This window comes from Microbacterium sp. SYP-A9085, assembly GCF_009649635.1.
GTDB lineage: Bacteria > Actinomycetota > Actinomycetes > Actinomycetales > Microbacteriaceae > Microbacterium.
On sequence record NZ_WJII01000002.1, the window covers coordinates 224,244 to 280,807 of the forward strand.

General features: G+C 73.1%; 49 protein-coding genes (2 of these 49 cut by a window edge). 23 read left to right on the top strand and 26 right to left on the bottom strand.

Features of this window, described 5'->3' with window-relative positions; all coding sequences use genetic code 11:
- The 3 genes in view from GH740_RS05885 to GH740_RS05895 are tightly spaced (at most 45 nt apart) and all read right to left on the bottom strand, a layout consistent with a single transcriptional unit that may run on beyond the window.
- Window positions 1–126, bottom strand: the 5' portion of a protein-coding gene (locus GH740_RS05885; RefSeq protein WP_153745165.1) for a thiamine-binding protein. It extends 186 nt beyond the left edge of the window; the window shows 126 of its 312 coding nt (coding positions 1–126); it begins with the start codon at window positions 124–126; the stop codon falls past the left edge of the window.
- Between the two features lie 9 nt (window positions 127–135).
- Window positions 136–1,377 (bottom strand): glycosyltransferase 87 family protein, encoded by a 1,242-nt coding sequence (locus GH740_RS05890; protein ID WP_153745166.1) that lies wholly within the window; start codon window positions 1,375–1,377, stop codon window positions 136–138.
- A gap of 45 nt (window positions 1,378–1,422) precedes the next feature.
- Entirely contained in the window at window positions 1,423–2,310 is an 888-nt protein-coding gene (locus GH740_RS05895; RefSeq protein WP_153745167.1) for an ADP/ATP-dependent (S)-NAD(P)H-hydrate dehydratase, read from the bottom strand.
- A gap of 32 nt (window positions 2,311–2,342) precedes the next feature.
- On the opposite strand from GH740_RS05895, the gene GH740_RS05900 reads away from it, so the two are divergent.
- On the top strand, window positions 2,343–3,413 hold the full coding sequence (locus GH740_RS05900) for an NADH:flavin oxidoreductase/NADH oxidase (protein WP_153745168.1): 1,071 nt from the start codon (window positions 2,343–2,345) through the stop codon (window positions 3,411–3,413).
- Between the two features lie 6 nt (window positions 3,414–3,419).
- Here the strand turns inward: GH740_RS05900 and GH740_RS05905 are convergent, their stop codons facing one another.
- Window positions 3,420–4,490, bottom strand: coding sequence for a hemolysin family protein (locus GH740_RS05905; protein ID WP_153745169.1), 1,071 nt, complete (start codon window positions 4,488–4,490; stop codon window positions 3,420–3,422).
- Window positions 4,487–5,803 carry a hemolysin family protein gene (locus GH740_RS05910; RefSeq protein ID WP_367641050.1) on the bottom strand — a complete coding sequence of 439 codons (1,317 nt, stop codon included), beginning with the start codon at window positions 5,801–5,803 and terminating at the stop codon, window positions 4,487–4,489. Before GH740_RS05910 ends, GH740_RS05905 begins: the two co-directional genes overlap by 4 nt.
- A gap of 541 nt (window positions 5,804–6,344) precedes the next feature.
- On the opposite strand from GH740_RS05910, the gene GH740_RS14040 reads away from it, so the two are divergent.
- The gene (locus GH740_RS14040) at window positions 6,345–7,304 is read left to right on the top strand and encodes a hypothetical protein (RefSeq protein WP_253941270.1); all 960 of its coding nucleotides are present in this window, start codon (window positions 6,345–6,347) and stop codon (window positions 7,302–7,304) included.
- A 106-nt stretch (window positions 7,305–7,410) separates the two neighbouring features.
- On the opposite strand, the gene GH740_RS05920 is transcribed toward GH740_RS14040, so the two are convergent.
- On the bottom strand, window positions 7,411–8,868 hold the full coding sequence (locus tag GH740_RS05920; RefSeq protein WP_153745170.1) for a GuaB1 family IMP dehydrogenase-related protein: 1,458 nt from the start codon (window positions 8,866–8,868) through the stop codon (window positions 7,411–7,413).
- A gap of 175 nt (window positions 8,869–9,043) precedes the next feature.
- On the opposite strand from GH740_RS05920, the gene GH740_RS05925 reads away from it, so the two are divergent.
- Entirely contained in the window at window positions 9,044–12,739 is a 3,696-nt protein-coding gene (locus GH740_RS05925; RefSeq protein ID WP_367640840.1) for a multifunctional oxoglutarate decarboxylase/oxoglutarate dehydrogenase thiamine pyrophosphate-binding subunit/dihydrolipoyllysine-residue succinyltransferase subunit, read from the top strand.
- Here the strand turns inward: GH740_RS05925 and GH740_RS05930 are convergent.
- The 3 genes from GH740_RS05930 to GH740_RS05940 are packed head-to-tail and all read right to left on the bottom strand — an operon-like array spanning window position 12,680 to window position 16,178.
- Window positions 12,680–14,020, bottom strand: coding sequence for an APC family permease (locus tag GH740_RS05930; RefSeq protein ID WP_367640842.1), 1,341 nt, complete (start codon window positions 14,018–14,020; stop codon window positions 12,680–12,682). The genes GH740_RS05925 and GH740_RS05930 overlap by 60 nt on opposite strands.
- Before the next feature lie 41 nt (window positions 14,021–14,061).
- The gene (locus GH740_RS05935; RefSeq protein ID WP_367640844.1) at window positions 14,062–15,609 is read right to left on the bottom strand and encodes a glycerol-3-phosphate dehydrogenase/oxidase; all 1,548 of its coding nucleotides are present in this window, start codon (window positions 15,607–15,609) and stop codon (window positions 14,062–14,064) included.
- Window positions 15,606–16,178: a TetR/AcrR family transcriptional regulator gene (locus tag GH740_RS05940; protein WP_153745173.1), complete on the bottom strand. Its 573-nt coding sequence runs from the start codon at window positions 16,176–16,178 to the stop codon at window positions 15,606–15,608. Before GH740_RS05940 ends, GH740_RS05935 begins: the two co-directional genes overlap by 4 nt.
- Window positions 16,179–16,212: 34 nt before the next feature.
- Here GH740_RS05940 and GH740_RS05945 point away from each other — a divergent pair, with 34 nt between their 5' ends.
- Together GH740_RS05945 and GH740_RS05950 are read left to right on the top strand one after the other, a co-directional pair.
- On the top strand, window positions 16,213–17,817 hold the full coding sequence (locus GH740_RS05945) for an FAD-binding oxidoreductase (RefSeq protein ID WP_153745174.1): 1,605 nt from the start codon (window positions 16,213–16,215) through the stop codon (window positions 17,815–17,817).
- Entirely contained in the window at window positions 17,814–18,716 is a 903-nt protein-coding gene (locus GH740_RS05950; RefSeq protein ID WP_153745175.1) for a diacylglycerol kinase, read from the top strand. Before GH740_RS05945 ends, GH740_RS05950 begins: the two co-directional genes overlap by 4 nt.
- A gap of 12 nt (window positions 18,717–18,728) precedes the next feature.
- Here GH740_RS05950 and GH740_RS05955 read toward each other — a convergent pair whose 3' ends face one another.
- Window positions 18,729–18,971 (bottom strand): zf-HC2 domain-containing protein, encoded by a 243-nt coding sequence (locus tag GH740_RS05955; RefSeq protein ID WP_153745176.1) that lies wholly within the window; start codon window positions 18,969–18,971, stop codon window positions 18,729–18,731.
- Entirely contained in the window at window positions 18,968–19,555 is a 588-nt protein-coding gene (locus GH740_RS05960; RefSeq protein ID WP_153745177.1) for a sigma-70 family RNA polymerase sigma factor, read from the bottom strand. Before GH740_RS05960 ends, GH740_RS05955 begins: the two co-directional genes overlap by 4 nt.
- 129 nt (window positions 19,556–19,684) lie before the next feature.
- Between GH740_RS05960 and aroA the strand changes: the two genes are divergently transcribed.
- The 3 genes from aroA to bcp are packed head-to-tail and all read left to right on the top strand — an operon-like array spanning window position 19,685 to window position 22,576.
- Entirely contained in the window at window positions 19,685–21,043 is a 1,359-nt protein-coding gene (aroA, locus tag GH740_RS05965; protein ID WP_153745178.1) for a 3-phosphoshikimate 1-carboxyvinyltransferase, read from the top strand.
- Between the two features lie 3 nt (window positions 21,044–21,046).
- Window positions 21,047–22,090: a ribosome small subunit-dependent GTPase A gene (gene rsgA / locus GH740_RS05970; protein WP_153745179.1), complete on the top strand. Its 1,044-nt coding sequence runs from the start codon at window positions 21,047–21,049 to the stop codon at window positions 22,088–22,090.
- Window positions 22,091–22,108: 18 nt separating this feature from the next.
- Window positions 22,109–22,576, top strand: coding sequence for a thioredoxin-dependent thiol peroxidase (gene bcp / locus GH740_RS05975; protein ID WP_153745180.1), 468 nt, complete (start codon window positions 22,109–22,111; stop codon window positions 22,574–22,576).
- Between the two features lie 3 nt (window positions 22,577–22,579).
- Here the strand turns inward: bcp and GH740_RS05980 are convergent, their stop codons facing one another.
- The gene (locus GH740_RS05980; protein ID WP_153745181.1) at window positions 22,580–22,990 is read right to left on the bottom strand and encodes a histidine kinase; all 411 of its coding nucleotides are present in this window, start codon (window positions 22,988–22,990) and stop codon (window positions 22,580–22,582) included.
- 225 nt (window positions 22,991–23,215) lie between these two features.
- On the opposite strand from GH740_RS05980, the gene GH740_RS05985 reads away from it, so the two are divergent.
- Window positions 23,216–23,464, top strand: coding sequence for a WhiB family transcriptional regulator (locus GH740_RS05985; RefSeq protein WP_039397845.1), 249 nt, complete (start codon window positions 23,216–23,218; stop codon window positions 23,462–23,464).
- 7 nt (window positions 23,465–23,471) lie between these two features.
- Here the strand turns inward: GH740_RS05985 and GH740_RS05990 are convergent, their stop codons facing one another.
- From GH740_RS05990 to GH740_RS06000, 3 genes are read right to left on the bottom strand one after another with little or no spacing between them, the layout of a single operon-like run.
- Window positions 23,472–24,965, bottom strand: coding sequence for a sensor histidine kinase (locus GH740_RS05990; protein ID WP_367640849.1), 1,494 nt, complete (start codon window positions 24,963–24,965; stop codon window positions 23,472–23,474).
- Between the two features lie 9 nt (window positions 24,966–24,974).
- Window positions 24,975–26,207 (bottom strand): hypothetical protein, encoded by a 1,233-nt coding sequence (locus tag GH740_RS05995; protein ID WP_153745182.1) that lies wholly within the window; start codon window positions 26,205–26,207, stop codon window positions 24,975–24,977.
- Window positions 26,204–26,851: an SAF domain-containing protein gene (locus GH740_RS06000; protein ID WP_153745183.1), complete on the bottom strand. Its 648-nt coding sequence runs from the start codon at window positions 26,849–26,851 to the stop codon at window positions 26,204–26,206. The genes GH740_RS05995 and GH740_RS06000 overlap by 4 nt, the downstream gene beginning before the upstream one ends.
- 98 nt (window positions 26,852–26,949) lie before the next feature.
- On the opposite strand from GH740_RS06000, the gene GH740_RS06005 reads away from it, so the two are divergent.
- Window positions 26,950–27,231, top strand: coding sequence for a helix-turn-helix domain-containing protein (locus GH740_RS06005; RefSeq protein WP_153745184.1), 282 nt, complete (start codon window positions 26,950–26,952; stop codon window positions 27,229–27,231).
- Window positions 27,232–27,235: 4 nt separating this feature from the next.
- Here GH740_RS06005 and GH740_RS06010 read toward each other — a convergent pair whose 3' ends face one another.
- Window positions 27,236–27,889 (bottom strand): hypothetical protein, encoded by a 654-nt coding sequence (locus GH740_RS06010; RefSeq protein WP_367640852.1) that lies wholly within the window; start codon window positions 27,887–27,889, stop codon window positions 27,236–27,238.
- A 103-nt stretch (window positions 27,890–27,992) separates the two neighbouring features.
- Between GH740_RS06010 and GH740_RS06015 the strand changes: the two genes are divergently transcribed.
- Window positions 27,993–28,418: an Rv3235 family protein gene (locus GH740_RS06015; protein ID WP_153745185.1), complete on the top strand. Its 426-nt coding sequence runs from the start codon at window positions 27,993–27,995 to the stop codon at window positions 28,416–28,418.
- 3 nt (window positions 28,419–28,421) lie between these two features.
- On the opposite strand, the gene GH740_RS06020 is transcribed toward GH740_RS06015, so the two are convergent.
- Complete coding sequence (locus tag GH740_RS06020) at window positions 28,422–29,648, bottom strand: pyridoxal phosphate-dependent aminotransferase (RefSeq protein ID WP_153745186.1); 1,227 nt, start codon at window positions 29,646–29,648, stop codon at window positions 28,422–28,424.
- Between the two features lie 43 nt (window positions 29,649–29,691).
- Window positions 29,692–32,520, bottom strand: a complete 2,829-nt coding sequence (secA, locus tag GH740_RS06025) for a preprotein translocase subunit SecA (protein ID WP_153745512.1) — start codon at window positions 32,518–32,520, stop codon at window positions 29,692–29,694.
- A 289-nt stretch (window positions 32,521–32,809) separates the two neighbouring features.
- Between secA and GH740_RS06030 the strand changes: the two genes are divergently transcribed.
- The 3 genes from GH740_RS06030 (at window position 32,810) to GH740_RS06040 (ending at window position 37,126) form a co-directional block, all read left to right on the top strand.
- Entirely contained in the window at window positions 32,810–33,445 is a 636-nt protein-coding gene (locus tag GH740_RS06030) for a PadR family transcriptional regulator (RefSeq protein ID WP_153745187.1), read from the top strand.
- Complete coding sequence (locus tag GH740_RS06035; RefSeq protein ID WP_153745188.1) at window positions 33,442–34,161, top strand: ABC transporter ATP-binding protein; 720 nt, start codon at window positions 33,442–33,444, stop codon at window positions 34,159–34,161. The genes GH740_RS06030 and GH740_RS06035 overlap by 4 nt, the downstream gene beginning before the upstream one ends.
- Before the next feature lie 139 nt (window positions 34,162–34,300).
- Window positions 34,301–37,126 (top strand): ABC transporter permease, encoded by a 2,826-nt coding sequence (locus GH740_RS06040; RefSeq protein ID WP_153745189.1) that lies wholly within the window; start codon window positions 34,301–34,303, stop codon window positions 37,124–37,126.
- Between the two features lie 252 nt (window positions 37,127–37,378).
- Here the strand turns inward: GH740_RS06040 and GH740_RS06045 are convergent, their stop codons facing one another.
- Genes GH740_RS06045 through GH740_RS06055 form a run of 3 tightly spaced genes read right to left on the bottom strand, consistent with a single transcriptional unit; the run spans window position 37,379 to window position 41,831 of the window.
- Window positions 37,379–40,018 (bottom strand): multicopper oxidase domain-containing protein, encoded by a 2,640-nt coding sequence (locus GH740_RS06045; RefSeq protein WP_153745190.1) that lies wholly within the window; start codon window positions 40,016–40,018, stop codon window positions 37,379–37,381.
- Window positions 40,015–41,172 (bottom strand): hypothetical protein, encoded by a 1,158-nt coding sequence (locus GH740_RS06050; protein WP_216644908.1) that lies wholly within the window; start codon window positions 41,170–41,172, stop codon window positions 40,015–40,017. Before GH740_RS06050 ends, GH740_RS06045 begins: the two co-directional genes overlap by 4 nt.
- Window positions 41,169–41,831: a metalloregulator ArsR/SmtB family transcription factor gene (locus GH740_RS06055; protein WP_216644909.1), complete on the bottom strand. Its 663-nt coding sequence runs from the start codon at window positions 41,829–41,831 to the stop codon at window positions 41,169–41,171. The genes GH740_RS06050 and GH740_RS06055 overlap by 4 nt, the downstream gene beginning before the upstream one ends.
- Window positions 41,832–41,887: 56 nt before the next feature.
- Between GH740_RS06055 and GH740_RS06060 the strand changes: the two genes are divergently transcribed.
- On the top strand, window positions 41,888–42,211 hold the full coding sequence (locus GH740_RS06060) for a DUF2249 domain-containing protein (protein ID WP_153745191.1): 324 nt from the start codon (window positions 41,888–41,890) through the stop codon (window positions 42,209–42,211).
- A gap of 89 nt (window positions 42,212–42,300) precedes the next feature.
- Complete coding sequence (locus tag GH740_RS06065; protein ID WP_153745192.1) at window positions 42,301–43,626, top strand: hypothetical protein; 1,326 nt, start codon at window positions 42,301–42,303, stop codon at window positions 43,624–43,626.
- Between the two features lie 71 nt (window positions 43,627–43,697).
- On the opposite strand, the gene raiA is transcribed toward GH740_RS06065, so the two are convergent.
- The 5 genes from raiA to mtrA form a co-directional block, all read right to left on the bottom strand.
- Window positions 43,698–44,363: a ribosome-associated translation inhibitor RaiA gene (raiA, locus tag GH740_RS06070; RefSeq protein WP_153745193.1), complete on the bottom strand. Its 666-nt coding sequence runs from the start codon at window positions 44,361–44,363 to the stop codon at window positions 43,698–43,700.
- Window positions 44,364–44,493: 130 nt separating this feature from the next.
- Entirely contained in the window at window positions 44,494–45,168 is a 675-nt protein-coding gene (locus tag GH740_RS06075; protein ID WP_153745194.1) for a ComF family protein, read from the bottom strand.
- A gap of 74 nt (window positions 45,169–45,242) precedes the next feature.
- Entirely contained in the window at window positions 45,243–46,919 is a 1,677-nt protein-coding gene (locus GH740_RS06080; protein ID WP_153745195.1) for an LpqB family beta-propeller domain-containing protein, read from the bottom strand.
- Window positions 46,916–48,625 (bottom strand): MtrAB system histidine kinase MtrB, encoded by a 1,710-nt coding sequence (gene mtrB, locus GH740_RS06085; RefSeq protein ID WP_153745196.1) that lies wholly within the window; start codon window positions 48,623–48,625, stop codon window positions 46,916–46,918. Before mtrB ends, GH740_RS06080 begins: the two co-directional genes overlap by 4 nt.
- Window positions 48,626–48,633: 8 nt before the next feature.
- The gene (gene mtrA, locus GH740_RS06090) at window positions 48,634–49,311 is read right to left on the bottom strand and encodes an MtrAB system response regulator MtrA (protein ID WP_153745197.1); all 678 of its coding nucleotides are present in this window, start codon (window positions 49,309–49,311) and stop codon (window positions 48,634–48,636) included.
- 165 nt (window positions 49,312–49,476) lie between these two features.
- On the opposite strand from mtrA, the gene GH740_RS14285 reads away from it, so the two are divergent.
- The 7 genes from GH740_RS14285 to GH740_RS06125 all read left to right on the top strand — a co-directional run.
- Window positions 49,477–50,706, top strand: a complete 1,230-nt coding sequence (locus GH740_RS14285; RefSeq protein WP_153745198.1) for a glycerophosphoryl diester phosphodiesterase membrane domain-containing protein — start codon at window positions 49,477–49,479, stop codon at window positions 50,704–50,706.
- Complete coding sequence (locus GH740_RS14290; protein ID WP_172978313.1) at window positions 50,703–51,365, top strand: DUF4129 domain-containing protein; 663 nt, start codon at window positions 50,703–50,705, stop codon at window positions 51,363–51,365. The genes GH740_RS14285 and GH740_RS14290 overlap by 4 nt, the downstream gene beginning before the upstream one ends.
- Complete coding sequence (locus GH740_RS06105) at window positions 51,362–52,579, top strand: DUF4350 domain-containing protein (RefSeq protein ID WP_153745200.1); 1,218 nt, start codon at window positions 51,362–51,364, stop codon at window positions 52,577–52,579. Before GH740_RS14290 ends, GH740_RS06105 begins: the two co-directional genes overlap by 4 nt.
- Entirely contained in the window at window positions 52,576–53,574 is a 999-nt protein-coding gene (locus GH740_RS06110; RefSeq protein WP_153745201.1) for a MoxR family ATPase, read from the top strand. The genes GH740_RS06105 and GH740_RS06110 overlap by 4 nt, the downstream gene beginning before the upstream one ends.
- A gap of 2 nt (window positions 53,575–53,576) precedes the next feature.
- Window positions 53,577–54,878: a DUF58 domain-containing protein gene (locus GH740_RS06115; protein ID WP_153745202.1), complete on the top strand. Its 1,302-nt coding sequence runs from the start codon at window positions 53,577–53,579 to the stop codon at window positions 54,876–54,878.
- A 124-nt stretch (window positions 54,879–55,002) separates the two neighbouring features.
- Window positions 55,003–56,187 carry a calcium:proton antiporter gene (locus GH740_RS06120; protein WP_153745203.1) on the top strand — a complete coding sequence of 395 codons (1,185 nt, stop codon included), beginning with the start codon at window positions 55,003–55,005 and terminating at the stop codon, window positions 56,185–56,187.
- An 83-nt stretch (window positions 56,188–56,270) separates the two neighbouring features.
- Window positions 56,271–56,564 carry the 5' portion of an aquaporin gene (locus GH740_RS06125; RefSeq protein ID WP_153745204.1) on the top strand. It continues 462 nt past the right edge of the window, so the window shows 294 of its 756 coding nt (coding positions 1–294); its start codon is at window positions 56,271–56,273; the stop codon falls past the right edge of the window.

A 56,564-nucleotide genomic window follows, 5' to 3' on the forward strand; every position in this document is an offset into this window, starting at 1 on the left:
CATCGACGTGGTGCGGTGCGGAAGGCCGCTGTCCCGGACGACGCGGACGGCGGCGGCGACGGCGTCGTGCACCGACCCGTCGGCGGAGGGCGTGCCGCTGGGGGCGACGGAGAACGCTATCAGCATGCTCCGACGCTACCGCGCCGTGCTGGCCCCGGCATCCGCCGCGGCCGCGCGCGCGGGCAGCACGGCGCGGGTGCGCACGCGCGCCAGGCGCACCACGCTCCACGCGAACAGCGCCACCAGGAGCGCGTTGCGCAGCGTCAAAACGGCCGCCGGCAGCGCCTGCGCGGACAGCAGTCCGCCGTAGGCGAGCGGATACACGATCTGGGTGAGGGCGGCGATCGCCAGGGCGAGCGCGGCGGGTCCGCCCCAGCGACGCCGGGTGAGGACGAGGCCGGTCACCAGCGGCACGACGATCCAGGTGAGGTACTGCGGCGAGCCGACCTTGTTGAACACGATGAACGCCGTCACCAGGGCGAGCGCGAGCGGCGGGAACAGCGCGGCGAACGCGGCCCCGCGGCGCGCCTTCACGGCGCCGAGGACGGCGACGGATGCCACGGCCAGCAGCAGCAGCGGGGTCATCGCGGCGATCACGACGTCGACGTCCGGGCCGGTCACCTGGAACGTCAGCATGCGCGGGTCGTAGTAGATGAACGAGCCGGGGACGCCGGCCACCGCCCGCCACAGGTAGACCGTGCTCACCGGGGCCTCCAGCTGCAGGCCGCGGCCGGTCTGGTCGCCGACGAAGCCGAATGCGTACGCCGCGCCCCCGGCCGCCACGATCGCGGCGAGCGTGACCGCGGTGACGGCCACCGCGCCGCCGACGACCGCGACGCGGCGGCGCAGCGCCGTCACCGCCGCCACCAGCAGCGCGGCGGGCCACACCTTGATCCACGTCGCGACGGCCAGCAGGACCGAGCCGAGCCACGGGCGGCCGGCCAGCCACAGGCATCCCGCTATCGCCAGCGGCACCGCAATGGCGTCGATGCGGTACAGGCCCACGGGGCCCAGGAGCGCGATCGAGGCGAGCCAGAACCACGCGGCCGTCACCCGTCCGCGGGAGCGGGCGCGGCCGGTCAGCATCCCGAACGCGAGCGCGTCGCAGACGGTGACCAGCAGCGCCCACGCGAGGGTGTACCCGCCGACGATCCACGTGAACCCGTGGGCGAGGATCATCGGCACGAGCGCCAGCTGCGGGTACACCCACGGGGTGGTGACCCCGACGATGCCGGCGCCGGCGAGCGCCCGGTCCGACCACGGCTCGTAGACGAGGTACACGTCGCCCATCGGCTGGTTCGGCAGCACGAAGCCGAGCACCGCGACGACGGCGTGCACGAGCACGAATCCGACCCACAGCAGCGCCCGCCTCGACATCCGACCATCCTAGGCGGGCACCGCGGGCGCGCCCCGTGAGCCGGGTCAGGACGCGGACGCGCCGAGCAGCTGGGCGATGACGCGGGGCAGCGCGTCGGCGACGTCCAGCGCGGTGATCGGGCCGGACGCCGCGCCGCGGCCGGCGCCGGCCGCGCGGACCGCGGCCCGGCCGTGCAGCCACGCGGCCGTCGCGGCGAGCGGGCCGAGCGCCTCCGCGTCCAGCCCGGTGCCGGCCGCCTCCGCGTCGGCCTGCGCAGCCGCCACGAGCGCGCCGAGGATCCCCGCGAGCACGTCGCCGGTGCCGGCGGTGGCCAGCCACGGCGTGCCCGCGTCGACGGAGGCGGTCACGCCCGCCGGTGTCGCCACTGTCGTCACGGCGCCCTTCAGGAGCACGGTGCCGCCGAGGGCCGCCGCCGTCTCGCGCGCGGACGCCGCACGTTCCGCGTCGCCGTGCGGCTCCCCGGCGGGCAGGCCCAGCCGTTCGCGCAGCGCGGCATGCTCGCGCGCGTGCGGCGTCACCACGCGCGGCGCGCGCGCGCCCACCGCGAGATCGAGCGCGCCGGCGTCGACGACGACCGGGACCGTGCCGTCCAGCACACGGCGCAGCGCCGCCGTCTCGTCGCTTGTGCGGGCCGCGGCATCCATCCCGGAGCCGATCACCCACGCCTGCACACGCCCGTCGACGGTGACCGTCTCCGGGCGGCGCTGCAGCACCAGCGCCGCCGCGCGCGCGGGCCCGAGGTACCGGACCATGCCGATGCCGGTCCGCCACGCCGCCTGGACCCCGAGCACCGCGGCGCCGGGGTACGCGTCCGAGCCGGTGCGCAGGCCCACCACGCCTCGGGAATACTTGTCATCGGCGCGTGTTGGGACCCGCAGGTGCGCGGCGGCCCGGCCGGCGGTCCACCGCAGCGCGTCACCCCCATCGACCATGGCGACACCCTACTCGGCCCGGAGCACGACGAATGAGCATCCTCTTCTCCCCCTTGACGGTCCGCGGCACGACGTTCCGCAACCGGCTGTGGGTCTCGCCGATGTGCCAGTACAGCGCCGTGGACGGGATGCCCCAGGAGTGGCATCACGTGCACCTCGCGCAGTTCGCCACCGGCGGGGCGGGCCTGGTGATGGCGGAGGCCACCGCGGTCTCCCCCGAGGGCCGCATCTCCCCCGTCGACACCGGCCTGTACACGGACGCCCACCGCGACGCGTGGGCGCCGATCGTCGCGGCGATCCGCGCGCGCGGCGCCGTCGCCGGCATGCAGCTCGCGCACGCCGGCCGCAAGGCGTCGACATGGTCGCCGCTGCTGCCGCAGCGCGGCACCGTGCCCGCGGCCGAGGGCGGCTGGACCACGGTGGCGCCGTCCGCGGTCCCGTTCGAGGGGTACGCGGCGCCGGTGGCGCTGGATGCCGAGGGGATCGACCGCGTCGTCGCGGACTTCGCGGCCGCCGCCCGGCGGGCGCGGGATGCCGGCTTCGACGTGCTGGAGATCCACGCCGCGCACGGCTACCTGCTGCACGAGTTCCTCTCGCCGCTGTCGAACCTGCGCACCGACGCGTACGGCGGCGACCTCGCCGGGCGCGCCCGGCTGCTGCTGCGCGTGATCGACGCCGTGCGCGCGCAGGCGCCGGACGCGCCGCTGTTCGTGCGGCTGTCGGCGACGGACTGGGCCGAGGGCGGGTGGGACCTGGAGCAGACCACGACGGTGGCCGGATGGGCGGCTGCGCACGGTGCCGACCTCTTCGACGTCTCCAGCGGCGGGCTCGTCGCGCATCAGCGCATCGCGACCGGACCGGGCTACCAGGTCGGCTTCGCCAGGCACGTGCGCCGCGGCGCGGACGTGCCGGTCAGCGCGGTGGGGATGATCACGGACGCCGCGCAGGCCGAGGAGATCCTCGCCCGGGGCGACGCCGACGCCATCGTCGCCGCACGGGAGTGGCTGCGGGATCCGCATTTCGCGCTGCGGGCCAGCACGGAGCTGGGCGCCGACATCGACTACTGGCCGGCGCAGTACCTGCGCGCGCGGCCGCGGCGCTGAGGCGGCTCAGCGCCCGTTCGCGCGGTGGCCGCGGCGCGTGGCATCCTGCACCTCTCCGATCAGCTCCTCGATGACGTCCTCGAGGAACAGGACGCCCACCGTGCGGCCGCCGGCATCCCGTACCTGCGCGAGGTGACGGCCCGCGCGGCGCATCAGCGCCAGCGCGTCCTCGAGGTCCGTGGTGGCCAGCACCGGCACCATGTGGTGGATGCGGCGGGCCGGGATCGGGCGGTCCAGGTCCACGGGGGCGGCCGGGTCCTCCGTGGCGCGCAGCACGTCCTTCAGGTGCACGTATCCCACCGGGTCGCCGGTCTCGTCGACGATGACGTACCGGGAGAACCCGTGCTGGGCGACCGCGCGCTGGATCTCCGCGGGCGTGGTCGTGCGCGCCAGGGCCACCAGCTCGTGCAGCGGCACCGCGATGTCGGCGACCTTCTTGTCCGTGAACTCGACGACGGCGGCGACAGTGCCCGACGTGTCCTCGAGGACCCCCTCGATGCGCGACCGGTTCACTATCGTGGCGACCTCGTCGAGCGAGAACGTCGAGGCGGCCTCATCCTTCGGCTCGACGCCGAAGAGCCGCACTATGTGGTTGGCGAGCCAGTTCAGCGCCACGACGACGGGGTGGAACAGCTTCGAGATCCACACCAGCGGCGGGGCGAGGATGAGCACGGCGCGGTCCGGCAGCGAGAAGGCGAGGTTCTTCGGCACCATCTCGCCGAACACCACGTGCAGGTACGAGACCAGCAGCAGCGTGACCAGGAACGCGAGGACGTCCACCGCCGCCTCGCCGGCTCCGGTCAGGCCCAGCGGCGCCGCCAGCAGGTGGTGGATGGCGGGTTCGGACACGTTCAGGATCAGCAGCGAGCAGATGGTGATGCCCAGCTGCGTCGTGGCGAGCATGAGCGTGGCGTGCTCCATCGCGAAAAGGGCCGTCTTCGCGCGCCGGGAGCCCTTCTCCGCGAGCGGCTCGATCTGCGAGCGCCGCGCCGACACCACGGCGAACTCGGCACCGACGAAGAAGGCATTGAACGCCAGCAGCACGACGAGCCAGACGATCCCCGCCCAGTCGCTCATCGGTCACCGCCGTCCGCGGCCGGCGGCGGCACGGGCGTGAACGTCACCCGGTCGATGCGGCGCCCGTCCATCCGCGCCACCGCGAGCATCCCGTCCTCGATCCGGACGGTGTCGCCGACGTCGGGGATGCGCTCGAGCACGCTCATGATGTAGCCGCCGACGGTGTCGTACACGTCGCCCTCGGGGACCCGCACACCGGCGCGGTCGCGCAGCTCGTCGGGGCGCCAGTCGGCGGGAAACGTGACGGTCTCGCCGCCGCGGACGAGCTCCGCGCGGCGCCGGTCATGCTCGTCGAGCACTTCGCCGACGATCTCCTCGACGAGGTCCTCGAGCGTGACGATCCCGGCCGTGCCGCCGTACTCGTCGACGACGATCGCCAGCTGGTAGCCGCGGGAGCGCAGCTCGGTGAGCAGCCCGTCCAGATGCACGGCCTCGGGCACCCGCAGCGGCTCCGACGCGAGCGCCGCGGCGGGGACATCCGCGCGCCGGTCGCGGGGGACGCTGACGGCGGCCTTCAGGTGCACGATGCCGACGATGTCGTCCATCGACTCGTGCACGACGGGGAAGCGGCTGTGGCCGGTGCGGCGCGCCAACTGGATGACATCCTCCGCCGAATCGTCGGCGCCGACCGCGTGCACACCCGGCCGGGGCGTCATCACGTCGCCGGCCGTGAGCCGGGAGAACGTGAGGCTGCGGTCCAGCAGCGTCGCGGTGTCCTGCTCGAGCACGCCGGCGCTCGCGGAGCGGCGCACGAGGCTCGACAGCTCGGCTGCGGTGCGGGCGCCGGACAGCTCCTCCTTGGGCTCGATGCCGACGGCGCGCAGGACCCCGTTGGCGGAGCCGTTCAGCGCCGTGACGGCAGGGCGGAAGACGGCCGTGAAAGCGACCTGGAACGGCAGCACGAGCTTCGCCGTCTGCCGTGGCAGCGCGAGCGCGAAGTTCTTCGGGACGAGCTCGCCGAGGATCATCGACAGGAACGTCGCGACCGACACGCCGATCACGACGGCGATCGGCGTCGCCACCTGCGACGGCACGCCCCACGCCGAGAACACCGGGCGCAACAGGTTCGAGATCGCCGGCTCCATCGTGAAGCCGGTCAGGAGGGTGGTCAGCGTGATGCCGAGCTGGGCGCTGGACAGGTGCGTCGAGGTGCGTCGCAGCGCCGCGATACTGATGCGCAGCCGGGTCTCGCCGCGGTCCTGCCGCGCCTCGAGGTCCGCCCGGTCGAGGTTGACGAGGGCGAACTCGCTGGCGACGAACAGCCCGGTGCCCACGATGAGAATGAGCCCCACGCCCAGCATGACGTAGTCGATCACGCGTCACCCCCGAGGACGGGAGGCGGGCCGTGGGGCGGGCGTCTGCAACTCGGCGGGTCGTCCATCGTGCGATCCAGTGTACGGCAGGGCTCCCGCGCCAGTCCGAGCCGTCCCGCCCGCGCCCGCGCACCACGACCGCGCCAGTTCGCGGCATCCGCTGCGTCGATCGGTGGCGCGGATGCTGAAGACTGGCGCAGTCGCGTGACGCGGCGCCTGCCGAGCACGCGTCCTCCGCCCCGCACAAGACCGCGCCAGTTCGTGACGCCGAGCACGTGCGCCCTGCGCCCCTCACCACGACCGCGCCAATTCGCGACATCCACTGCGTCGATCGATGGCGCGGATGCCGGGCGCGCCCGCGCCCCACACCACGACCGCGCCAATTCGCGGCATCCGCTGCGTCGATCGATGGCGCGGATGCTGAAGACTGGCGCAGTCGCGTGACGCGGCGCGTCCTCCCCAGGCGGCGCGGGGCGACGTGTTCTCCACAGAACGTGCTCTCGAGCCCCACGACGGGGGACGACGCGGGCACCGTGGACGCATGCTTCCCGATCTCACGCTGGATGCCGTGATCGAACGACGCCGCGGCCGCGCCGATCCCGTTGACGACCGCAAGCTGCGCTCGGCGCTGCGCCGCGGGCAGTGGCATCGGGTGACCCCCGGCGCGTTCGTGCGCGGCGCCGACTGGCAGCGGCTCCCGCCCCTCGAGCGCCATCGGATCCTCGTCCTGGAGACGATGCGCCGGCTGCGGCATCCCGCGATCATCAGCCACTTCGCGGCCGCCGCGCTGTGGCGCATCGACGTCCTCGGCCGGTGGCCGGACACCGTCGACGTCAGCAGCCCGCCGGCGGGAGGCGGACGATCCAGCGGACTCATCCGGCGCCGCGTCCGCGCTATCGACGAGCTGGAGGTCGTCGCCATCGGCGACCACCTCGTGACCACGCCTGCCCAGACCGCGCTGGACCTCGCCCGGACCGAACCGTTCGTGAACGGCGTCGCCGTCGTCGACCAGGCGATCGGCACGGCGCGGACCCGTGGGCCGCTTACGACGCGGGACGACATCCTCCGGCTGCAGGAGCGTCAGGCCGCTGCACGCGGATCGGTCCGCGCCCGGCGCGTCCTCTCGTTCGCGAACCCGCTGGCAGCGAATGTCCGCGAGTCACAGAGCCGGGTCGTGATAGCGCAACTCGGCTTCCCGATGCCGCGACTTCAGGAGCGCCGGGTCCTGCCCAGCGGCCGGGTCGTGTTCGGCGACATCTACTTCCCGGCACCGGATGATCACTGGTGCGAGATCGACGGCCGCGGCAAGTACCTCAGCCCCGAGTTCGGCGCGCACCGCGACCCGGCCGCCATCGTCATCGACGAGAAGAACCGCGAGAACGAGATCCGCCGCCAGGTGCGCGGCTTCTCCCGCTGGGAGGCCACCGACGCGGATGATCCGCGGCGCATCTGGGACATCCTCACCGGCGACGGGCTGCGCTGCCCGCTCCCCCGGCCGTGACACGCGCCCGCGCCCACACCACGACCGCGCCAGTTTCCGGCATCCGCTGCGTCGATCGGTGGCGCGGATGCCGCGAACTGGCGCAGTCGCGTGAAGCCGCGCCGCGCTACCAGCTGGTCGGCAGCGCCTTGCCCTCTTCGTACCCCGCGGCGGACTGCAGGCCGACGTGGGCCCGCTCGTGGAACTCGGGCACGGTGCGGGCGCCCGCGTACGTGAACGACGAGCGCACGCCCGACGTGATCATGTCCAGCAGGTCCTCCAGGCCCGGGCGCAGCGGGTCGAGATAGATCCGCGACGACGAGATGCCCTCCGCGAACAGCTCCTTGCGGGCCCGCTCGTACACCTCCAGCCGCCCGAACCGCTCGCGCACGGCACGCGTCGACGCCATCCCCCACGATTCCTTGTACGCGCGCCCGTCCGCGTCGGCGAGCAGCTCGCCGGGAGCCTCCACGGTGCCGGCGAACCACGAGCCGATCATGACGGATGCCGCGCCCGCCGCGAGGGCCAGCGCGACGTCCCGCGGATAGCGCACGCCCCCGTCCGCCCACACGTGCGCGCCCATCATCCGCGCCGCCTGGGCGGTCTCCAGCACGGCCGAGAACTGCGGCCGGCCGACCGCGGTCATCATCCGCGTCGTGCACATCGCGCCGGGCCCCACTCCCACCTTCACGATCGACGCGCCCGCGCCGATGAGGTCGTGCACGCCCTCGGCGGTGACCACGTTGCCGGCGGCGATCGGGATGCCCACGTCGAGCTGCGCGACCGCCTCGAGGGCCCTCAGCATCCCCTCCTGGTGCCCGTGCGCGGTGTCCACGACCAGCACGTCCACGCCGGCCGCCATCAGCGCCCGCGCCTTCGCCTGGACGTCGCCGTTGATGCCGATGGCGGCGGCGACGATGAGGCGCCCGTCGGCGTCCACGGCGGGCCGGTACAGCGTGCCGCGCAGCGCGCTGCGCCGCGACAGCGTGCCAACCAGCGCGCCGTGGCTGAGCACGCACACCGTCTCCACCGCGGCATCCACGATCAGGTCGAACGCCTGCCGGGCATCCGTCACGTCCTCCGCGTCGATCGCCGTGGGCCGCGCATGGATGAGGTCGCCCAGCCGCGCGTCCGGCAGCGCGCTGCCCAGTCGCCCCGCGGGGACCACGCCGCGCACGTCGTCGATCGACATCCCCTCGACGGGCGCGTCGGCCACGACGATCCCGTACCCGTCCAGCGCCGGGAGGATCCTTGCCGCGTCGGCGACGGTGGCGTGCGAGGGCAGCACCAGCGGAGTGTCCCACGGCACCGGCTGCGCCTTGACCCAGCGGATCGCCGCGTCCAGTTCCTGCAGCGGCATGTCCTGCGGCAGAACGCCCAGTCCGCCCCGCCGCGCGAGGGTCGCCGCCAGCCGCGCGCCGGTGACCGAGTTCATGTTCGCGGACACCACCGGGATGGTCGCGGCGGTGCCGTCGCGCGGCGACAGATCCACGTCCAGCCGGCTCGTGACCGGCGAGCGCCGCGGCACCAGGAACACATCCGAGTACGTCAGATCCACCGCAGGCTGCTCGCCGTAGAACTCCATGTCGTCAAGGGTAGTGATTCCTTCCGGCACGGAAAATGATGCGGAATCGTGCCCGCCGCCCCGCGCGGCCCATACAGCACTCCCCCGGATGGCTGGACTAGGCTTGGCACACGTGCGCAAGGGCTAAGAGGGGCCTCGTACATCCCGGATCCAGCGAGGAAAGCAGGCGAGCGACGTGTCGAGCCAGATGACAGGCGTCGGGGCTTCGAGCGAAGGGGAGTTCGGGGCCAACGAATGGCTCGTGGACGAGCTCTACGAGCAGTTCAAGAAGGACCGCAACTCCGTCGACAAGTCGTGGTGGCCCATTCTGGAGGCCTACCACCCCGTCGACACCGCCGCCGGGACGCCCGGCGCCCCGGCGACCACCGCGCCGCCCGCTGCGGCCGCCGACGCCCACCCGGTGACAGCACCGGTCCCGGTGATCGGCGACAAGCCGGTCGCGCGCACCACCGCCAAGCCCGCGGCCCCGCAGCCGGTGCCGGCGCAGGCGCCGAAGGTGAAGCCGACGAACGGCGAGGCCGAGCCGGAGACCGACGAGGATGTCGTGACCCCGCTGCGGGGGATGACCAAGACGCTGGCCGCCAACATGGACCAGTCCTTGACTGTGCCCACCGCCACCAGTGTCCGCACTATCCCCGCGAAGCTCATGATCGACAACCGGATCGTGATCAACAACCACATGGCGCGTACCCGCGGCGGCAAGGTGAGCTTCACGCACCTGATCGGCTGGGCGCTCGTGCAGACGCTCAAGGAGTTCCCGAGCCAGAACGTGTCCTATGCCGAGGTCGACGGCAAGCCGTCGGTGGTCGCGCCCGCGCACGTCAACCTCGGCATCGCCATCGACCTGCCCAAGCCCGACGGCACGCGCGCTCTCCTGGTGCCGTCCATCAAGCGTGCCGACACGCTCACGTTCAGCGAGTTCCTCGTCTCCTACGAGGACCTCGTCAAGCGGGCCCGGGCGAACAAGCTCACCGCGACCGACTTCGCCGGCACCACGATCTCGCTGACGAACCCCGGCGGCATCGGCACCGTGCACTCGGTGCCCCGCCTGATGAAGGGCCAGGGGTGCATCATCGGCGCGGGCGCCCTGGAGTACCCGGCCGAGTTCCAGGGCTCGAGCGAGAAGACGCTCGCGGAGCTCGGCATCGGCAAGACGATCACGCTGACCAGCACGTACGACCACCGCGTCATCCAGGGCGCGGGCTCCGGCGAGTTCCTGAAGAAGGTGCACGAGCAGCTGGCCGGCGAGCGCGGCTTCTACGACTCGATCTTCGCGGCGCTGCGCATCCCGTACGCGCCGATCCGCTGGGCGCAGGACATCAAGGTGGACCTTGCCGAGCGCGTCGACAAGGCCGCCCGCGTGCAGGAGCTGATCAACTCGTTCCGCGTCCGCGGGCACCTGATGGCCGACACCGACCCGCTGCAGTACGTGCAGCGCACGCACCCGGACCTGGAGATCGAGACCCACGGGCTCACGTTCTGGGACTTGGACCGCGAGTTCGTCACCGGCGGATTCGGCGGGAAGCGGCAGATGAAGCTGCGTGACATCCTCGGCGTGCTGCGCGACTCGTACTGCCGCACGATCGGCATCGAGTACATGCACATCCAGGACCCGGTCCAGCGCAAATGGTTCCAGGACAACATGGAGGTCAAGTACCAGAAGCCCGGCCACAACGAGCAGCTGCGGATCCTCGGCAAGCTCAATCAGGCCGAGGCGTTCGAGACGTTCCTGCAGACGAAGTACGTCGGCCAGAAGCGGTTCAGCCTCGAAGGCGGCGAGTCGCTGATCCCGATGCTGGATCAGATCCTGCAGGGAGCGGCCACCACCGGGATGGACGGCGCGGCGATCGGGATGGCGCACCGCGGCCGCCTGAACGTGCTCAGCAACATCGCCGGCAAGACCTACGGCCAGGTGTTCCGCGAGTTCGAGGGCTCGGTCGCCGTCGGCAACAAGAGCGGCTCGGGCGACGTGAAGTACCACCTCGGCATGGACGGCATGTTCGTCGCCGACGGCGGCGAGCAGCTGCCGATCCACCTGGCGGCCAACCCATCGCACCTGGAGACCGTGGACGGGGTCCTCGAGGGCATCGTGCGCGCCAAGCAGGACCGCAAGCCGATCGGCTCGTTCACCTACCTGCCGATCCTCGTGCACGGGGATGCGGCGTTCGCGGGGCAGGGCGTGGTCGTGGAGACGCTGCAGATGTCGCAGCTGCGCGGCTACCGCACCGGCGGCACCATCCACATCGTCGTGAACAACCAGGTCGGCTTCACGACGCTGCCCAACGACGGCTTCACGTCGGTGTATGCGACGGACGTCGCCAAGACCGTGCAGGCGCCGATCCTGCACGTGAACGGCGACGACCCGGAGGCCGTGGTGCACGTCGCGGAGGTGGCGTTCCGCTACCGCCAGGAGTTCCACCGCGACATCGTCATCGACCTGGTCTGCTACCGCCGCCGCGGTCACAACGAGGGCGACGACCCGTCGATGACGCAGCCGCTGATGACGAACCTCATCGAGGCCAAGCGCTCCGTGCGGCGCCTGTACACCGAGTCCCTGGTGGGACGCGGCGACATCACCCAGGACGAGTACGAGACGGCGAAGAAGGACTTCCAGGACCGCCTGGAGATTGCTTTCGCGGAGACGCACGCGGCCGAGACCGGCACGTCGCCGGTGATCGCGACGCCGTCCGGCCAGATGGCGTACGTCGGCGAGCCGGACACCACCGGCGTCTCGCGGGAGATCATCGAATCGATCGGCGACGCTTTCGTGAACAAGCCCGAGGGCTTCACGGTGCACCCCAAGCTCGACAAGCTGCTGCACAAGCGGCAGGAGATGAGCCGCTCGGGCGACATCGACTGGGGCTTCGGCGAGCTGCTCGCGTTCGGCTCACTGCTGCTGGAGGGCACCGCGGTGCGGCTGGCCGGGCAGGACTCCCAGCGCGGCACGTTCGTGCAGCGCCACTCCGTGCTGCACGACCGCGAGAACGGCCAGGAGTGGATCCCGCTGACGAACCTGTCCGCGAACCAGGGCCGCTTCTGGGTGTACAACTCGCTGCTGAGCGAATACGCGGCGATGGCGTACGAGTACGGCTACTCCGTGGAGCGCCCGGACGCGCTCGTGCTGTGGGAGGCGCAATTCGGCGACTTCGCGAACGGCGCGCAGTCCGTGATCGACGAGTTCATCTCGTCGGCCGAGCAGAAGTGGGGCCAGCAGTCCAGCGTCGTCCTGCTGCTGCCGCACGGCTACGAGGGACAGGGCCCGGACCACTCGTCCGCGCGGATCGAGCGGTACCTGCAGCTGTGCGCTCAGGACAACATGACCGTTGCGCGCCCGTCGACCCCCGCGTCGTACTTCCACCTGCTGCGCCGGCACGCGTACGCGCGCCCGCGCCGACCGCTGATCGTGTTCAGCCCGAAGGCGATGCTGCGGCTGCGCGGCGCGGCCAGCCCGGTCGAGGACTTCCTGTCTGGCCGGTTCGAGCCGGTGATCGACGACGGCCGCGGCGGCGACGCGTCGGCCGTCACGCGGGTGCTCCTGCACGCCGGCAAGATCCACTGGGACCTGAGCGCCGAGTTGGACAAGAACCCGAAGCCCCAGATAGCACTGGTGCGGCTGGAGCAGTACTACCCGGCGCCGATCGACGAGCTGAACGCGGTGCTGGGCCGGTACCCGAACGCCGAGCTGGTGTGGGTGCAGGAGGAGCCGGAGAACCAGGGCGCGTGGCCGTTCATCGCGCTCGAGGTGGCCGAGCGGCTGGGCCGTCCGGTGCGCTGCATCTCCCGCTCCGCGTCGGCGTCGCCGTCGACGGGGTCACCGAAGGTGCACGCCGCCGAGGCCGCCGCGATCCTCGAGCAGGCCACCACGCTCTGACGCCGGCGGGGCGTCAGACGGGATGCCGCGTCCGCGGAGGCGCCGCCATACCGTGACCGCGACGGCCGCGGCCGCCAGCAGCACCGCCGGCGCGAGGTGGCTCACGTTCAGCACCAGCAGCGCCAGCGAGAGCACGGCGGCCGCCAGCGCCATCCACCACCCGGGAGTGCGGCGCGGCAGGATCCGCAGGGCGGCGATCATGCCGGCGGCGTAGATCGAGACCATGTTGCCGGTGTGGATCAGGATGAACGTCTCCAGGTCGCCCCCGGTGAGCACGGCCGCCGCGAAGTAGGTCAGGGCCACGCCGAACGTGAGCAGGAGCGCCCGTCGGGGCACGCCCCCGGCCTCGGCGCCGGGTGCGAAGATGCGCGGCAGGTCGCCGGCGACGGCGAGGGACGCGCCGAGCTTGCCGAACGCCGCGAGGTACGCGTTGAGCACCCCGAGGACGATGATGCCGGCCGCGGCGCCGATCACGACCGGACCGGTCCCCGGGGACACCGCGGTCGCCAGCGTCACCAGAGGGATGTCGCCCGGCGCGGAACCCAGTACGCCGACGGTCACGACCTGCAGCAGCAGGTAGGCGCCGCCGGTGACGGCCAGGGCTATCGCCGTGGCGATCGGGATGGCTCGACGCGGGTTCCGGAACTCACCGGACAGGTGCGTGCCGACCTCCCACCCGGCGAATGCCCACACGAAAAGGCTGATGGCGGTGCCCACGCCCGCCCAGCCGTGCGGCAGGAACGGGGTGAACCGGGCCGGCTGCACGGCGGGGAATGCGGCAGCGACGACGAACACGACGACGGCGGTCAGCGCTCCGGTGAGGACGAACTGCACCCATCCCGCGGTGCGGACCCCGAGCATGTTGACGGCGAACGGCGGCAGCAGGATCGCCAGGCCCACCAGCGGCGCGGCGGCGGAATCGATCCCCGCGATGGCGGTCACGTATCCGCCTCCGAGCAGCGCCAGCACCGGGAACCCCGCGGCGACGCCGAAGCAGAACCAGTAGCCGGTGGCGCGGGCCGCGGTCGGCCCCATGGCCCGCCGCACATATCCGGCGACGCCGCTGGGGTCCGGGTAGCGCGCCGACAGCGCCGCGAACGTCCCCGCCAGCGGCACCGCCAGCAGGATCACCGCGGCCACCGCGAGGATCGAGGCGGGCCCGGCCGCCTGCGCGGTGAGTCCCGGCAGCACGAGCAGGCCGCTGCCGAGGATCGCGGCGATGTACAGCGCCGTCCCCTGCAGGACGCCGATGCCGCCGGGGCGCGTGCGCGTGTGGGTCACGCCCTCCAGTATCCGATGGGCCGGGGACATTCCGTGACCGGTCAGGCCGGTGCGACGCCGGCGCGCGCGAAAGCGGATGCCACGGCCGCGGAGGACGCGTCGCGGTCGGCGGCGACAAGGCCCAGCCGGGTGCGCCGGTCGAGCACGTCGTCCGTGGTGAGCGCGCCCTCCACGCGCACCGCCCACTCCAGCTCCTGCGCGCTCACGCCGCGCGCGGCGGCCGGCCCGTCGCCCAGCGCGGCGACGAACCGGGCCTCCGCCCCGTAGCGGCGCACGAGCCTGGGCGGCGCACCCGCGGCCGCCTCGGCCGCCCGCCCGCGCGGCCATGCGCCGACAAGGGGCAGCGTCCGCGTCACGCACTCCCCGGCGCGCAGCCCGGCGTGCCGCACCGCGGCATCCACCCCGTCCTGCGCCATCCGCCGGTACGTCGTCAGCTTGCCGCCGACGACCGAGATGACCCCGTTGGACGCCGTGTGCACGGCGTGCCGCCGGGACAGGTCGCTCGGCCGGTCGGCGTGCCCCTCCAGCAGCGGCCGCAGCCCGGAGAAAGTGCCGATCACGTCGGCACGGGTCAGCGGCACCGCCAGCACCGCGCCGAACACGTCCAGCAACTCGTCGATCTCCCGCTCGTCGGCGTGCGCGAGCTCGGGCGGCTCCCCCGGCGCGTCGACGTCGGTCAGCCCGATGTAGGCACGGCCGTGCGGCGCGGGAACCGAGAACACGAACTGGCCGGACGCGCCCGGCACCGGCGCGGTCAGCGACACCTGCGAGAACCCCAGCCGCGCGGCATCCACCACGAGGTGCGTGCCGCGGCTCGGGCGCACGCGCACCCCCGGGTCGAGGCGCCCCGCCCACACTCCGGTGGCGTTCACCACGGCGCGGGCCCGCACCGACAGCTCGGCGCCGGTGAGCGTGTCGCGCAGCCGGGCGCCGTCGCCGGTCGCGGCCACCGCCTCGACCCGCGTGAGCACCCGGGCCCCGTATCCGGCGGCGGTGCGCGCCACGGCCACCGTGAGCCGCGCGTCGTCGAACAGCTGCCCGTCCCAGCCGCGCACCCCGCCGCGCAGGCCCTCCCGGCGGACCGCGGGCGCGAGCCGGACCACGTCGGCCGCCGACACACGACCGGGATCCGGCAGCACCCGGCGCGGCGTGCCGGCGAGCACCCGCAGCACGTCACCGAGCGCATACCCGACGCCGATGTACGCGCCGCGCCCGGGGCCGTCCCCCGCGAACAGCGGAACGACCTGGGCCAGCGGCCGGGTCAGGTGCGGCGCTATCCGGGTCATCAGCAGGTGGCGTTCCACGGCGCTCTCGTGCGCTATCGCCACCTGCCCGCTCGCGAGGTACCGCAGGCCCCCGTGCACGAGCTTCGAGGAGAACCGGCTCGTGCCGAACGCGAGATCGCGCGCCTCCACGAGCACCGTCGCCAGGCCCCGGGATGCCGCGTCCAGCGCTATGCCGGCCCCGGTGATGCCGCCGCCGACCACCAGCACGTCGACCGGGCCGCCGTCGGCGAGCGCGTCCAGCTCCCGGGCCCGGCGGGCGGCGTTCAGCGCCGTCGGATGCGGGGTGCGGCCGACGATCCTCACGCCGCGGCCCGCAGACATCCCGTCAGCGCGACGGCGAGCTCATCCCGCCACGCGGCGGGGTCCAGCCAGTCGGCGACGATCGGCGCCGACAGCACCGCGGACTGCCCGATCAGCAGCACCGTCGCGGCGATCTGCGCGGGCGGTCCCGGCCGGATCCAGCCCGCCTGCTGCCCGTGCGCCACCTGCGCCGCAACGTGCGCGTGGATGCCGCGCTGGCTCGTGCCCGCCCGCTCCAGCACGTACCGGGCCAGCAGCTCGGGGTCGCTGCTGCGCAGGGTCTGCAGCAGCGGCATGGCGCGGATCCGGTCGGCGGTCTCGACGAATGTGGCCACGAGCTCCGCGAGGGCGCCGGCGGGCGCCGGCGGCGGCATCACGGCCGCGAGCTCGCGGGTCACGAGCGCCCCCAGCAGCGCCTGCACGTCCGGCCAGTACCGGTACAGCGTCTGCCGGGACACCCCCGCGCGGCGGGCTATGTCGGATGCGGTGGTCCGGCGGATGCCGTGCGCGCGCACTTCGTCGGCCGCGGCATCCAGGATCCCCGCGGGAGTGTCCGTCGTCGCATCCACCATGTGACAAATATACGTACTGTGTCATACTGTCGCCATGCCTTCGGATGCGGCGACGACGCCGGTGCCGGTCGTGCCGCCGCCCGCCCCGCGGCCGCCGTGGGACGGCTGGGCCGAGGACCCGCCGGCGCTGCCCGCTGGCGCACGCACCATTGCCCGGGCCCTGTTGCGCGGGGTGTCGCATCCGGTGCCGCGGACCGCCCCGGGCCCGCTGCCCGCGTCGCGCCTGAGCGCCGACGACCTCGCGGCGCTGACCGCGGCGGCCCCGACCACGACCGACGACGAGGCGCGCCGCGCGCACCTGGGCGGCAAGAGCACCGTCGACCTGCTGCGCCGCCGGCTGCACGCCGATGCGGCGGCGCCGGATGCCGTCGTGCGCCCGTCCGGCCACGCGCAGGTCGCGGCAGTGCTGCGCGTGTGCGACGAGCGACGGATCGCGGTGGTGCCGTTCGGCGGCGGCACGAGCGTGGTCGGCGGCGTCGATCCCGGCGACGAGGTCCGCCCCGTGATCACCCTCGACCTGTCGCGCACGGCCGCGCTGCTGGCCCTGGACGGGACGTCGCTGCTGGCGACGTTCGGCGCCGGCACCACCGGCCCGCAGGCCGAGGAGCTGCTCGGCGCGCGCGGGTACACCCTCGGCCATTTCCCGCAGAGCTTCGCGTATGCGACGCTCGGCGGGTTCGCCGCGACCCGCTCGGCGGGGCAGGCGTCGCGCGGCTACGGCCGGTTCGACGACCTCGTCCACCGGCTGCGGGCGGCCACCCCGGTCGGCGACCTCGACCTCGGCCGGGCGCCGGGAAGCGCCGCCGGCCCCGACCTGCGCCGGCTGCTCCTGGGCTCGGAGGGCGCGCTCGGCGTGATCACCGAGGTCACCGTCACGATCCGCCGCCGGGCCGCGGCCACCGCATACGGCGCGTGGACGTTCGCGGACTTCGCCGCGGGGTCGGATGCACTGCGGGTCCTCACCCAGCACGGCGTCCGCCCCACGGTGATCCGGCTCTCCGACGCCGCCGAGACCCGCGTGAACGCGGCGCTGGGCGGGCACGTCACACGGATGCGCGGGTGCCTGGCGGTCGCGACGTTCGAGGGCGAGACCGCCGCGGACGCCGCATCCGTCCTCGCCCGCACCGACGCCGTCCTGCGCGCGCACGGCGCGCAGCCGCGCGGCGAGGACCCGGCGCGGTCGTGGGAGCGCGGCCGCTACGCGTCCCCCGCGCTGCGCGACACGCTGCTGGGCATCGGCGTGCTGGCCGACACGCTGGAGACCGCGACGACGTGGACCCACCTCGCGGCGCTGAAGACCGCCGTGACAGCAGCGCTGCAGGGCGCCCTGGCACGACCGGTCGTGATGTGCCACATCTCGCACGTCTACCCGGCCGGCGCGTCCCTGTACTTCACCGTGGTCGCGGCGCTGTCGGCGGATCCGATCGGCCAGTGGACGACGGCGAAACAGGCCGCGTCGCGTGCCATCGTCGCGGCGGGCGGCACCATCACCCACCACCACGCGGTCGGCCGCGACCACCGCGCCCACCTCGTCGACGAGATAGGGACGGTGGGCGTGCAGGTGCTGCGGGCGGTCAAGGACGCCCTCGACCCGCACGGCATCATGAACCCGGGCGTGCTCCTGGACGAGGCCCGATGAACGTCGCGCTGCTGCTGAATCCCGCAGCCCGCGCGGGTACCGCGGCGCGCACCGTCGGCCGCGCCGTCGAACGGCTGCGCGCGCACGGCGTCACGGTGTCGGTGGTCTCCGGCGGCTCGGCGGCCGAGTCCACGACGCTGCTGCGGGTCGCGCTGGACGCGGGCGTGGACGCCGTGCTCGTCGCCGGCGGCGACGGGACCGTCGCGCTCGCCCAGCAGGAGCTGTGCGGCAGCGGCATCCCGCTGGGGATCATCCCGCTGGGCACCGGCAACGACTTCGCCACCGCGGTGGGGCTGCGCGAGGGGGACGTGGATGCCGCCGCCGACGCCGTGATCGCCGGGCGCTCGCGCACCGTGGACCTCGGCCGGATCACCCGGGCCGACGGCTCGACGACGCTGTTCGGCACGGTCCTGGCGACCGGGTTCGACGCCCGCGTGAGCGACCGCGCGAACCGGATGCGCCGTCCGCGCGGACCGTCCCGCTACACGGTGGCGCTGCTGATCGAGTTCCTCACGCTGCATGCTGTCCCCTTCGCGCTGGAGCTCGAGCTCGCCGACGGCACGTCGAGGCGGGTGGAGCGCGATCTGGTGCTCGCCGCCGTCGGCAACGGCCCGAGCTACGGTGGGGGCATCCCGATCTGCCCGGATGCGGACATCGCCGACGGCCTGCTCGACGTGACGCTCGTGCACGCCGCCGGCCGGCTGCGCCTGCTGCGCCTGCTGCCGGCGGTGTACCAGGGCGCGCACACCGGGCACCCGCAGGTGTCGATGCACCGGGTGCGCGGCATCCGCCTGGACGCCCCGGATGCCACCGCGTACGCCGACGGCGACCCGGCGGGCGCCCTGCCGGTACGGGTGGATGTCGTGCCCGGCGCGCTGCGGGTGTTCACCGGCGCGTGAGCCGACGAACGGTCAGTGCGTGGCCTGCACCTCGCGCAGGCGCACCATCACGAGCTCGCGCAGCTCCTCCGGAGCCGCCTCCTTGCACGAGCGCGCCAGCACCTCGGTGAGGGTCTTCGACACCAGCGCCTCGTCCCGGCATCCCGGGCAGTTCTCCAGATGCTGCCGGATGTCGGCCTCCGCGGTCCTGCACACCTCGTTGCGCAGGTACTCCTCGAGGTCCTTCCTGGCTTTCTCGCAGCCGCAGTCCGTCATTTCGTGCTCCCTGATGCGGTGATCCCGCGCTCCTGTGCGTACTCGGCGAGCAGCTCACGAAGCATGCGCCTGCCACGGTGCAGACGGCTCATGACCGTGCCGATGGGGGTCTTCATGATGTCGGCGATCTCCTGGTAGGCGAAGCCCTCGACGTCGGCCAGGTACACCGCCAGCCGGAAATCCTCGGGGATCGACTGCAGCGCATCCTTGACGACGCTGGCCGGCATGTGGTCGATGGCCTCCGCCTCGGCCGATCGCGCCGTCGTGGACGTCGTGGACGTCGCGCCGCCCAGCTGCCAGTCCTCCAGCTCGTCGATCGGGCTCTGGTAGGGCTCGCGCTGCTTCTTGCGGTACGTGTTGATGTAGGTGTTCGTGAGGATCCGGTACAGCCATGCCTTCAGGTTCGTGCCCTGCCGGAACGTGTGCCACGACGCGAAAGCCTTCACGAACGTCTCCTGCACGAGGTCGGCCGCGTCGGCCGGGTTGCGGGTCATCCGCATCGCGGCGGCATACAGCTGATCCATGTACGGGAGCGCCTGCTCCTCGAACTGCGCACGGGCGTCGGGTGCTTGAGAGTCGTCCATCGACGGCAAGTCTACGTTCGCGCCCCTGTCGTCAGCAGGGGGATTGCGCAGGTGCTCGCGTGACGCATCGACACGATCCAGGGTGGCGATCATCCAGGTCCTCTCGAGGGTTCGTTAGGGTAGAACCCGATGACCGACCACCGGTATTCCCCCGATCCGCAGGGATCCACACCGAACGCGTCGGCTGCCTGGTCCGCCCCGCTGGCCTCCGGGCCGCTGAACGCGACGGTGAGCGTGCCCGGATCGAAGTCCCTCACGAACCGGGAGCTTGTGCTCGCGTCGCTGGCGGACGGGCCGAGCCGGCTGCGCTCGCCGCTGCACTCCGACGACTCCGCGCGGATGATCGAGGCGCTGGCCTCGCTGGGCGTCCAGATCGCGGCCGAGCCCGGCGACGGGGAGTTCGGCGACGACCTCGTGGTCACCCCCATCGCGCCGTTCCGCGCCGTCCCGGAGATCGACTGTGGGCAGGCCGGTACCGTGATGCGGTTCGTGGCGCCGCTGGCGGGGCTGGTGGACGGGGATGTCACGCTCACCGCGCATCCCAGCGCCCTGCACCGGCCGATGGCCGCGATGATCCGCGCGCTGCGCGAGGTCGGCGTCGACATCGACGACGGCGGCCGCTGGGCGCTCCCGTTCACTGTCCGCGGACGCGGGCAGGTGCGCGGCGGCGAGGTCACCATCGACGCGAGCGCGTCCAGCCAGTTCGTGTCCGGGCTGCTGCTGGCGGCCACGCGCTTCGACGTGGGACTGCACCTCATCCACGACGGCCCGCGGCTGCCGAGCATGCCGCACATCGACATGACGATCGAGGCGCTGGCCCGACGCGGCGTCGCCGTGGAGCGGCCGAGCGCGACCGAGTGGGTCGTCCCGGCCGGCGCCATCCGCGGCAAGGACGTGCACGTGGAGCCGGACCTGTCCAATGCGGCGCCGTTCCTCGCGGCGGCGATGGTGGCGGGCGGCCGTGTCTCGGTCACCGGCTGGCCCGCCCGGTCCACGCAGCCCGGTGCGCTGCTGGCCGACATCCTGCCGCTGATGGGCGCCCGCGCACACCGCCGCGGGGGGGCCCTGCACCTGAGCGCCGGCGACGGCATCGTCGGGGTGGATCTTGACATGTCGGCGGCCGGCGAGCTCGCCCCCACCATCGTGGGCCTGGCGGCCCTCGCCGACGCGCCCACGACGCTGCACGGGATCGGGCACATCCGGCGGCACGAGACGGACCGCCTCGCGGCGCTGGTGTCGAACCTGCGCGCCCTGGGCGGCGAGGCGGAGGAGATGGAGGACGGCATCCGCATCGTCCCCCGGCCGCTGCACGGCGGCGTGTGGAAGGCGCACCACGACCACCGGATGGCGACCACCGGGGCCCTCCTGGGCCTGGCCGTGCCGGGCATCGAGGTCGACGACATCTCCACCACCGCGAAGACCATGCCGGACTTCCCGCAACTGTGGGCGCGGATGCTCGGCGACCAGTCGGGGAACGCCGCGGCCTAGCGCATGAGCTGGCTCGACGACGCCGACGACGACGAACCGGAGTTCGACGAAACCGACGTGCGCGTGCGGCCGAACCCGAAGGGCAACCGGCCGCGCACGAAACGCCGGCCGCCGCACCGCGACGCCGTGATAGGCCGGGTGCTGGGCGTGGACCGCGGCCGGTACACGGTGCTCGTGGACGAGGACGCCCCCGGCGAGCACGTCGTGCTGGGGGTGCGTGCGCGGGAGCTGCGCAAGCACCCGATCGTCACCGGCGACCGGGTGCGCACGGTCGGCGACACGACCGGCGGCGAGGGGACCCTGGCCCGGATCGTGGGGATCGAGCCGCGCACGACGCTGCTGCGGCGCAGCGCCGACGACACCGATCAGGTGGAGCGGGTGATCGTCGCGAACGCCGACCAGATGCTGATCGTCGTGGCCGCCGCCGATCCTGAGCCCCGCGAGCGGCTCGTGGACCGCTATCTCGTGGCGGCGCTGGATGCCGGCATCCGGCCCCTGCTGGTGGTGACCAAGACCGACCTGGCCGACCCGACCGTGTTTCTGCAGCACTTCGATGGCATCGACCTGCGGGTGTTCCGCAGTGCACGCGATGCCATGCCCGTCGACGAGATCGGCGCGGCGCTGGTCGGGCATGCCACCGTGTTCGTCGGGCACTCCGGGGTGGGCAAGTCCACGCTGGTGAACGCGCTCGTCCCGGACGCCGGCCGGGCCACCGGCCACGTCAACGAAGTGACCGGGCGCGGGCGGCACACGTCCAGCTCCACCGTGTCGCTGCGGTACCGCGGGGCCGGCGGCGCCGGATGGGTGATCGACACGCCCGGGGTGCGCTCGTTCGGCCTCGGCCACGTCGACCCCGCCCACATCCTGGATGCCTTCACGGACCTCGCCGCGGTGGCGGAGCAGTGCCCGCGCGGGTGCACGCACCGGCCGGACGCGCCCGACTGCGCGATCGCCGAGGCCGTCGACGAGGGGCGGCTGGGCGCCACGGCGCGGGGGCGGCTGGACTCGCTGCAGCGTCTTCTCACGACGTTCGCCGACCGCCCCTGAGCGCCGTAGGGTGGAGGCATGGCATTGCTGCAGACCGGAGACACCGCACCCGACTTCACGCTGTCCGACCAGGACGGGAAGGATGTCTCGCTGCACGATCTGCGCGGCCGGAAGGTCATCCTGTACTTCTACCCGGCGGCGATGACTCCGGGCTGCACGACGCAGGCGTGCGACTTCCGCGACAGCCTGTCCTCGCTGCAGGGCGCGGGCTACACCGTGCTCGGCGTCTCCCGCGACACGCCGGAGAAGCTGCGCGAGTTCCGCGCGCACGACCGGCTCCCGTTCGACATGCTCAGCGACCCCGACCACGCGGTGCACGAGGCGTACGGCGCGTGGGGAGAGAAGCTGAACTACGGCAAGCCGGTCACCGGGGTGCTGCGCTCCACGTTCGTGGTCGACGAGGACGGGTCCGTCGCCCTGGCCCAGTACAACGTCAAGGCCACCGGTCACGTCGCCCGGCTGCGCACGCAGCTCGGCATCGACTGACCGTCACCGGTCGCGGTCGTCCCGCTCGTCGGCGTCCTTGCGCGCAATTCCGGCGCGGCGCACCGCCAGCACGAGGGGGACCAGTCCCGCGACGCCCGCGGCCGCCAGGGCGAGGCCCACGAGCGGATGCGCGTACGCGCCCGTGACTGCGCCGAACGCGACGGCCAGCACCAGCAGCTGCACCACGATGCCGCCGCTGCGCGCCCACGAGACGCCGCGTGCGGTGCCCGCCGCGAACGCCGCCACGGCCGCGACGCCCACCGCCGTGAGCACTATCAGCGCAACGGCGCTGGTCACCGATTCGGTGTCGCCGGCCAGCAGCGCGAGCACCTGCCAGAGCGCGAGCACGAGCACTCCGGCCGCCTCGATGCCGAGGACCGCCGCGGCGACCCGCGCAGAGGTCGTGCTGTGCATTGCCGTTCGTCCTCCCGCCCGCGGTGCGTCGGCGCGACAGGCCGAACTCACCGCGAAAAACCCTTGATTCGACCGCTCTGCTGTGGAACGATTGATCACGTTGTGTGCTCCCACAGCGGCGTGGGGCGAGCACTGAGCTCGCGCGACTCCCAGGCTACCGGAACCCGAATCACGCCTGAGACCTACCTGACACGACGTGACATCCCTCATCAAGGAGCATCCTCAATGGATTGGCGCGACAAAGCCGCTTGCCTGACCGTCGACCCCGAACTCTTCTTCCCCGTGGGAAACACAGGGCCGGCGGTCGACCAGATCGAGAAGGCGAAGGCCGTCTGCGCCCGGTGCACCGTCACCGAGATCTGTCTGCAGTACGCCCTGGAGACCGGGCAGGACTCCGGCGTGTGGGGCGGCCTGTCCGAGGACGAGCGGCGCGCCCTGAAGCGCCGCGCCGCCCGCGCCCGCCGCGCCTCCTGATCCGGACTCAGCCCGCGTCGCGCTCGATGTAGCGCAGCGGGATGTCGATGGTCACCTCGGTGCCCATCCCCGCCAGCGTGTGCCAGTCGATCGAGCCGCCGAGCTCGCCCTGGATGAGGGTGCGCACTATCTGCGTGCCGAGCCCCCGGCCGACCTGCCCCTCGGGCAGGCCCACCCCGCTGTCGCGCACCCGCACCGCGAGGTGGTCGTCGCTGCGCTCTGTCGCTATCTCGACGTCCCCCTCCTTGCCTGCCAGGCCGTGCTCGACGGCGTTCGTGACCAGCTCGGTGAGCGCCAGCGCGAGCGGCGTGGCGTACTCGCTGGGCAGCGTGCCGAACGTGCCCGACGTGTGCGTGCGCGCCTTCGTGTTCGCGCCGGCCGCGACCTCGGCGACGAGCTTGAGGACCCGCTGGAACACGTCGTCGAAGTCGACGTTCTGCGCGAGTCCCTCGCTCAGCGTGTCGTGGACCACGGCGATGGCGGACACCCGCCGCATCGCCTGCGTGAGCGCGTCGCGTGCCTCGTCGGAGTGGGTGCGCCGGGCCTGGATGCGCAACAGGGATGCCACGGTCTGCAGGTTGTTCTTGACGCGGTGGTGGATCTCCCGGATCGTCGCGTCCTTCGTGATCAGCTCCTGCTCCTGGTGGCGCATCTCCGTCACGTCGCGGCACAGCACTATCGCGCCGATGCGGGTGCCGTGGTCGCGCAGCGGGATGGTGCGCAGCGAGATCGTCACCCCGCGCGCCTCGATGTCGGTGCGCCACGGCGCCCGCCCGGTGACCACCAGCGGCAGCGACTCGTCGAACTGGCGCTTCTCCGGGAGGATCGCGGTGACCACCTCGACCAGCGGAATGCCCTCCAATTCGTCGTCGAAGCCCAGCCGGTTGAACGCCGACAGCGCGTTGGGGCTCGCAAACGTCGTCATCCCGTCGACGTCGAGCCGGATGAGGCCGTCCGAGGCCCGCGGCGCGCCGCGACGGGGGCCGGTCGGCGCGGACAGGTCGGGGAAGTCGCCGGAGGCGATCATCCCGAACAGGTCGTCGGCGCAGTCGTTGAACGTTATCTGCTGGCGAGACGGCGTCCGCGTCTCGCCGAGGTTCGTGTGCCGCGTGAGCACCCCGATCACGTCCGGGGTCTCACCGCGCCGCGATCGCTCCCGCACGATCGGGACCGCGCGGACCCGCGTCGGGGTCTCCTCGAACCAGTCCGGCGACGCGGAGTCCACGATCCGGCCGCTCGCGTATGCGGAGCGCACCTGCGCCCGCCACTGCGGACGCACCTTCTCGCCCACGATGTCGCGGTAGAACAGGGTCGCCGCTCCCCCGGGCCGGGTGTGTCCCACCGCGGTGAACGATCCCTCCTCGGTGGGCACCCACATCACGATGTCGGCGAACGCGAGGTCGGCCAGCAGCTGGCCGTCGCCGGCGAGGCGATGCAGCCATTCCACGTCGGCTTCGTCCGACAGACCCTGGGCATAGACGAGATCGGTGAGAGTCGACACGGATTCAGCCTATGGGGCGACGGCGGGATCCGCCGCCCGGGCCCGCAGCCGTCCGCGCCGACGTCGGGGAGGCGGCGGCGCCGCCGCCACCGCCTCCGCGACGACGCGCCGCACCGCGAGCGTCAGCGGAGATTTCGGCGCCGCGTCGGCCACCGGCCGGGCCGCCAGCAGCGCGGCGTCCACGCTGCGCGGGTCCTGCGGCACGAACCACACGTCGCGGATCCCCGCGAACCGCTCCAGCGTGCGGCGGATCTGGCCGTGCGCGTCGATCCCGAGCGTGCCCGGCCGCAGCCGGTTCGCGACCACCGTCACCGGAGTGGGTCCGATCGCCGCCCGCAGCTCGGCGTGCGCGCGCAGGAACCGGGCGATGCCGAGCGGGTCGGCGGCCACGACCGCGACGACCCGGTCGGCGGCGCGCAGCGCGGCCAGCGTCGCCGCGTTCCGGCGCGGTCCGTCCGTGAGGTCGCTGACGATCTCCTCGTCTCGTTCCAGGGAGGATGCCACGTCCACGACGGTGTACGGGGCCCAGGCGCGGCACGCCGCGAGCGCGGCGATCACCCGCGCCTCGCTCAGCTCGGGCCAGCGCGAGGGCCGGTTGATCCCCGCCAGCACGTCGAGCCGGCCGTCGCCCACCCCGACCGGCGCGGCGATCCGCTCCAGCTCCGCCGAGTCCAGCTCGCCCCGCTCGGCGTGCCGGCAGGCGGCGGCGAAGCCGGGTCCCTCGTCGGCCAGGCCCAGCATCAGCGACAGCGCGGGCGCGTGCGTGTCGGCATCCACCAGGCACACGTGACGGCGGCCGCGGCTGAGCTCGGCGGCGATCTCGACGGCCAGCGTGGACCGACCCGGCGCGCCGGCGGCGCCCCACACCGCTGTCACCCGCCCGCCCGGGGCGGGAGGCGCCGCCGCGGGCGGGGCGGGCTCGGCGAGGGCGTCGAACACCGCCCAGCCGTCCGCGTCGACAGGAAGGACCGGTCCGAGTCCGAAGGCGGCCGCGAGCCGGGCCTCGGCGTCGCCGGCGCACAGCGGCAGGATGCGCACGCCGGCGCGGTCGCACGCGGCGACGAGGTCGGCGGTGAGCGCACGACGGCCGACCTGGAGGACCAGCGCGTCCGCGGCATCCAGCAGCCCGCCCGCGGCGTCCTCCGGGGGGACGACGCCGGCCACGACGATGCCGGCGCGCGTCAGGTGCGTCGCGAGCGCGGCGGCGCGCTCGCCGGCCACGGCGTTCAGCGCCGCCGTCATCCCGGGGCCCCCGACGGCACCACCGACAGCGCCGACGCCGCGGAGATCGCGGCGAGCGTGTCGGCGACGTCCACCCGCGGGATGACGAGCTCCAGCGCCGCCTGGCCGCCGCCGATCATCGCGTCGTCGACGGTGACCGAGACGACCGTCGCCCGCGGGATGAGGACCCGCGGCGTGTCGTAGACGCCGCGCTCGCGCTGCGCGGCGGCCCACAGTTCGACGGCGGCGCCGGCGTGCACGGCGCTGGGGACGTCTGCGCTCGTGTGCACCACGACCGTTGTGACGTCCGACTGCGCGGCCGGGATCACGGCGGAGGCGGGCACCAGCTCCCCGGCCGCCACCGTGCGCGCGGCCACCGCGCCGGCCGGCGCGTCGCCGGGCGCGAGGTACGCGTCGGCGGCGGCGCCGAGGGCGACGTCCACGACGGTGAGGTCGCCAGCGGTGACCGGCTGGCCGGGCACTATCGTGTGTGCGGCCGCGTACACCGGCGAGGTCTGCCGCGATACGGACACGACCGCCCACACCCCGGCGACGGATGCCGTTATCAGCAGGATCCCGAGCAGGAACCGGGCGTCCGCCCAGAACGGCCGCCGCCGGGGTCGCGGGGGCGTCCGCCCGTCCGCGTACGCGTCCAGTCCGGTCATGCCCTCCATCGTGGACCCATCGCGTCGGACCCGTCGGAAGTTATCCACAGGGTGCCGTCCGGGCGGGGGCGGGGCGGGTTCCCGGCCATAATGAGTGCATGCCCGACACCCCCCGGTCAGAGGTGCGCCTGGTCTCCCCCGCGCAAGTCGCGGAAGCGCTCGGCGTCTCCGTCGAGGAGATCATCGCGCTCGCCGTCGAGGGGCATCTGCGCGGGGTCCGCGTGGGCACTCCGCCGCGCTGGCGGATCGCCGAGGACAGCGTCACGGCGTACCTGGACGAGCAGACCGAGCAGACCCGCCGGATGGCGCTGTGGCGCCAGTCGAACGCCGCGAGCTTCCCCGAGCTGTGGGGCACCGGGCACGTCCGCCGGCCCGACTGACACCTCACACGAGAGCGAGGGGCGACTCCAGGCGCACCCACACGAGCGCCGGGAACGGGATCATCCGGACGGCGGTGACGGCGTCGGCGCGCCGCGGCTGTCCCGGGTCGTGCACGGCGAGGTCGAGGTGGTCGGCGAGGGCGCGGTCGATGGTGCCGGCGATCGTCCGGCCGGTGCGCAGGTGCACCGTCACCGGGATGCGGCGGCGCGCGAGGCCCCGCAGCACGAACCCGAGCGTCATCCGCTCGGCGAGCCCGGCGGGCGGGGCCGCCGCGTCGGCGCGCGCGCTGCGCAGGATGTCGGACTGCGGCATCCCGATCCCCGCCAGCGCGTCGACGGGGAGCACGGCCGCGCCGGCCCGGGTCTCGGCCAGCGCCATGCCGATCCAGTCGGCGCCGACGGCGGTGGCCCGCCCCGACAGCGTCGTGCCGTCGGCCAGAGCGAGCGACAGCGTCGGCGCCGGGTCGGCGGTCAGGGCCCGCAGGCGCTGGATCAGCGGCATCCGCGCCAGCCGCAGGCGCTCGGCCTCGGAGTCCAGCGCGGCGCGCTCGGCCTCCCATTCGGAGTCGAGCTGGTCTTCGAGGTCCTCGAAGAAGCGATCCCAGCGCACGTCGGCGACAGTACGCGATCCCGCCGCCGCCCGTCGCCGGTTATCCACAGGTGAGAGCCTTTTCACCGAGCGGGAAGCCGTCTGGTGCTCTACTGGGTCCCGGAAAGACCTGGCATCCCTCCCCGCACGGGAGGCGGAGAGAGGCGATTCGATGGCGCACGTTCCTGCACCGCGGTCGGCCCGGACGTGGGAGCGGCAGCACGATCCGGGTGCGCCGGAGCGGACCTCGGCGGCGGCGCTGCCGGACCCCGAGCCGCTGCTGCGCAATCTCACCCAGGGGGTGCTGGAGGTGCTCGCCGGCGTCCGCGACGTCAATCAGCTCGCGCGCTGGATGACCGAGGACGTGTTCCGCTCAGTCGCCACCCGCGCGGCGCTGGCGGCCCGTGCCCGCAGCGCCCGCGGCGTCGCGCCCACCCGGCCGGTGCACAGCATCCGGTCCGTGCACCGCACGTCGCCGGCGGATGACGTCGTCGAAGCCGTCGTCGTGATCGGGGGCCCCGCACGCACGCGCGCGGTCGCGCTGCGGCTGGAGGGCATGGACCACCGCTGGCGGGCGACATCCCTCGCCCTGCTGTGACCGCTACTGCCGGTACGAGACGAGGAAGTTGCCGATGCGCTCCACGGCGTCGGCGAGCACACGCGACTCGGGCAGCGTGACGATCCGGAAGTGGTCGGGGGTCGGCCAGTTGAACCCGGTGCCCTGCACGACCAGGACGTGCTCGGCCACGAGCAGGTCGTAGATGAGCTTCGCGTCGTCGCGGATCTCGTACACGTCCGGGTCCAGACGCGGGAACGCGTACAGCGCCCCCTGCGGCCGGTAGCAGGACACGCCGGGGATGGCCTCCAGGCCCTCCCACGCCACGTCGCGCTGCTCGTGCAGGCGGCCGGTGGGGCCGATCAGCGCGTCGATGGACTGCACGCCGGACAGCGCCGCCTGCACGGCATGCTGGGCGGGCACGTTCGGGCACAGCCGGGTGGAGGCCAGCAGGGTGATGCCCTCCAGGAATCCGCGCGCGTGCGCCTTCGGACCGGTGACGACCAGCCAGCCGCTCCGATACCCGGCCACGCGGTACGTCTTGGACAGCCCGTTGTACGTCAGGCACAGCAGATCCGGCGCGAGCGTGGCCAGGCTGATGTGCTGCGCGTCGTCGTACAGGATCCGGTCGTAGATCTCGTCGGCCAGCAGCAGCAGCGAGTGCTCGCGGGCTATGTCGACCACGCCCTGCAGCGTCTCGCGCGTGTACACCGAGCCGGTCGGGTTGTTGGGGTTGATCACGACGATGGCCTTGGTGCGCTCGGTCACCTTGCTGCGGATGTCGTCGAGGTCGGGCTGCCAGTCGCCCTCGGGGTCGCAGCGGTAGTGCACGGGGGTGCCGCCGCCGAGGCTCGTCATCGCGGTCCACAGCGGGTAGTCCGGGGACGGGATGAGCACTTCGTCGCCCGTGTCCAGCAGCGCCTGCATCGTCATCGTGATGAGCTCGGACACGCCGTTGCCCAGGAACACGTCGTCGGGGTCGAACTTCGGGAAGTCCGGGATCTGCTCATAGCGGGACACGACCGCGCGGCGCGCGGACATGATGCCGCGGCTGTCGCTGTAGCCGTGCGCGTACGGAACGGCCTCGATCATGTCGCGCACTATCTGGTACGGCGCGTCGAACCCGAAGATCGCCGGGTTGCCGGTGTTCAGCTTCAGGATGTTGTGCCCGTCGGCCTCCAGGCGACCGGCCTCGACCAGGGCGGCTCCACGGATCTCGTAGAGGACGTCCTTGAGCTTGGTCGACTGGTCGAGCGGGCGCGGCGGGGTCATCCGTTCAGAATACTGCCCGGGATGTCCCCACCCGCGCCCGCCGCTACTTGCGCTTCTGCGCGGCGCGGCGGTCGGCGCGGTTCTGCGGCGCCGGGACGCCGGCCCGCGGCGGCGCCGACGTGGGCTGGCCGAACGCGCCGCGTGCGGCGGGCTGCGCCGGCTCCGGTGCGGGCGGCTGCTCGGCCGTCGCGGCCGCCGCGGCGGCGGCCGCCTGGCGCATCCGGTTCGTGGCGGCCTGCTGCACCTGTCCGCGGTCGTTGCGGACCTCGACCTCGCCCACGTCGTTGGCGGCGGAGTACTCCAGCCGCTGGCTCTCCTGCGACGGCGCGACCAGGCCCTTGGCCTCGACATCCAGCTCGCCCTCGGCCTGCGCGCGCACCTCGACCTCGAGGTTGTACAGGTAGCCGACCGACTCCTCCTTGATCTGCCCCATCATCGTCTGGAACATCTGGAAGCCCTCGCGCTGGTACTCCACGAGCGGGTCGCGCTGCGCCATGGCGCGCAGGCCGATGCCGTCCTTGAGGTAGTCCATCTCGTAGAGGTGGTCGCGCCAGCGGCGGTCGAGCACCTGCAGCACCACGCGGCGCTCCAGCTCCCTCATCGCGGGCTCGCCGAGCCCCTCCTGGCGCTTGTCGTACGCGATCTTCGCGTCGGAGAGGATCTCGCGCTTCAGGCCCTCCGGCGTGATCCGGCCCTTCGTGCCGGCCTCGGCGACGACCTCGTCGATCGTGACGCTGACCGGGTACAGCGTCTTCAGCTCGGTCCACAGCGCGTCGAAGTCCCAGCTCTCGGTGTGGCCCACCGAGGTGTGGTCGTCGATGATCGCGTTGATCGTGTCCTCGATGAAGTGCTGCACGCGGTCGGCGATGTCGTCGCCCTCGAGCATCTGGCGGCGGTCGGCGTAGATGGCCTCGCGCTGACGGTTCAGCACGTCGTCGTACTTCAGGACGTTCTTGCGGATCTCGGCGTTGCGCGCCTCGACCTGCGCCTGCGCGCTCTTGATGGCCCGCGAGACCATCTTCGACTCGATCGCGACGTCGTCGGGGAAGTTCGTGCGCGCGAGGATCGCCTCGGCGGCGCCGGACTGGAAAAGCCGCATCAGGTCGTCGGTCAGCGACAGGTAGAAGCGGCTCTCGCCCGGGTCGCCCTGACGGCCGGACCGGCCGCGCAGCTGGTTGTCGATGCGCCGCGACTCGTGCCGCTCAGTGCCCAGCACGTACAGGCCGCCGGTGGCGACGACCTCTTCGGCCTCGGCATCCACCCTCTGCTTGACGGCCTCGTAGACGGCATCCCACTCCGCCTCGTACGCGTCCGGGGTTTCCACAGGGTCCAGGCCCTTGGCCTTCATCTCCTGCACCGCGAGGAATTCGGCGTTGCCGCCGAGCATGATGTCGGTGCCGCGGCCGGCCATGTTCGTGGCGACCGTGACGGCGCCCTTGCGCCCGGCGCGCGCGACGATCTCGGCCTCCCGCGCGTTGTTCTTCGCGTTCAGGACCTCGTGCTTGATGCCCTTCTTCGCCAGCAGCCGCGACAGGTACTCGCTCTTCTCGACGCTGACGGTGCCCACGAGCACCGGCTGGCCGGACTCGTGGCGTTCGGCGATGTCCTCGACGACCTGCTCGAACTTCGCCGGCTCGTTCTTGTAGACGAGGTCGGGCTGGTCCTTGCGGATCATCGGCTTGTTCGTCGGGATCGGGACGACGCCCAGCTCGTACGTCGACATGAACTCGGCCGCCTCGGTCTCGGCGGTGCCGGTCATGCCCGCGAGCTTCTCGTACAGGCGGAAGTAGTTCTGCAGTGTGACGGTGGCCAGCGTCTGGTTCTCGGCCTTGACCGGCACGCCCTCCTTGGCCTCGATCGCCTGGTGGATGCCCTCGTTGTAGCGACGGCCGACCAGGATGCGGCCGGTGTGCTCGTCGACGATCATCACCTCGTCGTTCATCACGACGTAGTCCTTGTCGCGCTTGAACAGCGCGTTCGCCTTGATCGAGTTGTTCAGGAACGAGATCAGCGGCGTGTTGGCCGACTCGTACAGGTTGTCGATGCCGAGGTAGTCCTCGACCTTCGCGATGCCCGGCTCGAGGACGCCGACGGTGCGCTTCTTCTCGTCGAACTCGAAGTCCACGCCCGGCTCGAGGGTGCGGGCGACCTTCGCGAACTCCGTGAACCAGCGGTTGGCCTCGCCCGAGGACGGCCCGGAGATGATCAGGGGGGTGCGCGCCTCGTCGATCAGGATCGAGTCCACCTCGTCGACGATCGCGTAGAAGTGGCCGCGCTGGACGAGGTCCGGCTGCTGCCAGGCCATGTTGTCGCGCAGGTAGTCGAAGCCGAACTCGTTGTTCGTGCCGTACGTGATGTCGGCCTGGTACTGCTCGCGGCGCACGTCGGGGGTCTGCCCGGAGATGATGGTGCCGGTCGTCATCCCGAGCGCGCGGTACACGCGGCCCATCAGCTCGGACTGGTAGCCCGCGAGGAAGTCGTTGACCGTGACCACGTGCACGCCCTTGCCGGCGATGGCGTTCAGATACGCGGGCAGGGTCGCCACGAGCGTCTTGCCCTCACCGGTCTTCATCTCGGCGATGTTGCCGAGGTGCAGGGCGGCTCCGCCCATCACCTGCACGTCGTAGGGACGCTGGCCGAGCGTGCGCTTGGCAGCCTCGCGCACGGCGGCGAACGCCTCGGGCATGAGCTTGTCCAGCGACTCGCCGTTCGCGTACCGCTCGCGGAAATGGGCGGTCTCGCCGCGCAGGTCCTCGTCCGTGAGCGCCGCGTACTCGTCTTCGAGCGCGTTTACGGCCTTCACCACCTGCTGGAGCCGGCGCAGGACGCGTCCCTCACCGGCGCGAAGCAGTTTCTCGAGAGCGTTGGCCAACAGGATCTCCATCTATCGGGTCATGAAGCGGCGCGGACCCGCCTCCGGGCACACCCACCCATGTTATCCGCCCGTGACCTTCGAGGTGGCTGGCAGCGCGCCGCGCCCCGACCCGGCTCGGCGTGAGAACAGGCAATGCGGCCAGAACAGGCCGATCCCGCGATTTTGTCGCCTGTTCTCGCCCCATCGCCTGTTCTCGCGACACGGGATGCCGATCGACAGTACTATTTTTCCCGGTATGTATATACTCGGCAATGACATACTCGGAAAGCACGACGAGGAGACGCGGATGTCGGTCAAGCAGAGCCTGCTGGCGATCCTGGATCAGGGTCCCTGCTACGGATACCAGCTGCGGCACGAGTTCGACCGGCGCACCGGCTCGACCTGGCCGCTGAACGTGGGTCAGATCTACAACACGCTCGAGCGGCTCGAGCGCGACGGCCTGGTCACCAAGGGCGAGGTCGACGAGCAGGGGCACGTCTTCTTCGAGATCACGGATGCCGGACGCGCCGAGGTGCGCTCCTGGCTGGGCTCCCCCGTCACCCGCGGCCAGGGCACCCGCGACGAGCTGGCGATCAAGCTGGCCCTGGCTGCGACGCTGCCGGGGGTGGATGTCGCCGAGGTGATCCAGACGCAGCGCCGGGCATCCCTCGCCCAGCTGCAGGAACTCAACCGTGCGAAATACGCCGGCGCCGACCCGGAGGGCCCAGAGGAGCTCGCGTGGTCGCTCGTGGTCGACGCGATGATCTTCGCCGCGGAGGCCGAGGTGCGCTGGCTCGACCACACCGAGCAGCGCCTCGCGCGGCATCCCCGGCAGGCGCTGGCCCTGGAGCTGTCGACCGAGCGTCCCAAGCGCGGCCGGCCCGCGGCCGCCCCGGCCACCCCGCGGGCGCAGTCGGTGCGAGCGACGACGGCGTCGACATGAGCGAGGCGATCCTGCGCCTGGTGGGCGTGAGCCGGCAGTTCGGCGTCGGGGAGACATCCGTGTCCGCGCTGTCGGGGGTCGACCTCGAGGTCGCGCGCGGTGAGCTGGTCGCGATCATGGGGGCGTCGGGCTCGGGCAAGTCGACGCTGCTGTCGATCGCCGGCGGCCTGCAGCATCCCACCTCCGGCGAAGTGATCGTCGAGGGACAGCATCTGTCGACCGCATCGCCGCGCGATCTCGCGCTGCTGAGGCGGCGGTCCCTGGGATTCGTGTTCCAGGACTTCAATCTCATCCCGACCCTCACGGCGCTGGAGAACGTCATCCTCCCCCTCGAGCTCGACGGCCTCCGGGCCCGGGTGGCGCGCCGTGCGGGTCGGGATGCGCTCTCGTCCGTCGACCTCGCCGACAAGGTGAACGCCTACCCGGACGACCTGTCCGGCGGCCAGCAGCAGCGCGTCGCGATCGCGCGGGCCGTGGTGGGCGGGCGGCGGCTGATCCTGGCGGACGAGCCCACCGGGGCGCTCGACTCGGTCACCGGCGAACTGGTGCTGAAGATGCTGCGCACGAGGGTGGATGCCGGAGCCGGCGCGATCCTCGTCACGCACGAGGCGCGGCACGCGGCGTGGGCCGACCGCATCGTCTTCCTGCGCGACGGCCGGATCGTGGACGAGTCGCGACGCGACGGCGTCGAGGACCTCGTCGGGGCGCGGGCATGAGCGCGGCGCCCGCTGCGCGCTCGTCCGAGGCGAGGGGAATGGCCGGAACGAGGATGCCGCGGCCCCGGCCGGTCCTCGCCTGGGCAGATCTCCTCGGCCGAGGCGAGGGGAGTGCGCGGTGAGCCGGGGGGACGGGTCTGTGGAACGTGGCGCCGGGAACACGCCACGTGCCAGCGTCTGGGCGCGATGGCGGGTCGCGCTGCGCCTGGCGCGGCGGCAGGTGCGGCGCGCGAAGGGCTCGAGCACACTCGTGGTGCTGCTGATCGGGCTGCCGATCATCGCGTTGTCGGGCGCCGCGGTGTTCGCCCAGAGCCACATCGCCACCCCCGAACAGAAGGTGACGCTGGAGCTCGGGCACACCCAGGCGATGATCGCGATCGCGGGAGGCCCGGACCCCAGCCGCGTTCAGGCGGTGAATGAACCCGGCTACGCCTCGATCGACCGCGACGCGCAGGGAAGGCCGCTCAATGCCGACCGGTCTGCACCCGAGGACCCGGGCGCCGTGATCCCGACCGGCACCACAGTGCTCTCGCTCATTGAGCAGGGCGCCGTGTGGGTCGACACGGTGAGAGGCACCGCCCAGGTCCCCGCCACAGCGGGACCGGCCTGGGACCCGGCGCTCGAGGGCCGATTCTGGTCGATCGCCGGCGCATCGCCCAGATCCGATGACGAGGCGATGGTGAGCCCGGGACTCCTCGACCGGATCGGCGCGAAGATCGGCGATCGGCTGACGCTCACCGATACCGACCGTTCGTTCACGATCACCGGGACGATGAGCAGCCGTCAGGTGCTCCCCGACGAGCCACAGGTGTTCCTTCCGGCATCCGCCCGCGACCTGGTGCCCGGCACGCCGGTGTGGTTCACGGTCGACTGGCAACCCGATTACGCCGACTTCCAGGAGATGGCACGCGCCGGCTTCCGCGTCCACGCCCGCGATCTGGCCCTGCAGCCGCCCGCAGGCGCGTTGATCGCCGGGGCGAACTCGAGCTTCGGATGGACGATGCTCCTCGTCGGTGCGGTCGCCGCCGCGTTCTGCGGGTATCTCGTCGTGCTGCTCGCGGGTGCGGCGTTCGCCGTGGCCGCCCGTCGCCAGCAGCGGTTCCTCGCGGTGACGTCGAGCGTGGGCGCCGTGCGCGCCGACGTGTTCCGCATCGTGGTGCTGCAGGGCAGCGTGCTCGGACTGGTCGCCGGCACCGCCGGCGCAGGGATCGGCATCGGCCTGGCGCAGGCGGCGCTCGCCGCCACCGACCGTGGTGCGCCCACCTCGTTCTGGGGCAACTGGGGGCTGCAGATCCCATGGATGCTGCTGGTGGGCATCGTCGCCTTCTCGGTGGCCGTCGGCACGATCGCGGCGATCGTCCCTGCGCGGACGGCGACGCGCGGCGACGTGCTGGGTGCTCTGCGCGGCGCCCGGCGGCCCGCGCGTCTGAATCCGCGGCGCCCGCTCTGGGGCCTCGGGCTCATGATCCTGGGACTCACGGCGACGATCGTCGGGGCGGTCACCCTCGCGACGATGAACGCGGTGCCCGATCCGGAGTATGCGAGCCCCGCGCGGATCCCACTGGTGATCGCCCTGGTCGCCGGCCCCCTCGTCTTCCAGATCGGCGTCATCATCGGGGGGCATTGGACCCTGACCGTGGTCTCTCGCGCGCTCACCCGGCTGGGCCTTGCGGCGCGGATTGCGAGCCGGGATGCCGCGGCCAACCCGTCGCGCGTCATCCCGGCCTTCGCCGCCATCGCGGCGTGCGTGTTCATCGCGTCGTTCACGCTGTCGACCACCGCCATGACGAATGCGGCGAACCGTGCGCACTACTCGTGGTTGGGGCACCCTGGCACCGTCGTGATGACGGTATGGAACCTGACCGCCGATGACGCCGGCCGGACAGCGGACACGATGCGCGACCTGATGGCGACATCGCGTCCGGAGCGGACCGTGATGCTGCGCACGCCGGCCACCCCGGCGGTCGACCCCGATACGGGCCGGTGGGCCGATCCGGACGCCCCGGCATGGACCGTCGCCGAGACACCGCCGGTATCCGACCAGTGCTCGCACTGCGCCCCGGAGGCGAGCCTCAACAGCGCGCAGGTGTCCATCGTGGATCCGGCCCACGTGGCCACGGCGATCGGGGAGCCGCTGCCGCAGGATGCGCAGCGGGCGCTGGCCGACGGAGGGGCCGTCGTGCTGGCGACATCGAGCGGGCTGGGTGACGGTCTCGTTCACAATGGGGCGGTCACTCTGGTGCGCTGGCGCGCCGCGACGCAGGACGCGTACAACGAGAAGCTCGGCGCGTACCACCAAGGCTCGATTTCCGCGTCGGACCTGCCCCGGCCGGAGCAGAAGCTCACCCTGCCTGCCGTGACGGTGGCGCCCACGTATCCGCAGGGGTTGATCCAGGTGCTGATCTCCACCCAGACCGCGCACGCTCTGGGGATGCAGCCGGTGCCGCAGGTGCTCCTGGCCGAGTATGCGCAGCCGCCCGGCGACGATGTCGTCGACGCGCTGACGGCCGCGGCGGAGAGCACGCGGATCACCGATCGCTCGGCGCTGCACGTTCAGGTCGAGCGCGGACCAACCCCGATCGATCCGGTGCTGTGGCTCATCTCGGGCGTCGCCGTCGTGCTCGTCATCGGCGCGGGGACGGTGTGCCTCGGGCTGGCGCGGTACGAGCGGCGGGTCGATGACGCGACGCTCGCGGCCGTGGGTGCGGGGCGGGGGCTGCGCCGGCGCGTCGAGGCGTGGCAGGCGGTGATCGTCGTGGGCCTGGGAACCGTGATCGGCACTGTGGCGGGGCTGATCCCGACATGGGGCATCGGCCAGGTGAGAAGCGATTACCTCAAGCTCGCCGACACGCCGTGGCTCTGGCTCGCGCTGTTGGGTATCGGCCTGCCGCTCGTCATGGCCGCGGCATCCTGGCTCATGCCGCCCCGGTCACCAGACCTGACCCGTCGCACGGCCATCGCGTAAGCCGGGGGTGTTCGGTCGTCGCAAAGTGCGACCTGCAGGACAGAAAACCCGCATCTTGTGACGACTGAAGCGGCGGGCCGGCGCGCGAGGCGCGGCACGCGGGGACGCCGCGCGCGCACCGGCGCGGCCGCCCGCGGCCGAGGCGAGGGGTTCGGCCGAGGCGAGGATGCGACAGCCCGGTTCGGCCCTCGCTCCGGCCGAAATCCTCGGCCCGGCCGAGGGACGGCGCGGGATGTGCGCGGCGCCCGCCGGTTACTTCACGTCGAACACGCCGTCCGCACCGCGCTCCGCGTCCACCATGAAGTGCGACACGAACGGGTAGTGCCCGGGCTCCGGGAACGTGAGCTCCACGAACCCGCCCTGCGCGGGCATGAGCCCGAGTGCCTGCGACCCGGTGTCCTTCGCGCGGTCGACGAGGTACCGGCCCTCGCTCCACACGGTGTCGAACTGACCGCCGACCACGTGGAAGCTCGTGGAACGGTCGATCCCGGCATCCAGCACCCAGATCCGCACCCGCTGCCCGGCCGTCGCCGTCAGCGGCGCGTGGTCGTACTGGTTCGCGTAGCCGTTGAACACGACGAGGTCCGGCGTGCCCGCGGCGATCTTCGCCGTGTCGACGGATCCGCCGTCGCGGGCGCCCAGGTAGTACTCGGCCTGCACGAGGACGTAGGACTCGCCCACCGGCGGCAGGTCCTTCGGCTCGATCACGACGGCGCCGTACATGCCGCTGGCGATATGCGCGGTCATCGGCATCGTCGAGCAGTGGTACATCCAGATCCCGGAGCGTTTGGCCGTGAACGTGTAGGTGAGGCTCGCACCCGGCGGAATCGTGCGCATCGCGGCGTCGGGTGCGACCTCGCCGGCGTGGAAGTCGATCGAATGGCCCATGTCGCTCTTGTTCACGAGCGTCACCACGAACGTGTCCCCCACCCGCCCGTGCAGCACCGGCCCGGGCGCGGTGCCGTTGTACAGCCACAGCGTCTGGGTGACGCCCGGCGCCACCTCCACCTTCTTGTCGGTGACGGTCATCGTCACCCGCCGGGTGACCGGTCCGGATGCCGGAGCCAGCGGCGGAAGCGCGGCGTCGTACGGCCGGAACCCCTGCCCGGGGGCCGCACTCAGGTCTATGCCGCCGGCGGCATGATCCATTCCCGGTATCCCGGCGGTGCCGTGGTCCATCCCCGGCATCCCGCCGGCGGTCGCGCCGGTCGCGGTGATCCGCATCGTCATCCCGAGTTGACGGTGTCCGACGATCGAGCACCAGCCCTGAAGATCCGCGGTGATCACGCCCACGTCGATCGTCTCGGACGCCCCGGGCGCGAGCCGCGACCCGGATACCCCGTTCGCGAACACGAGATCGTGCACCATCGACGGATCCGCGTTTGTGAGCTCGATCTTCAGCCGTGTGCCGGCCGGAACCTGGATCGTGCTCGGTGAGAAGCGGTAGCCGGCCGCGGTGACTTTCACGACCTTGACCGGCGCGTTCGCGGCGGCGGCCGCCGGCGCGGTCCCGCCGAGGGACGCCGGGTCGGCCGCCACGCACACGGCCATCGCCAGCACGACGGCCAGAAGGCCCGCCACCGCCTGCCCGGCCCGGTGCGGCTTGTCGCCCTCCGGCGCGATGGGGCCGTGCCCGAACGAGGTGAGCCGCGCGCCGGACCGCTTGGCGCGACCCTGTGCGCGCATCCCGAGGAGCATCAGCAGGAGGAACGACGCCATCGCGGCGACGTAGAGGACGGATGCCACGGCCCGCATGAGCTCCGACACCGGCAACGCGCAGACCACGAGTGCCGCGTTCGCCGTGGCGATGCGCAGCGCCCCGGCGCGGTCGAACGCGGCGGTGCCGACCCGCACCGGGGTGGGCCCGCCGCCGACCACCACCGGGATCAGGTAGCTCAGCGCGCCCACGAGCACCTGCGCGGCGAACCCGGCGGCCAGGAACGGCACTATCCGCTCCACCAGTGCCTCGAGCTGCGCGAACCCCGCCCCATCCAGGAACGCCACGACCGCGCCGACCACGAGCCACGCCACGCAGCCCACCCACCAGACGAACGCCGCGGCCACCGAGAGCGCGGCGAACGTGTGCGGCGGCGCCTGGCGGGCGGCCCGCCACAGTGACACGCCGACGATGGCGAGCCCGCCCACGTAGCCGGCGAGCCCGACCGCGAGGACCGGCAGCACGGCGGCGGCGGCTCCCGCGGCGGCCACGAGCACCGCGGCGGCCAGGACCGGCAGGGCGCGCGCCGCGCCGATCGCCGCGCGCTCGTCGGCGCGGGTGCGCAGGATCGTGGGCCACAGCGTGACGAGCGTGCCGGCCACGGTGAGCCCGATCCAGCCGAGGACGTTCAGCAGCGCATGCGCGAGGACGAGGTTGTGCGCGGCGTGGTCGGTGGCCAGCCACGCGCCCAGGCCCGCACCGATCGGCAGGATCGCGGCGGCGGCGATGTAGTAGCGGATGGTGCGGCCGAACCGGCCGGGCATGCTCCGGCGCGACCGCGCGTACAGGCTCGCCCCGTGCCAGAGCACGCCGGCGACCAAGGCCGCGGCGCCGACGACGGTGACCGCCCAGACCGGGGCGAGCACGCCGGCGATGACCAGCGCCGCTCCCCCGTTCGCCAAGCCCAGCCGCAGACTCTGCCGCCGCCGCTCGGCGACGGTGACCGAGCTGCGCAGCAGCGCGTACGAGAAGTACTGGCTCCACACGAGGATCGCGTGCGTGATCCCGCCCAGCAGCAGCAGGTGGATCATGAGCCACCGCGGCGCCGGCAGCCATGGCGCGGCGATCACCGCGACCACGACCAGCAGCAGCCATCCGAGGGTCGGGATGTCGCGCAGCGCCCAGAAGCCGCGGCTCGGCGCCTTCTCGTCGGGGCGCGTGATCGGGGTGCTCATGCGTCTCCTTCGGGGGTGTGCACCGCGGCGGTGGAAGCGCGTCGCGGCGTGCGGGGGGAGGATGCCGAGGCCCGCGGCGGGCCGAGGATCGCGCTGGTCACGGCCGTGATCACGAACAGCAGCAGCGCCGCCACACCCAGCACGCCGCCGATCTGCCAGCCGACAGGAAGGCCCAGGGCGTCCCCGATCCACAGCCGCACCACGAGGCTGATCTGCAGGAGCACGATGGGCCACCAGAATGCGGGGCGGTACGGCAGCGTGATGTGCAGCACCGCCGGCAGGATCGTCGTCGCGTGCGCCATGATCATCGAGATCGTGTACCCGAGGAACACGGCGTGCACGACGGCGTCGTACGCCGGCTGTGTGTCCGGGTGCCCGAACAGCAGGACCACGCCGGCCACGCCCAGCCAGAGGTATCCGGACAGGATGCTCGCGGCCATGTACCGGGCGACCCCGCCCGCGCGGACCGTGCGCCACGCGACGTCGTGCCCGACCAGCCAGAACACGAGGGCGAGCAGCGCGAGCCCGAGCGCTATCGCGCCGGCATCCGGGGATGCCATCGACAGCGCGAGCGCGAGCGCGACGGTCCACGCGTGCACGAGCAGACGCGTTCCGGCCCCCGGCCCCATCGTGATGCGGGCGAGTTCGACGCGTTCGGCCGCGATGGTGAGCACGACGAACGCGACAAGCCACGGCAGCACGAGATCGAGGTCGGGCCGGCCCAGCCAGATCACGGCGCCGGCGAGTCCCAGTCCCGCCCCGAGCAGCTGCACGAGCAGCTGCGCGTCGAACTGGCGCCGCCACAGCGGGATGTACAGGAGCGTGAACGCCGCCATCCCGGCCACGAGGATCGCCTTGGCCACCGGCAGCGGGAGCGGATCGACCAGCAGGGCCATCCCGCCGGCGCCCAGCAGCGCCGGGGCGACGTACCCGTACCAGCGCCCGAGCGCGGTCGCCCGCTCGAGGCAGATGAGCGTGCCGACGAAGCCGAGCACCATCAGCGGGCCGTGCACCTCGGGCAGCCGCGCCGCGGTGACCGGTGCGGGAACGCCGATCAGCAGCAGCGCGGCATCCAGTCCCGCCATCAGGGACAGCCCGGCGGGCAGGATCCACAGCAGGCGCCAGGACGGCGGGCGGCGGCGCCCCGCGGTCATCCGGCGGCCCGCAGATGCAGAGTGCACACGCCGGGCGCGGTGAACGGGACCAGCGTGCTCTGCTCGTCGGAGCCGCGGGCGCGCAGGATGCCGTCGATCATGCCCTGGTGCACCGCGCACACGATGTCCGGGTGGCGGGCGGCCGCCTCGATCAGCGGGCACCGGCGCAGCAGCACGACGTCCGCGGCGTCCGTGGGCGCGAAGCCCTGCTCGCGCATGACATCGACGACCTCCTCGCGGGCGGGACGGCCGTCGCGGGCCCGCGCGGCGGCGAGCTCCGCCCCCCATGCCCGGCCCGCGTCACGGGCGCGGGCCACTGGGTCGACGCCGGATCGGGCCAGCGTGTCGGCGAGCGCCGACGCGAGTCCTGCATACGCGTTCACCGGCTCGGGGTTCACCGCCCGCCACAGCCAGGCGGGCCGCCCGCGGCCGGTCGAGACTTCGCGCTCGCGGCGCAGGTATCCGTCGGCGCGCAGCTGCTCGAGGTGTCCGCGCACGGTGTTCTCGTGCAGACCGGAGGCCGCAGTCAGCGCCGCCGTGGAGACGGGAACGCTCTGCGCCTCGACCATCCGCAGCAGCATCTCCCGGGTCGCCGAGTGGCGGCGGCCGCTGCCGGCGATGCGCCGCGCCGGATCGGGTCGGGTCTGACGAATTTCCACGGAATCCAGTGTAATAAACTCTTCGGCGGAACGGTTCGTCACCGACAGGAGCAGACATGGCCGATATCGAGATCCACCACTCGCACGCAGACGCCGTCGCCGAGAACCCGACATCCCACGCCGCGTCGTGCACGTGCGGCGAGGTGGACGAGGACCTTCCCGAGATGGACGTGCAGTCGATCCCGCACGCCATCCGGCACGCCGCCATCTTCGGCGCGGTGAACGCGCTGCGCCCGCGCGCCGCCCTGATCATCTCCGCGAACCACAATCCGATCCCGCTGCTGACCCAACTCGAGGCCCGCTACGGCGACGCGTACACCGCGTCGTACCTGGAGAAGGGCCCGGAGCGCTGGCGGATCGTGATCCGCAACATGGCGTGAGCACTCGCGCGGGCGGTCCAACCCCTCTGGCCGCCCGCGCGTCCACGCGCACACAGCCGACCGCAAGCGACCCCTCCTAGGATGCCGGGATGACCGGATTCTGGGGACGCCGCGCCCCGGCGCGGATCACCGGGGAGGATGCCGAGCTCGCCCGCCGCGCGGACGCCGCGCTGATCGCCGCCGACGAGCGGGTGCGCCTGGCCACCGACGAGCTCGCGTTCGCGGAGGCGGAGCTCGGCGGCGAGGTCACCGCGCCGCTGCGCGAGGTGCTCGCCGCCGTCCGGCACCATCTCGGTGAGGCTTTCGCGCTGAACCAGCTCAACCACGACCACATTCCGGACACACCCGACGAGCTGCGCACCCGCAACGCGCGCATCGTCCAGCTGTGCGACTGGGCGCAGAACCTGATCGACGAGCGGATGACGGCGCTGGCCGACCGGATCGCGCGCGCGCGGCAGGCGCCGCAGATCCTCGCGCAGCTGGGCGCCGACATCCAGGCTCTGCGCGGCCGCGTCGAACCCGCCCGGGAGGTGATCGGCCGGCTCGCGGCACGGTACGCCGCCGGTGCGCTGCGCCGCGTCGACGGGAACCCCGGCGAGGCCGAGCAGCTGCTCGGGTTCGCCGAGCACGGGGCCCGCGTCGCGCAGGACCGTCGCGCCGCCGGGCAGCGCGAACCCGCGAACACGGCGCTGGAGGCCGCGACCGAGTCGGTGCGCCGCGCCCGGACGCTGCTGGACGCCGTCGACGGCTTCGAGATCGAGGCGCTGCGCGCCGAGGCCACGCTCGGCGCTGTCGTGGAGGACTCCCGCGGCGACCTGGACGCCGCCGCCGACGCCCCGCAGACCCCCGAGGTCCTCGCCGCCGCCGCTGCCCTGCAGGAAGCGCTCGCCGCGCTGCCGGCCGCCGGCGTGCACACCGACCCGTTCGCGCAACTGAGCGCACTGCGCGCCGCCAACGCGGGACTGGATGCCGCTGTCGCGGCCGCGCGCGACCGCGCCGCGCACCCGCTGCCGGCCGCCGAGGTGGTGCACAACGCCATCGACGACGCCGACCGGCAACTGGCCGTCGCCCGCGACCTCATCGGCGGGCACCGCGGCTGGATCGGCGCCGATGCCCGCACCCGCCTCGCGGAGGCCGAGCGCATGCGGGAGGAGGTCGTCCGCCTCGTCGGCGCGGATGCCGCCGCCGGCGTCCGCCCGGTCGCCGAGCAGCACCGCGAGCAGGCCCTCGGCCTCGCGCGCCGGTCCGGCTACCTGGCCGCCGAGGCGCTGCAGCTCGCCCAGCGCGACATCGACGCGGCCCGCCCGCAGGCCGACCCGGGGGTCCCCGGGTGGGGCGGCCGGGGCGGCAGCCCGATCGGCGGCATCCTCGGGGGCCTGGTCATCGGCAGCATCCTCGGCGACATCTTCGACTGACACGGGCCGGGACGCGGCGCGGGCGGCCGAGTCGGCCGCCCGCGCCCGGGCGCATCGCACCCGACGGTGTGTCAGGACACCAGTTCGGCGCTCGGCGGCGCCATCGTCGTCAGCGATATGACGCCGTAGTCCCAGCCCTTGCGCCGGTAGACGACGCTGGGGTGGTCCGTGCGCGCGTCGATGAAGAGGAAGAAGTCGTGGCCGACCAGCTCCATCCGGTCCACGGCATCCTCGACCGTCATCCACTCCGGATCGAACCGCTTCGTGCGGATCACGACCGGGGTGTAGTGCTCCTCGTCCTCCGCACCCGTGATGATCGGGATCTCACCGGTCGCGACGGCGTGCAGCACCTCCACGGACGCCGGCTGCAGGTCGACCCCGCGCAGCGATCCTGTCCCCTTGTCCAGCATCGCCCCGCGCGGGTGCCGACGGGCGTCCACCCGCTTCTCCTTCGCACGGCGCACCTGTTCGGCGAGTTTGTCGACCGCGAGATCCAGCGCGGTGAACTTGTCGCCGTCCACTGCCTCGGCCCGCACCAGGGGAAGTCCCTTGCCGGTGAGCGTGAGCTCGACCGTGGAATCCTCCATGCGACCGTTGTGGTATGCCCGGTGCGTGACCTTGACATCCATGCTCTGGGCGCGGGGCGCGATGGTCTCGATGCGGGTGGCCTTCTCCTCCACGACACCGCGGAATCGATCGGAGACGCTGACGCCCACGCCGACGATGCTGGTTTCCATCCCTGACCTCCTTGTTCCGGTCCACCCGGCCAAGGGCGGACCATCAGTCGCCTTGTGTCCCCCACCGTAGTCGGCGCATCCCCCGCTGTCACGCCCCGTTACCGGGGCGCGCCGCCGGGCGCCGCATCGCTCAGCGGGGTGCCGGCCACCGCCGCGGCGTGGCGGCGACGGTGGCGGCACCCACGACACGGGCGCCTGCCGCACGCAGGGCCCGGGCCGCCTCCGCGAGAGTCGCCCCCGTCGTCACGACGTCGTCCACGATCACCACATCGCGGCCGTCAAGCACATTCCCGCGCACCGCACGAAGGCTCCCGGCGACGTTCGCACGCCGTTGCGCACGCCCGAGGCCGCGCTGATCGGCGACCGTCCGCACGGACCGCAGCGCACGCACCGGCGCCAGCCCCGCCCGCCGCGCGAGCAGCTCCGCGACCCGGTAGCCGCGCCTGCGCAGGGCGGCACGGCTGGAGGGCACCGGCACCACGACCGCGCCGGGCGCGTCCAGCGCGGCGACCGCGGCCGCAAGCGCCGGCGCGAGGGCCCGCGCGAGGCCGGTGCGGCCGTCCTCCTTCAGGGCGCGCAGCACGCGGGCGGCCACGCCGTCGAACACGGCGCCGCTGCGCACCGGCAGCTCCCCCGCCCGCGTCGCGGTCACGCGCGGCAGCAGCATCCCGCGGCACCGGTCGCACAGCGGGGCATCCGGCTGCCCGCACCCGGCGCACGCGTCCGGGAACACGAGCGACACCACCTCGGCGAGCGCGTCCCGGGCGCGCCGGCGCACCGCAGCCCAGCCGTCGAACCTCTCCATGCGGCGATGCTGACGCAGCACCCGGCCGCCCCGCGACCAGGTGTGGAGAACGCCGCGCCTGGGGAGGAGCCGGCTCAGCCCTGTGCGGGCATCCCCTGCGCGCCGGCGAGGACGAGGATGCCGCTGCCGGCCTGCTCCCAGTTCGAGCCGCGCTGCGAGTACAGCGTGCCGTCAGCGCCGCGCAGCCGCACGGTCCCGTTCGTGGTGCCCGCTATCGCGGTCACGCCGTCCGGCGCCGCCATCGAGACGCCCGGCCCGCCGACGATCTGCTCGATCTCGACGATGCCGGCGCCCGAGTGCGCCAGCACACCGAGCGTGGTGTCGCCCAGCCAGGTGAGGTGGATGCCCTCCCCGGGCAGTTTCGCGACAGCGAGCGGGTCGCCCAGCTGCGCCGCACCGTCGGTGGAGCGCACGATGCCGAACACAGCGACCTGCGGCTGCCCGCCGACCGTGAGGATGGCGGCCATCCGGGTGCCGTCGCGCGATATGGCCATCGCCGTGACCCGCGACGCGTTCGACCACGCGGGCGTCACGCTGCGGCGCTTGCCGTCGGCGGTGAACACGACCAGACCCTTCGGGTCGTCGCGGGGCACCGACCAGATCTCGCCCTTCGCGTCGATCACCGGATCGACCAGGCCCGGCCGCTGGTCGAGAGCGAGGATGTCGCCGGCGGCGGGGACCCGCGCCACCACACCGGCCGATGTGCGTACGGCCGCCGCGCTGTAGTCGGCGGCCACGACGACCGCCACCGGATCGAGACGGCCGATGGCTGTGGAGAGCCCGGTGATCGGCTCGACGGCGTCGTCGCCGGCGAGGAACCCGAACCCCTTCTTCGTGCGCACCAGGGCACGGCCGTCGATGCGGGTGGAGGCCGTGGCGGCCCCCTGCGCGTCCACGGGGGCGCCGCCGCTGCTCATCGACACGTCGGCGATGTTCGCGTTCGCGAGGCTCCGCTGCAGCTGCGTCTGCATCCGCCCGAGCGGCTGCGGCTCGAGAGAGAGCACCGGGCCGGTGAGCGCAACCTGGGCGACCCCGCCGGTGCTGGGCACCGACGGCAGCGCCTTGACGGCGTCCGGGAACGCGGACACGACGCTGCCGGCCAGCCAGGGGCTGGGTCCGCCGTTGATCAGCGCGGTGACGATGTGCGTGGCCGCGTTGATCGACGGGAACCAGCGCACGTCGGGCACGAGGTACCGCCAGTCCGGGTCGAAGAACATCAGCGGATACTGCCGGTACACGCTCGTGAACTGGTCTGCGCCGATCACTATCCCGTCCGGCGCGGCCGTGATGCGCCACTCGCCCTCCACCTTGGCGAGGCTGAAGCCCAGCGGCGTGCGACCGCCGTCGGAGGTCTTGTACGCGCCGGTCTTGTCGACGGTCGCGCGCTGCGTGATCGTCAGCTGCACCTTGTCGTCGGCGGTCGCCAGGTACGCGCGCGAGGACCGGTCGTCGATCGTCGTGGTGTCGCCGGGCTTCCACTGGCCGCGGAACGACGGTGCCAGGTACAGCTGCGCGACGGCCCAGTTGTTCTCCGGTCCGATGCCCGCGCCGATGAAGCCCTGCACTATCTGCTCCGGGGTCGCACCCGGCTGCGGCTTCTGCGCAACGAACGAGAAGTCCGGCACAGCGGCGGTCCCGGGCGGGATGCCGGCGAAGACAGGCCCGGATGTCGGCAGCCCCGCGCACGCGGCCAGGGCCAGCGTGAGCGCGGCCACCAGGACCGCGAGGATGCCGCGCCGCCGCCCGGTCATGCCGCACCTCCCCGGTCGCGGGTGCCCTCGTGCAGCACTATCGGCTGGGTCAGGCCGAGGTCGTCGAGCGAGCCGGCGTCGTCGCCGGGGTCCGTGGCGATCGGCGACGCCCCGGCGCCGACGGAGTGCCCGCCGCGCGGCAGCGTCAGCACGAAGTTCGTGCCGCGGCCGACCTGGGACCACACCGTGAGGGTGCCCTGGTGCAGGTTCGCGTCGCCGAGCGCTATCGACAGTCCGAGACCGGTGCCGCCGATCGTGCGCGTGCGCGACGGGTCGGCGCGCCAGAACCTGTCGAACACGCGCTCCGCGTCGGTCTCGGTCATCCCCATCCCGAAGTCGCGCACACCCAGGGCCACCGCTTGCTGGTTGCTGTCGACGGTGACCACGATCGGCCGGCCCTCGCCGTGCTCGATGGCGTTGCCGATGAGGTTGCGCACTATCCGGCGGATGCGGCGCGGGTCCATCTCCACCGGCGAGTACCCGCCGGGGGCGACCACCCGCACGTCGGTGCCGTGCTGGTCGGCCAGCTGCTGCATCGACGCGACCACGTCCTCGGCGAGGTGCGCGAGACTCGTCGGCTCGAGCTCGAGCTGCACGGAGCCGGCGTCGTACCGGCTTATCTCGAGCAGGTCGCCCAGGAGCACCTCGAACCGCTGCACCTGCGCGTGCAGGAGCTCCGCGGCCCGCGCGGTGGCCGCGTCGAACTCGTCGCGGTGGTCGTTGATCATGTCGGCGGCCAGCCGGATGGTGGTCAGCGGCGTGCGCAGCTCGTGCGAGACGTCCGACACGAACCGCTGCTGCACGAGCGACAGGTCCGCCAGCTGGGTGATCTGCGACTGGATGCTGTCGGCCATGGCGTTGAAGGAGCGGCCGAGCGTGGCCAGCTCGTCCTCGCCGTGCACGGTCAGACGCACGTCCAGGTCGCCGGACGCGAGCTTCGCGCTCGTGGCGGCCGCCTCCCGGATCGGGCCGGTCACCGCGCGCAGCGTGAACCAGCCGATGCCGCCGATGATCACCAGCAGCACGCTGCCGACCACCCACAGCGTTGCCTGCACGAAGCTGAGCGTTCCGGCCGCGTCGTCCAGGTCGTACGCCAGGTACAGCTCGTACGGGCCGATGTCGGGCACCACGAGCTGCTGGCCGACGACGATGCCGGGCCGCTGCGACCCGCTCGCCGACGGCAGCGAGATCGACTGCCCCCACTGCGACTCGGTCTGCCCCGGGGTCTGCACGTGCTTGCGCAGCTCGGGCGAGATCATGTCCTCGGTCAGGCCCCCCGAGCGGAACCCGGGAGGGGCCAGCTGCGACGGCGTCTTGTCGATGCGGATGGCGACCATCATGTCGGTCGCGGACTGCTGCACGAGCGACGCCCAGACGCTGTTCATCAGGTTCTGCACCTGCACCGGGTCGTCCTGCACGACGGCGTCGTCGAGAGTGGCCTGCGCGGTGTCGACGGCGCGACGCGAATCGGTGAGGGCCTGGTCCTTGCGCGACTCGAAGAGGTCGTTCTGGATCGCCAGGGCCATCCACAGGCACGCGGTCAGCACCGCGAACGCCGTCAGCGCCAGCGTGATCGCCACGGTGCGGAAGCGCAGCGAGCGCCGCCACAGCGTCGCCAGGTCCTCCAGCCGCGCACGCCACCAGGAGCCGTCGCGCCAGGTGAGCCGACCCGGGGCGGCGGTGCGAGGCGCGGACGCCGACGACATCCCGGCCTTCAGACCACCGCGCCGGCGCGGTATCCCACGCCGCGCACCGTGGTGACGATCTTCGGATTGTCCGGGTCGAGCTCGACCTTCGCGCGCAGCCGCTGCACGTGCACGTTCACGAGGCGGGTGTCGGCCTTGTAGTGGTACCCCCACACCTGCTCCAGCAGCATCTCCCGGGAGAACACCTGCTGGGGCTTGGATGCCAGGGCCACCAGCAGCTCGAACTCCAGCGGGGTCAGGGCGATAGACGTCTCGGCGCGGCGCACCTCGTGCGCCGCGACATCCACCTCGAGGTCGCCGATGCGCAGCACGGCGGCGCTCGTGGTGCCGGGCCGCAGTCGGGTGCGGATCCGGGCGACGAGCTCCTTCGGGTTGAACGGCTTGACGATGTAGTCGTCGGCGCCGGACTCGAGCCCCTTCACGACGTCGGCGGTGTCGGTGCGGGCGGTGAGCATGATGATCGGCACGCCGGACTCGGAGCGGATGCGCGTGCAGATCTCGATGCCGTCCACGCCCGGCAGCATGAGGTCGAGCAGGATGAGGTCCGGACGCTGCGCCCGCCAGATCTCGACGGCCTTGGCACCGTCCGCGCAGAAGGCGGTGTCGAATCCCTCCGTGCGCAGCACGATGCCGATCATCTCGGCCAGCGCGGTGTCGTCGTCGACCACCAGGATCCGTGAACTCATCAGACCGGGTTTCGTCCTTCATCCGGCGCGGGATTACCGCGTACGCTCATCCGCGCCACCCCCGGGCGCTGTCCACAGCGTAGCCGAGCGCGCCGACCGCCGGGGCGGCCGCCGAGCGGGCACGGTGTGACACGATAGGGGGACGCTTCGCTGCGAGGAGGCTTCGTGACCGCGAATCCGACCTGGACGCCGGCATCGCGCCCCGGGATCATCCCCCTGCATCCGCTGGGATTCGGGACCGTGCTCGGCCGCTCGTTCGCGGCCCTGCGCCGCAATCCGCGGGTGCTCCTCGGCTTCGCGCTCGTGGTGCAGGTGATCTCCTTCATCGTGCTGATCGTCGCGGTCGGCGCCGTCGCGTTCCTGTCGTTCTCGCGGCTGCAGAACCTGCCGGCCGGCTCCCCGGACCACGACACCATCGCCGCCGGCTCCACGGCCATCGTGGTGCTGACCGGGTTCGTGCTGGGCCTGGCCGCCGCCGCCCTCGGCATCATCGTGCAGGCGGTGGTCGTCACGGATGTCGCCCACGGCGCTGTCGCGGAGCGGATGCGGCTGCCGGAGCTGTGGCGGCGGGTGCGGCCGGTGGCATGGCGGCTGATCGGATACACGGCGCTGGTCACGGTGGCGATGCTCGTCGGATTCGGTGCGGTCACCGCGATAGTGCTGAGCGTGTCCGCGCTGTCCGTGCCGTTGGCGGTCACGCTGACGGTGCTCGCGATCCTCGGCGCCATCCCGCTGCTGCTGTGGCTGTCCACGAAGTTGCTGCTGGTGCCGCCCGTGATCCTCCTGGAGCGGGCCACGATCGGCAGCGCCATGGCGCGCTCGTGGCGCCTGACCCGCACCCGGTTCTGGCCGATCCTCGGCATCGTCGTGCTGATCCAGGTGATCTTTGGGGCTATGGCGCAGGTCGTGACGATCCCGTTCTCGCTGTTCGGCGGGATAGCGTCGGCGCTGATCGCCCCGACCGGCGACCCGACGACCGGCGGCATAGTGACCCTCGTCGTCTCGCTCGGGCTCACCGAGATCGTCGTGCTGCTGATCCAGTCGATAGCCATCGTCGTTCAGGCCACCGCCACCTCGATCCTGTACATCGACAGCCGGATGCGGCACGAGGGCCTGGATCTCGACCTGCTGTCGTACGTGGAGCGGCGGGATGCCGGCGTCTCGCCGCTGGCCGATCCGTACACCGCGCACATCGGCCGCGTCTTCGCCCGGCCGCCGATGGCGCCCGCCTACCCGGGTTATCCGACGCCCGGGTACCCGCCGGCAGCACCGCCCGCATACGGCCCGCCGCCGGGGTACGGCACCGGGCCGGCGGCCGACCCGCAGCATCCCGCACCGCCGGCGCCGTCCTCGACCGACTGGACGGCCCCGGGGTCCGGCCAGGGGACTCCGTGAGAGCACGCCTCGCCGACGGCGTGCCGCCGCTCACGCCCGACGGGGACCAGGCGCGCCGGTGGGCGCAGCTCGAGCTGCGCGATCCCGCATACGCGGCAGCGCAGCCCACGCCGCTGGATCGGGTCGCGCGGGCCGTGCAGGAGTTCTTCACGGGCCTTTTCCGCGGCAGCCCGGATGCCGCGCTCGGCCTGTGGCTGGCGGTGGCGGTGGCCGTCGTGCTCGTCGCGCTCATCGTGATCGCCGTCGTCTTCTCCCGCCGCGGCCGCCTGTCGCGGCGCAGCGCTCCCGCGGCGGCGGAGCTTTTCGGCGACGTGGAGACCCGCTCCGCGTCTGCGCTGCGGCGGGCCGCGGCATCCGCGCTCGCCCGCGCGGACTGGTCCGAGGCGGTGGTGCTGCGGTTCCGGGCGCTGGCACGCGGGCTGCTCGAGCGCGGTGCCGTCGAACCGGTCCCCGGGGCCACCGTGCACGCTTTCGCGCGGGCGGCGGGGCATGTGCTCCCCGACCTCGCCGACGCCCTGGATGCCGCGGCCGGCGCTTTCGACGACGTGCGGTACCTGCGCCGCCCGGGCACCGCCGCGCTGTACGCGCAGGTCGCCGACGCCGACGACCGGGCGCAGGCGGCGTCCGTGCGCGTGCAGGCCGTGGAGAACGCGCGATGACGGCGACGGTCCCGGCGCGCGCGGACACGACCACGCGCCGGAAGCGCGCCACCGCATGGGTCGCGATCACGGTGGTACTCGTGGCCGCCGGCATCGGCGGGGCGGTGCTGTCCGGGCTCGGCCAGTGGACTCAGCGCAACCTGCTCGATCCGCAGTCGGCGGGACCGGACGGGGCGCGCGCGCTCGCACGGATCCTGTCCGACCACGGCGTCGACGTCCGCATCGCCCGCGACCGGGGCGCCGTCCGCGACCAGCTGCGCTCCGTCGGCGGCGCGGCGGGGATCCCCGCGGCGGCGACGCTGGTCCTCCCCGACAGTCCGCTGCTGTCGGACCCGACGTTCCAGCGCCTTGCGGACACCGCCGCCGACGTCGTCGTCATCCAGCCGCAGTCGCGCGGCGTGCGCGTGCTGTTCGGCGCCGACACCGCCGGCTACGGCGCCGACGCGCCGGTGCCCGCCGCCTGCGCCCTCGCGGCCGCGCAGCGCGCCGGCAGCATCCTGCCCGGGACCCTGTACACCGTCCCCGCCGGCGGCACAGCGACCGGGTGTTACAGGGTCGGGCACGACGTCGCGCTGCTGCAGCGGACGTCGGCCGGCAGCACCGCCACCGCTGTCGACGGCACCGAGCTGTTCACGAACGCCACGCTCGCCCGCGGCGGGAACGCCGCGCTCGCCGTGAACCTGCTGGGCGCGCACCGCACGCTCGTCTGGTACGTCCCGTCCGCGTCGGACGCCGACGCCGCGCCCCTCACGCTCGGCCAGCTCACCCCGTCGTGGGCGTCCCCGGTGATCCTGCTGCTCCTGGTCGCCGGTGTCGCCGCGGGCGTGTGGCGCGGCCGCCGGTTCGGCCCGCTGGTGGCGGAGAACCTCCCGGTGACCGTCCGCACCGCGGAGACCACGGACGGCCGCGCCCGCCTGTACGCCCGGTCAGGGGATGTCGTGCACGTCGCCGACCGGCTCCGCATCGGCACCCTCACACGTCTCGCGCGGATGCTCGGCCTGGGCGCCGCCGCCGACGCCGGGGCGGTCTCGGACGCCGTCGCCGACCTGCTCGGGATGCCGCGGGCCGGCGTCCGCGGCATCCTCATCGACACGGTCCCCACCACCGACCGCGAGCTGCTCGCGCTCAGCGACCGGCTGCGCGACCTGGAGCGCGCCGTGCACGCCGCCCTGCGACCGAACGATCCCACCGATTCCGGGAGGAACCGCCCATGACAGATCTGCACTCCGCCGAGCCGCGCAGCGACCAGGCGCCGGACACGGCCGACGCGGCGCTGCGCGATGCGCTGCACCGCGTCCGGCAGCAGGTCGGCCGTGCCGTGATCGGGCAGGACGGCGCCATCACCGGGCTGCTGATAGCGCTGCTGGCCGGCGGGCACGTGTTGCTGGAGGGCGTCCCGGGTGTCGCCAAGACGCTGCTGGTGCGCGCCTTCAGCCGCGCCCTGGGACTTGACACCAAGCGCATCCAGTTCACGCCCGACCTCATGCCCGGCGACGTGTCCGGGTCGCTCGTGTACGACGCCCGTACCGGGGAGTTCGAGTTCCGCAACGGCCCGATCTTCACGAACATTGCGCTGGCCGACGAGATAAACCGCACGCCTCCCAAGACGCAGGCGGCGCTTCTGGAGGCGATGGAGGAGCATCAGGTCACCGCCGACGGCGTGACCCGGCCGCTGCCGGATCCGTTCCTCGTCGCCGCGACGCAGAACCCGATCGAGCACGAGGGCACGTATCCGCTGCCGGAGGCGCAGCTGGACCGGTTCCTGCTCAAGCTCGTGGTCGCCGTCCCCGAGCGGGACGCCGAGCTGCAGGTGCTGCGGCGGCACGCGGACGGCTTCGACCCGCACACGCTGGACGGGATCACCGCGGTGGTCGACGCCGGCCAGCTCCGCGCGGCGCGCCGGGCCGCGGCATCCGTCGCCGTCACCGACGAGGTGCTCGGCTACCTCGTCGACCTCGCCCGCGCCACCCGGCAGAGCCCGTCGGTGCAGCTGGGGGTGAGCCCGCGCGCGGCGACGGCGCTGCTGGCGGCGGCGAAGGCATGGGCGTGGCTGGGCGGCTACCCCGCGATCACGCCCGACCACGTGCAGACGATGCTGGTGCCGACGTGGCGGCACCGCATCCGGCTCCGTCCCGACGCCATGCTCGAGGGCGTGTCGGTGGACGCCGTGCTCACCTCGGTGCTGCAGCAGACGCGCGTGCCGATCTGAGCATGTACCTCACGGGCCGCCTTCCCCTCCTGGTCGCGCTGGGTGCGCTGCCGGTGATAGCGCTGTCGGTCGCCGGGGTGGACGCGTGGCTGGCCGTCGCCGGGTGGACGGTGCTGTGTACGGTGCTGGCCGCGGTGGATGCCGCCCTCGCGGCCGATCCGCGCGCCGTGCGGGTGCAGCGCAACGTGCCGCGCCGGGCACTGCTGCACGCGGCCGTGGAGACCACGCTCACGCTGCGCGGGCCGCGCCGGCTGCGCGGGGCGCTGCGCGACGCATGGCAGCCCACGGCGGGCGCGCCGCCGGACCGGATCCCGGTACGGCTGGAGCCGGGGCAGCCGCTGCAGCTGGTGGTGCCGCTGCGCCCGCGCCGGCGCGGCGAGCTGGTCTCCGGCTTCGTGGTGCTGCGCAGCCTCGGTCCGCTCGGGCTCGCCGGCCGGCAGGGCCGGATCGACGCGCCCGGGGCCCTGCGGGTGCTGCCGCCGTTCACCGCGCGTCGGCACCTGCCGTCGCGGCTCGCCCGACTGCGCGAGCTCGACGGGGCGACGAGCGTGCTGATCCGCGGGCAGGGCACGGAGTTCGACAGCCTGCGCCCGTACGTACGCGGCGACGACGTCCGCTCGATCGACTGGCGCGCGACAGCGCGGGCCGGCACGACGATGCTGCGCACGTGGCGGCCCGAGCGCGACCGCCACATCGTGATAGTGATCGACACCGGGCGCACCTCCGCCGCCCGGGTCGGCGACGGGGTGCGCCTGGATGCCGCGATGGAGGCCACGCTGCTGCTGTCGGCGCTGGCGGCCCAGGCCGGCGACCACGTGCACCTCGTGATGTTCGACCGGGTCGTGCGCGGCCGGGTCTCCGGGGTCGACGGCGACACGCTGCTGCCCGCACTCGTGGACGCCATGGCCCCGGTCGAGCCCACCCTCATCGACACGGACTGGGATGCCGCTTTCGCGCAGGTGCGGGCCCTCGCCGTGCGCCCGTCCCTCGTCGTGCTGCTGACGGCGCAGGACGAGGCATCCTCGGCCCGCGGCTTCCTCGGGTCGTTGCCCGCCCTCACCGCACACACGCATGTGCTGGTGGGCACGGTGACCGACGCGGAACTCGCCGCGCGGTCTCGCGCGCGCGGCACCGTGGGCGAGATCTATCGCGCGGCCGCCGCCGAGCAGACGCTCGCCGACGCGGCCCGCGTGGCCGCCGCCGTCGGGCGCGCCGGCGCCGAGGCCATCGCCGACGGGCCCGAGCAGCTGCCGCCCCGGATCGCCGACCGCTACCTGCAGTTGAAGGCGGCCGGCCGGTTGTGAACGCCCGGCGCTGGCCCGGTGATGTTCCGCAGGTGCACAGGCGGCGTTGATAGCGTGGGGCGGGCCGTGGGACGACCCGGTGCGGCGATATCCGGCGGGGACGGCCCCGGGAACAGGACCCGGCATGTCCACCCCGACCCGCACCGCCCCGGCATCCCGCACGGCGGCGGCATCCCCCGCCCGCATCCCGTTACGGGCGTTGCTCACGTTCGGCGCCGTCGGCCGCGCACTGGTGGGCTGGATCGCCGTCGGCGGACTCGCACTGCTTTCTCCGCCGCCCACCTCGCCGCTGCTGGGCGCCACCCTCGCCGGCACCGTCGCCGTGATCGCGGTGTGCGCGTTCGGCGTCGTCCGTCAGGCCGAGCGCCTCGCCGCCCGACTCGGTGATCCGCTGGGAACCCTGGTGCTGACGCTGTCGATCGTCCTGATCGAGGTCGTGCTGATCGTCGCTGTCATGCTCGGTCCGGGCGAGCACGCCACGATCGCCCGCGACGCGGTGCTGGCGGTGTCGATGATCATCCTCAACCTTGTCGTCGGCCTCGCGCTGCTCACCGGCGGGATGCGCCGCAGCGCCCGGCGACAGGGGGGCCTGCGCCACAATCGGGCGGGCACGTCGCAGTATCTCGGTCTGCTGGTCGCGCTCCTCGCCGTCACGTTCGGGGCGCCGGAGCTCGTCGGCATCGACGGCGCCTTCTCCGCTCCCCAGGCGGCGGCGGTGGCGGCAGGCACGCTGGCCGTGTACGCGTTCTTCCTGTGGCGGCAGACGGGCGCGCAGGCCGCGGACTTCGTCGAGGTCGCCGTGCCCCCGCCGGCGGCGGGGCATGCCGTCCGCCGTGCGGTGCGGGCTCACCGACGGGAGCTGGCCGTACGGGTCGTCCTGCTCGCGTTGACGATGCTGCCGATCATTCTCCTCTCGCACGATCTGGCGGGGATGCTCGATCACGGCCTCGCCCTGCTGCATGGCCCACCGATGCTGTCGGGGTTGGTCATCGCGGGGATCGTCTTCCTGCCCGAGGCGATCACGGCCGTGCGAGCCGCGTGGGCGGGCCAGGCGCAGCGCGTGAGCAACCTCTGTCACGGCGCCCTCGTCTCGACGGTTGGGCTGACCGTGCCCGCGGTGTTGATCGTCGGGCTCGTCACCGGCGAGAATCCGGTGTTCGCGGTCGATCCCGCCGGCGCCCTCCTGCTGGCGGTGTCGCTGGCGGTGTCCCTCACGACGTTCGCCGGCCGGCGCGCCACCGCCGCACACGGCGCCGTGCACCTCGCAGTGTTCGCGCTCTACGTCCTCGTCCTGTCCGCGCCCGCGTGATGAACTCGCCGCGAACCCCGTGTCGTTCCGCGGTGAAACCTCGCGGATGCCGATAATCTCGCGACTGCAGGGAAAGGAGACCCATGTCGACGACGACGACTGCCCCCACACTGGTCACCCGGATGATCGCGGAGGCGATCGGCACGCTGGTGCTGGTGTTCGCCGGCATCGGCACGGCACTGTACGCGGTGGACGCCGCCGTCGGCACGCTGGGCACGCCGATGGGCGTCGGCCACCTCGGCATCGCCCTGGCGGTCGGTCTCACGGTGCTCGTCGGCGTCTACGTCTGGGGGCCCATCTCCGGCGGCCACTTCAACCCCGCCGTCACGCTCGGGATGGCGATCGCCGGGCGGTTCGCCTGGCGGGACGTGCTCGGC

What these genes read in the sequence shown, in the direction of transcription:
- GH740_RS05890 (WP_153745166.1), bottom strand. Translation starts at nt 1,377, where the DNA reads ATGTCGAGGCGGGCGCTGCTGTGGGTCGGATTCGTGCTCGTGCACGCC.
- GH740_RS05895 (WP_153745167.1), bottom strand. Translation starts at nt 2,310, where the DNA reads ATGGTCGATGGGGGTGACGCGCTGCGGTGGACCGCCGGCCGGGCCGCC.
- GH740_RS05900 (WP_153745168.1), top strand. Translation starts at nt 2,343, where the DNA reads ATGAGCATCCTCTTCTCCCCCTTGACGGTCCGCGGCACGACGTTCCGC.
- GH740_RS05905 (WP_153745169.1), bottom strand. Translation starts at nt 4,490, where the DNA reads ATGAGCGACTGGGCGGGGATCGTCTGGCTCGTCGTGCTGCTGGCGTTC.
- GH740_RS14040 (WP_253941270.1), top strand. Translation starts at nt 6,345, where the DNA reads ATGCTTCCCGATCTCACGCTGGATGCCGTGATCGAACGACGCCGCGGC.
- GH740_RS05920 (WP_153745170.1), bottom strand. Translation starts at nt 8,868, where the DNA reads ATGGAGTTCTACGGCGAGCAGCCTGCGGTGGATCTGACGTACTCGGAT.
- GH740_RS05940 (WP_153745173.1), bottom strand. Translation starts at nt 16,178, where the DNA reads ATGGTGGATGCGACGACGGACACTCCCGCGGGGATCCTGGATGCCGCG.
- GH740_RS05945 (WP_153745174.1), top strand. Translation starts at nt 16,213, where the DNA reads ATGCCTTCGGATGCGGCGACGACGCCGGTGCCGGTCGTGCCGCCGCCC.
- GH740_RS05950 (WP_153745175.1), top strand. Translation starts at nt 17,814, where the DNA reads ATGAACGTCGCGCTGCTGCTGAATCCCGCAGCCCGCGCGGGTACCGCG.
- GH740_RS05955 (WP_153745176.1), bottom strand. Translation starts at nt 18,971, where the DNA reads ATGACGGACTGCGGCTGCGAGAAAGCCAGGAAGGACCTCGAGGAGTAC.
- GH740_RS05960 (WP_153745177.1), bottom strand. Translation starts at nt 19,555, where the DNA reads ATGGACGACTCTCAAGCACCCGACGCCCGTGCGCAGTTCGAGGAGCAG.
- aroA (WP_153745178.1), top strand. Translation starts at nt 19,685, where the DNA reads ATGACCGACCACCGGTATTCCCCCGATCCGCAGGGATCCACACCGAAC.
- rsgA (WP_153745179.1), top strand. Translation starts at nt 21,047, where the DNA reads ATGAGCTGGCTCGACGACGCCGACGACGACGAACCGGAGTTCGACGAA.
- bcp (WP_153745180.1), top strand. Translation starts at nt 22,109, where the DNA reads ATGGCATTGCTGCAGACCGGAGACACCGCACCCGACTTCACGCTGTCC.
- GH740_RS05980 (WP_153745181.1), bottom strand. Translation starts at nt 22,990, where the DNA reads ATGCACAGCACGACCTCTGCGCGGGTCGCCGCGGCGGTCCTCGGCATC.
- GH740_RS05985 (WP_039397845.1), top strand. Translation starts at nt 23,216, where the DNA reads ATGGATTGGCGCGACAAAGCCGCTTGCCTGACCGTCGACCCCGAACTC.
- GH740_RS05995 (WP_153745182.1), bottom strand. Translation starts at nt 26,207, where the DNA reads ATGACGGCGGCGCTGAACGCCGTGGCCGGCGAGCGCGCCGCCGCGCTC.
- GH740_RS06000 (WP_153745183.1), bottom strand. Translation starts at nt 26,851, where the DNA reads ATGACCGGACTGGACGCGTACGCGGACGGGCGGACGCCCCCGCGACCC.
- GH740_RS06005 (WP_153745184.1), top strand. Translation starts at nt 26,950, where the DNA reads ATGCCCGACACCCCCCGGTCAGAGGTGCGCCTGGTCTCCCCCGCGCAA.
- GH740_RS06015 (WP_153745185.1), top strand. Translation starts at nt 27,993, where the DNA reads ATGGCGCACGTTCCTGCACCGCGGTCGGCCCGGACGTGGGAGCGGCAG.
- GH740_RS06020 (WP_153745186.1), bottom strand. Translation starts at nt 29,648, where the DNA reads ATGACCCCGCCGCGCCCGCTCGACCAGTCGACCAAGCTCAAGGACGTC.
- GH740_RS06030 (WP_153745187.1), top strand. Translation starts at nt 32,810, where the DNA reads ATGTCGGTCAAGCAGAGCCTGCTGGCGATCCTGGATCAGGGTCCCTGC.
- GH740_RS06035 (WP_153745188.1), top strand. Translation starts at nt 33,442, where the DNA reads ATGAGCGAGGCGATCCTGCGCCTGGTGGGCGTGAGCCGGCAGTTCGGC.
- GH740_RS06045 (WP_153745190.1), bottom strand. Translation starts at nt 40,018, where the DNA reads ATGAGCACCCCGATCACGCGCCCCGACGAGAAGGCGCCGAGCCGCGGC.
- GH740_RS06050 (WP_216644908.1), bottom strand. Translation starts at nt 41,172, where the DNA reads ATGACCGCGGGGCGCCGCCGCCCGCCGTCCTGGCGCCTGCTGTGGATC.
- GH740_RS06060 (WP_153745191.1), top strand. Translation starts at nt 41,888, where the DNA reads ATGGCCGATATCGAGATCCACCACTCGCACGCAGACGCCGTCGCCGAG.
- GH740_RS06065 (WP_153745192.1), top strand. Translation starts at nt 42,301, where the DNA reads ATGACCGGATTCTGGGGACGCCGCGCCCCGGCGCGGATCACCGGGGAG.
- raiA (WP_153745193.1), bottom strand. Translation starts at nt 44,363, where the DNA reads ATGGAAACCAGCATCGTCGGCGTGGGCGTCAGCGTCTCCGATCGATTC.
- GH740_RS06075 (WP_153745194.1), bottom strand. Translation starts at nt 45,168, where the DNA reads ATGGAGAGGTTCGACGGCTGGGCTGCGGTGCGCCGGCGCGCCCGGGAC.
- GH740_RS06080 (WP_153745195.1), bottom strand. Translation starts at nt 46,919, where the DNA reads ATGACCGGGCGGCGGCGCGGCATCCTCGCGGTCCTGGTGGCCGCGCTC.
- mtrB (WP_153745196.1), bottom strand. Translation starts at nt 48,625, where the DNA reads ATGTCGTCGGCGTCCGCGCCTCGCACCGCCGCCCCGGGTCGGCTCACC.
- mtrA (WP_153745197.1), bottom strand. Translation starts at nt 49,311, where the DNA reads ATGAGTTCACGGATCCTGGTGGTCGACGACGACACCGCGCTGGCCGAG.
- GH740_RS06105 (WP_153745200.1), top strand. Translation starts at nt 51,362, where the DNA reads ATGACGGCGACGGTCCCGGCGCGCGCGGACACGACCACGCGCCGGAAG.
- GH740_RS06110 (WP_153745201.1), top strand. Translation starts at nt 52,576, where the DNA reads ATGACAGATCTGCACTCCGCCGAGCCGCGCAGCGACCAGGCGCCGGAC.
- GH740_RS06115 (WP_153745202.1), top strand. Translation starts at nt 53,577, where the DNA reads ATGTACCTCACGGGCCGCCTTCCCCTCCTGGTCGCGCTGGGTGCGCTG.
- GH740_RS06120 (WP_153745203.1), top strand. Translation starts at nt 55,003, where the DNA reads ATGTCCACCCCGACCCGCACCGCCCCGGCATCCCGCACGGCGGCGGCA.